Source organism: Vibrio sp. 1-Bac 57, assembly GCF_037546855.1.
In the GTDB taxonomy this organism is placed as follows: domain Bacteria; phylum Pseudomonadota; class Gammaproteobacteria; order Enterobacterales; family Psychromonadaceae; genus Psychromonas.
The window spans coordinates 1-57,671 of record NZ_JALAAC010000010.1 but is presented as its reverse complement, the minus strand read 5'-3'; the positions used below and the strand labels follow the sequence as shown (position 1 = coordinate 57,671).

Annotated in this window: 43 protein-coding genes and 1 pseudogene (1 of these 44 running past the window's edge); 23 read left to right on the top strand and 21 right to left on the bottom strand. The window is 37.6% G+C overall.

Annotated elements, in window-relative coordinates:
* From purL to MT391_RS08685, 5 genes are all read left to right on the top strand, one after another.
* Positions 1-3,809, top strand: the 3' portion of a protein-coding gene (purL, locus tag MT391_RS08705) for a phosphoribosylformylglycinamidine synthase (protein ID WP_499497614.1). It extends 88 nt beyond the left edge of the window; only the last 3,809 of its 3,897 coding nucleotides appear in the window; its start codon lies off the left edge, out of view; the stop codon is at positions 3,807-3,809.
* Between the two features lie 132 nt (positions 3,810-3,941).
* Positions 3,942-6,686, top strand: coding sequence for a putative bifunctional diguanylate cyclase/phosphodiesterase (locus tag MT391_RS08700; RefSeq protein ID WP_499497613.1), 2,745 nt, complete (start codon positions 3,942-3,944; stop codon positions 6,684-6,686).
* Between the two features lie 425 nt (positions 6,687-7,111).
* Entirely contained in the window at positions 7,112-8,590 is a 1,479-nt protein-coding gene (cls, locus tag MT391_RS08695) for a cardiolipin synthase (RefSeq protein WP_499497611.1), read from the top strand.
* Positions 8,591-9,204: 614 nt separating this feature from the next.
* On the top strand, positions 9,205-9,645 hold the full coding sequence (locus tag MT391_RS08690) for a hypothetical protein (RefSeq protein ID WP_499497610.1): 441 nt from the start codon (positions 9,205-9,207) through the stop codon (positions 9,643-9,645).
* Between the two features lie 45 nt (positions 9,646-9,690).
* A complete protein-coding gene (locus tag MT391_RS08685; RefSeq protein ID WP_166372241.1) occupies positions 9,691-9,876 on the top strand; it encodes a DUF1289 domain-containing protein in 186 nt (61 codons plus the stop codon).
* A 262-nt stretch (positions 9,877-10,138) separates the two neighbouring features.
* Here MT391_RS08685 and MT391_RS08680 read toward each other — a convergent pair whose 3' ends face one another.
* The 3 genes from MT391_RS08680 to MT391_RS08670 all read right to left on the bottom strand — a co-directional run bounded on the left by MT391_RS08680 (position 10,139) and on the right by MT391_RS08670 (position 13,725).
* Positions 10,139-10,594 (bottom strand): MerR family transcriptional regulator, encoded by a 456-nt coding sequence (locus MT391_RS08680; RefSeq protein WP_499497608.1) that lies wholly within the window; start codon positions 10,592-10,594, stop codon positions 10,139-10,141.
* Between the two features lie 345 nt (positions 10,595-10,939).
* A complete protein-coding gene (locus MT391_RS08675; RefSeq protein WP_499497606.1) occupies positions 10,940-12,916 on the bottom strand; it encodes a ThiF family adenylyltransferase in 1,977 nt (658 codons plus the stop codon).
* 11 nt (positions 12,917-12,927) lie between these two features.
* Positions 12,928-13,725, bottom strand: a complete 798-nt coding sequence (locus MT391_RS08670) for a PEP-CTERM/exosortase system-associated acyltransferase (protein WP_166372244.1) — start codon at positions 13,723-13,725, stop codon at positions 12,928-12,930.
* 1,335 nt (positions 13,726-15,060) lie between these two features.
* Here MT391_RS08670 and MT391_RS08665 point away from each other — a divergent pair.
* Positions 15,061-15,762 carry a DUF2971 domain-containing protein gene (locus MT391_RS08665; protein ID WP_499497604.1) on the top strand — a complete coding sequence of 234 codons (702 nt, stop codon included), beginning with the start codon at positions 15,061-15,063 and terminating at the stop codon, positions 15,760-15,762.
* Positions 15,763-16,144: 382 nt separating this feature from the next.
* Here the strand turns inward: MT391_RS08665 and MT391_RS08660 are convergent, their stop codons facing one another.
* Positions 16,145-16,900, bottom strand: a complete 756-nt coding sequence (locus MT391_RS08660; protein ID WP_166372246.1) for a PEP-CTERM sorting domain-containing protein — start codon at positions 16,898-16,900, stop codon at positions 16,145-16,147.
* A 646-nt stretch (positions 16,901-17,546) separates the two neighbouring features.
* Between MT391_RS08660 and MT391_RS08655 the strand changes: the two genes are divergently transcribed.
* Complete coding sequence (locus MT391_RS08655; RefSeq protein WP_499440629.1) at positions 17,547-17,858, top strand: hypothetical protein; 312 nt, start codon at positions 17,547-17,549, stop codon at positions 17,856-17,858.
* 955 nt (positions 17,859-18,813) lie between these two features.
* On the opposite strand, the pseudogene adhE reads toward MT391_RS08655, so the two are convergent.
* Positions 18,814-21,397, bottom strand: a pseudogene (adhE, locus tag MT391_RS08650) (bifunctional acetaldehyde-CoA/alcohol dehydrogenase); the annotation flags it as partial.
* Between the two features lie 425 nt (positions 21,398-21,822).
* Between adhE and MT391_RS08645 the strand changes: the two are divergent.
* Both MT391_RS08645 and MT391_RS08640 read left to right on the top strand, forming a co-directional pair.
* On the top strand, positions 21,823-22,941 hold the full coding sequence (locus MT391_RS08645) for an AI-2E family transporter (RefSeq protein ID WP_499497603.1): 1,119 nt from the start codon (positions 21,823-21,825) through the stop codon (positions 22,939-22,941).
* A gap of 132 nt (positions 22,942-23,073) precedes the next feature.
* Positions 23,074-24,030 carry a class I SAM-dependent methyltransferase gene (locus MT391_RS08640; protein ID WP_499497601.1) on the top strand — a complete coding sequence of 319 codons (957 nt, stop codon included), beginning with the start codon at positions 23,074-23,076 and terminating at the stop codon, positions 24,028-24,030.
* A 100-nt stretch (positions 24,031-24,130) separates the two neighbouring features.
* Here MT391_RS08640 and pta read toward each other — a convergent pair whose 3' ends face one another.
* Positions 24,131-26,293 carry a phosphate acetyltransferase gene (gene pta / locus MT391_RS08635; protein WP_499440626.1) on the bottom strand — a complete coding sequence of 721 codons (2,163 nt, stop codon included), beginning with the start codon at positions 26,291-26,293 and terminating at the stop codon, positions 24,131-24,133.
* A gap of 63 nt (positions 26,294-26,356) precedes the next feature.
* Positions 26,357-27,556, bottom strand: coding sequence for an acetate kinase (locus MT391_RS08630; protein ID WP_499440624.1), 1,200 nt, complete (start codon positions 27,554-27,556; stop codon positions 26,357-26,359).
* A 278-nt stretch (positions 27,557-27,834) separates the two neighbouring features.
* Here MT391_RS08630 and yfbV point away from each other — a divergent pair, with 278 nt between their 5' ends.
* Entirely contained in the window at positions 27,835-28,284 is a 450-nt protein-coding gene (gene yfbV, locus MT391_RS08625; RefSeq protein WP_499497599.1) for a terminus macrodomain insulation protein YfbV, read from the top strand.
* A gap of 1 nt (position 28,285) precedes the next feature.
* Here yfbV and rlmA read toward each other — a convergent pair whose 3' ends face one another.
* The 4 genes from rlmA to MT391_RS08605 form a co-directional block, all read right to left on the bottom strand.
* On the bottom strand, positions 28,286-29,101 hold the full coding sequence (gene rlmA, locus MT391_RS08620) for a 23S rRNA (guanine(745)-N(1))-methyltransferase (RefSeq protein ID WP_499497597.1): 816 nt from the start codon (positions 29,099-29,101) through the stop codon (positions 28,286-28,288).
* 131 nt (positions 29,102-29,232) lie between these two features.
* Positions 29,233-29,973 (bottom strand): pyruvate formate lyase 1-activating protein, encoded by a 741-nt coding sequence (gene pflA / locus MT391_RS08615; RefSeq protein WP_499497596.1) that lies wholly within the window; start codon positions 29,971-29,973, stop codon positions 29,233-29,235.
* Positions 29,974-30,172: 199 nt separating this feature from the next.
* Positions 30,173-32,458, bottom strand: coding sequence for a formate C-acetyltransferase (pflB, locus tag MT391_RS08610; protein ID WP_166372254.1), 2,286 nt, complete (start codon positions 32,456-32,458; stop codon positions 30,173-30,175).
* 18 nt (positions 32,459-32,476) lie between these two features.
* On the bottom strand, positions 32,477-32,761 hold the full coding sequence (locus MT391_RS08605; RefSeq protein ID WP_499497594.1) for a hypothetical protein: 285 nt from the start codon (positions 32,759-32,761) through the stop codon (positions 32,477-32,479).
* Positions 32,762-33,302: 541 nt separating this feature from the next.
* On the opposite strand from MT391_RS08605, the gene MT391_RS08600 reads away from it, so the two are divergent.
* Complete coding sequence (locus tag MT391_RS08600; RefSeq protein WP_028869099.1) at positions 33,303-33,806, top strand: glycine cleavage system transcriptional repressor; 504 nt, start codon at positions 33,303-33,305, stop codon at positions 33,804-33,806.
* Positions 33,807-34,021: 215 nt separating this feature from the next.
* Here MT391_RS08600 and MT391_RS08595 read toward each other — a convergent pair whose 3' ends face one another.
* Both MT391_RS08595 and fldB read right to left on the bottom strand, forming a co-directional pair.
* A complete protein-coding gene (locus tag MT391_RS08595) occupies positions 34,022-35,542 on the bottom strand; it encodes a DUF3360 family protein (protein ID WP_166372256.1) in 1,521 nt (506 codons plus the stop codon).
* A 467-nt stretch (positions 35,543-36,009) separates the two neighbouring features.
* Positions 36,010-36,528 carry a flavodoxin FldB gene (gene fldB / locus MT391_RS08590; protein WP_166372257.1) on the bottom strand — a complete coding sequence of 173 codons (519 nt, stop codon included), beginning with the start codon at positions 36,526-36,528 and terminating at the stop codon, positions 36,010-36,012.
* A 56-nt stretch (positions 36,529-36,584) separates the two neighbouring features.
* Between fldB and xerD the strand changes: the two genes are divergently transcribed.
* From xerD to recJ, 3 genes are all read left to right on the top strand, one after another.
* Positions 36,585-37,481 (top strand): site-specific tyrosine recombinase XerD, encoded by an 897-nt coding sequence (gene xerD, locus MT391_RS08585; protein WP_166372258.1) that lies wholly within the window; start codon positions 36,585-36,587, stop codon positions 37,479-37,481.
* A gap of 105 nt (positions 37,482-37,586) precedes the next feature.
* Complete coding sequence (gene dsbC / locus MT391_RS08580; RefSeq protein WP_299667223.1) at positions 37,587-38,339, top strand: bifunctional protein-disulfide isomerase/oxidoreductase DsbC; 753 nt, start codon at positions 37,587-37,589, stop codon at positions 38,337-38,339.
* A 69-nt stretch (positions 38,340-38,408) separates the two neighbouring features.
* Entirely contained in the window at positions 38,409-40,139 is a 1,731-nt protein-coding gene (recJ, locus tag MT391_RS08575) for a single-stranded-DNA-specific exonuclease RecJ (RefSeq protein ID WP_499497592.1), read from the top strand.
* 162 nt (positions 40,140-40,301) lie between these two features.
* Here recJ and trmL read toward each other — a convergent pair whose 3' ends face one another.
* Entirely contained in the window at positions 40,302-40,766 is a 465-nt protein-coding gene (gene trmL / locus MT391_RS08570) for a tRNA (uridine(34)/cytosine(34)/5-carboxymethylaminomethyluridine(34)-2'-O)-methyltransferase TrmL (RefSeq protein WP_499497590.1), read from the bottom strand.
* A 414-nt stretch (positions 40,767-41,180) separates the two neighbouring features.
* Positions 41,181-41,888 carry a response regulator gene (locus MT391_RS08565; RefSeq protein WP_499497588.1) on the bottom strand — a complete coding sequence of 236 codons (708 nt, stop codon included), beginning with the start codon at positions 41,886-41,888 and terminating at the stop codon, positions 41,181-41,183.
* Between the two features lie 551 nt (positions 41,889-42,439).
* Between MT391_RS08565 and MT391_RS08560 the strand changes: the two genes are divergently transcribed.
* The gene (locus MT391_RS08560; protein WP_499497586.1) at positions 42,440-43,372 is read left to right on the top strand and encodes a cation diffusion facilitator family transporter; all 933 of its coding nucleotides are present in this window, start codon (positions 42,440-42,442) and stop codon (positions 43,370-43,372) included.
* Between the two features lie 60 nt (positions 43,373-43,432).
* Entirely contained in the window at positions 43,433-44,212 is a 780-nt protein-coding gene (gene cysE, locus MT391_RS08555; RefSeq protein WP_499497584.1) for a serine O-acetyltransferase, read from the top strand.
* A gap of 98 nt (positions 44,213-44,310) precedes the next feature.
* Here cysE and MT391_RS08550 read toward each other — a convergent pair whose 3' ends face one another.
* On the bottom strand, positions 44,311-44,532 hold the full coding sequence (locus tag MT391_RS08550) for a DUF1653 domain-containing protein (protein WP_499497582.1): 222 nt from the start codon (positions 44,530-44,532) through the stop codon (positions 44,311-44,313).
* Between the two features lie 171 nt (positions 44,533-44,703).
* Between MT391_RS08550 and MT391_RS08545 the strand changes: the two genes are divergently transcribed.
* Complete coding sequence (locus tag MT391_RS08545) at positions 44,704-44,937, top strand: cell division protein ZapB (RefSeq protein ID WP_166372266.1); 234 nt, start codon at positions 44,704-44,706, stop codon at positions 44,935-44,937.
* A gap of 248 nt (positions 44,938-45,185) precedes the next feature.
* On the opposite strand, the gene rraA is transcribed toward MT391_RS08545, so the two are convergent.
* The 3 genes from rraA to pyrB all read right to left on the bottom strand — a co-directional run bounded on the left by rraA (position 45,186) and on the right by pyrB (position 47,209).
* Entirely contained in the window at positions 45,186-45,701 is a 516-nt protein-coding gene (rraA, locus tag MT391_RS08540; RefSeq protein ID WP_166372267.1) for a ribonuclease E activity regulator RraA, read from the bottom strand.
* A 107-nt stretch (positions 45,702-45,808) separates the two neighbouring features.
* Entirely contained in the window at positions 45,809-46,264 is a 456-nt protein-coding gene (pyrI, locus tag MT391_RS08535) for an aspartate carbamoyltransferase regulatory subunit (protein ID WP_205963075.1), read from the bottom strand.
* Between the two features lie 9 nt (positions 46,265-46,273).
* Positions 46,274-47,209, bottom strand: a complete 936-nt coding sequence (gene pyrB, locus MT391_RS08530) for an aspartate carbamoyltransferase (protein WP_499497579.1) — start codon at positions 47,207-47,209, stop codon at positions 46,274-46,276.
* A 171-nt stretch (positions 47,210-47,380) separates the two neighbouring features.
* On the opposite strand from pyrB, the gene dacB reads away from it, so the two are divergent.
* Positions 47,381-48,835, top strand: coding sequence for a D-alanyl-D-alanine carboxypeptidase/D-alanyl-D-alanine endopeptidase (dacB, locus tag MT391_RS08525; RefSeq protein WP_499497578.1), 1,455 nt, complete (start codon positions 47,381-47,383; stop codon positions 48,833-48,835).
* 59 nt (positions 48,836-48,894) lie between these two features.
* Here dacB and MT391_RS08520 read toward each other — a convergent pair whose 3' ends face one another.
* Together MT391_RS08520 and srmB are read right to left on the bottom strand one after the other, a co-directional pair.
* Entirely contained in the window at positions 48,895-50,445 is a 1,551-nt protein-coding gene (locus MT391_RS08520) for a COG3650 family protein (RefSeq protein WP_499497576.1), read from the bottom strand.
* Positions 50,446-50,654: 209 nt separating this feature from the next.
* Positions 50,655-52,022 carry an ATP-dependent RNA helicase SrmB gene (gene srmB / locus MT391_RS08515; protein WP_499440607.1) on the bottom strand — a complete coding sequence of 456 codons (1,368 nt, stop codon included), beginning with the start codon at positions 52,020-52,022 and terminating at the stop codon, positions 50,655-50,657.
* Between the two features lie 417 nt (positions 52,023-52,439).
* Here srmB and cobT point away from each other — a divergent pair, with 417 nt between their 5' ends.
* The 5 genes from cobT to MT391_RS08490 form a co-directional block, all read left to right on the top strand.
* Positions 52,440-53,492, top strand: a complete 1,053-nt coding sequence (cobT, locus tag MT391_RS08510) for a nicotinate-nucleotide--dimethylbenzimidazole phosphoribosyltransferase (RefSeq protein ID WP_499497574.1) — start codon at positions 52,440-52,442, stop codon at positions 53,490-53,492.
* A gap of 119 nt (positions 53,493-53,611) precedes the next feature.
* Positions 53,612-54,385 carry an adenosylcobinamide-GDP ribazoletransferase gene (gene cobS, locus MT391_RS08505; RefSeq protein WP_499497572.1) on the top strand — a complete coding sequence of 258 codons (774 nt, stop codon included), beginning with the start codon at positions 53,612-53,614 and terminating at the stop codon, positions 54,383-54,385.
* A 145-nt stretch (positions 54,386-54,530) separates the two neighbouring features.
* Positions 54,531-55,406 carry a histidine phosphatase family protein gene (locus MT391_RS08500; RefSeq protein WP_499497571.1) on the top strand — a complete coding sequence of 292 codons (876 nt, stop codon included), beginning with the start codon at positions 54,531-54,533 and terminating at the stop codon, positions 55,404-55,406.
* A 232-nt stretch (positions 55,407-55,638) separates the two neighbouring features.
* Positions 55,639-57,084 carry a sodium:proton antiporter NhaD gene (gene nhaD / locus MT391_RS08495; protein WP_499497570.1) on the top strand — a complete coding sequence of 482 codons (1,446 nt, stop codon included), beginning with the start codon at positions 55,639-55,641 and terminating at the stop codon, positions 57,082-57,084.
* Between the two features lie 542 nt (positions 57,085-57,626).
* A partial coding sequence (locus tag MT391_RS08490; protein WP_499497672.1) for a prepilin-type N-terminal cleavage/methylation domain-containing protein occupies positions 57,627-57,671 on the top strand: 45 nt, incomplete at its 3' end.

The following is a 57,671-nucleotide window of genomic DNA, read 5'->3' as shown; positions in this document are numbered from 1 at the left end:
CAGGCCTATATGCTGAATTTATGCATGCCGCAGATTTATCTGATTCTTTAAATGACCAAGAGTTAGCTGTATTAAAAAAGCTATTAACTTACGGACCGAAAATAGCAGAGCATGATCCTGTAGGGATACTACTCTTTGTGACACCACGCCCTGGCACCATTTCGCCTTGGTCCTCAAAAGCAACGGACATTGCTAAAAACTGTGGTTTAACCAAAGTGAAGCGCCTAGAGCGAGGTATCGCTTATTATGTTGAAACCAGTGCTGAACTGAATCCAGAACAAATCAAAGCATTAACAGAATTGTTACATGATCGAATGATGGAAGTAGTTTTAACGTCATTGGATGATGCGGCGACATTATTTGTTCACGGTAAAGCGGGTGAAATGACAAGCGTTGATGTGATAGGCCAAGGCCGAAGCGCATTAGAAGCTGCCAATGTGAGTTTAGGTTTAGCACTAGCAGATGATGAAATAGATTACTTAGTTGAAAACTTTATTAAGTTAGGTCGTAACCCTAACGATATCGAATTAATGATGTTTGCACAGGCAAACTCAGAGCATTGTCGTCATAAGATATTCAATGCGGATTGGACAATTGATGGCCAAAAACAGCCTAAATCATTGTTTAAAATGATTCGAAATACACATGAACTACATCCTGAATATGTATTATCAGCATACAAAGATAACGCGGCAGTGATGGAAGGTTATCAAGCAGGGCGTTTCTTCCCAAGCGTTGATGGCAGAGAATTTGGTTACCACCATGAAGATATTGATATCTTGATGAAAGTAGAAACCCATAACCACCCAACGGCTATTTCGCCTTTCCCTGGTGCTGCAACGGGTTCTGGTGGTGAAATTCGTGATGAAGGCGCAACCGGTATTGGTTCTAAGCCTAAAGCTGGTTTAGTCGGTTTCTCTGTTTCTAATTTACGTATTCCAAGCTTTGAACAACCATGGGAAACGGACTTTGGTAAACCGAGCCGCATCGTTTCTGCGTTAGATATTATGCTAGAAGCTCCATTAGGTGGCGCAGCCTTTAATAATGAATTTGGTCGCCCTAATATTCTTGGTTACTTCCGTACTTATGAAGAGCAAGTAGAAAGCCATAACGGCAATGAAATCCGTGGTTACCACAAACCAATCATGTTGGCTGGTGGGTTAGGTAATATTCGCCGTGAACATGTTCAGAAAAAAGAAATTCCAGTAGGCGCTAAGTTAATCGTATTAGGCGGCCCTGCAATGAACATCGGTCTAGGCGGTGGTGCTGCATCATCAATGGACTCTGGTGCTTCATCTGAAGATCTAGACTTTGCTTCTGTACAGCGTGAAAACCCAGAAATGGAACGTCGTTGTCAAGAAGTGATCGACCGTTGTTGGCAGATGGGTGAAGATAACCCAATCCAATTTATTCACGATGTAGGGGCGGGTGGTTTATCAAATGCAATGCCTGAGCTTGTGAATGATGGCGGTCGTGGTGGTATTTTCGATTTGCGTGCTATTCCAAATGATGAGAAAAGCATGGCACCGCATGAAATCTGGTGTAATGAATCTCAAGAACGTTATGTAATGGCCGTTAAGCCTGAAAACTTAGCCACTTTTGAAGCTATCTGTAAGCGTGAACGTGCACTATATGCAGTGATCGGTGAAGCAACAGAAGAGATGCATTTAACACTTAACGATCCTGAATTTGATAACAAACCGATTGATATGCCGTTAGAAGTATTATTAGGTAAAGCACCTAAAATGCATCGCGATGTTAAAACGCAAACAGCAACAGGTAAGAAGTTAGATCTTTCTGGAGCAACCGTTAGAGGGGCAGCTGAGCGTTTATTACGTTTACCGTCTATTGCTGAAAAAACCTTCCTTATTACGATTGGTGACAGAACTGTAACCGGTCTTGTTGCGCGTGACCAAATGGTTGGCCCTTGGCAAGTGCCTGTTGCCGATTGTGCGGTAACAGCTGCAAGTTACGATACGTACTTCGGTGAGTCGATGGCATTGGGTGAACGTACGCCTGTTGCATTGCTTAACTTTGGTGCTTCTGCTCGTTTGGCTGTGGCTGAATCAATTACTAATATCGCATGTTCTGATATTGGTGATTTCAAACGTATTAAACTATCTGCTAACTGGATGTCAGCAACGGGTCACCCTGGCGAAGATGCTGGTTTGTATGAAGCCGTTAAAGCCGTAGGTGAGGAGTTATGTCCTGAATTAGAACTGACTATCCCTGTTGGTAAAGATTCAATGTCAATGAAAACACGTTGGCAGCAAGAAGATGGCAGTGATAAAGAAGTTATTTCTCCGCTATCTTTAATTATTACCGCATTTGGCGCGGTGCGTGATATCCGTAATACGGTGACACCGCAGTTGCGTACAGACCAAGGTGAAACTGATTTAATTCTGATTGACTTAGGTAATGGTAAAAACCGTTTAGGTGGTTCATCACTTGCGCAAGTTTATAAGCAATTAGGTGAAACTACACCTGATTTGGATAGCCCTGAACTATTAAGAGGCTTCTTTAATGCCGTGCAAACTTTAGTTGCTGATCAAAAATTACTGGCTTATCACGATAGAAGTGATGGCGGTTTATTTTCTACTATTACTGAAATGGCCTTTGCTGGACATTGCGGTGTGACTGTTAAACTTGACCAAGTGGGAAGTGATGACTTTGCTGCCCTTTACTCTGAAGAGTTAGGCGCGGTTATCCAAGTTAAACGTGAAGACAAAGAAGCAGTATTAAATACACTTGCTGGACACGGTTTATCGTCAAGTTCATTAGTGATTGGCTCATTAAATGAAACTGACCAAATCGAATTTATTCGTGATGGTGAAGAAGTATTAACTGCAAAACGTAGTGAGTTCCGTGGTATTTGGGCTGAAACAACGCTTAAAATGCAATCGTTACGTGATAATTCTGAATGTGCACAGCAAGAGTTTGATCTTAAATTAGATGATAAAGATCCAGGTCTATCAACTAAGTTAACTTTTGATCTTAATGAAGATGTTGCTGCGCCTTATATTGCTAAAGGTGTTCAACCGCGCATGGCTATTCTGCGTGAACAAGGTGTAAACTCTCAACAAGAGATGGCCGCAGCCTTTAATCGTGCTGGTTTCTCTGCAATTGATGTTCACATGAGTGATGTCTTATCAGGTGATGTTCAATTGAAAGACTTTGCTGGTTTAGTCGCTTGTGGTGGTTTCTCTTACGGTGACGTATTAGGCGCTGGTGAAGGTTGGGCTAAGTCAATCTTGTTTAATGAACAAGCGCGTAACCAATTCCAAACTTTCTTTGAGCGTGAGAATTCATTTGCATTAGGTGTGTGTAATGGCTGTCAAATGCTATCAAACCTGAATGAATTGATCCCTGGTTCTGATTTATGGCCACGTTTTGTTCGCAATAACTCTGAACGTTTTGAAGCGCGTTTTAGTTTAGTTGAAGTGCAAAAGTCTAATTCATTGTTCTTAAATGACATGGCTGGCTCACATATGCCTATTGCTGTTTCACATGGCGAAGGTCGTGTAGAGGTTGCTGATAGTGCTCACCTTGTAGCGATTGAAGCAAGCGGTTCTGTGGCGTTGCGTTTTATCGATAACTACGGCAACAATACTGAAGCTTACCCTGCTAATCCAAATGGTTCGCCAAACGGTATTACAGGTTTAACCTCAAAAGATGGTCGAGTAACTATCATGATGCCGCATCCTGAGCGTGTATTTAGAACAGTTGCTAATTCATGGCATCCTGATGAATGGAAAGAGGATAGCCCTTGGATGCGTATGTTTAGAAATGTGCGTAAGCAATTAGGTTAATAAACGTAGTAAAGTAAATAAATATAGTTAAATAAAAGGGGATCTGATATCCCCTTTTTTATATTTTCATTTACATTTAGTCTGCGGCTAATTTTAAATGAAAATATAAATATGAGAGTAAAGGAGTGAGTCTTGTCTATTACGGTAAATAAGGTGTTATATATAGGGGCTAATATAAAGTTAGCTAAAACCTTACTTTCATTAAATTCTTCTTTAGTGCAATTTGATCTTATTCATTTGTTGTCGGCTGATAACTTGGAACAGATCATTGCAGCGGATCACTACCAATATTTAATTTCTGAGCTACCTGTAAACGCTGCAGTGAAAGCCCGTATTGCTGAAAAATTTACTCACTTAGATTGTACTTACCTTGATAACAGTTACCTTGATAATAATTGTCCCGCTAACACTAGCCTTGAAAGTGAAGTGTCTAGTGAAGTAAATATGGAAGAAGATTCCAGTAAGGCTCTATTAGTCTCAGCAGAGGTGGAAGCCGCATTAGACTGTATTAGTATCCCAATTTATTATAAAAATATGCAGGGTAAGATTATTGCCTGCAATACCTACTTCTCTCAAGTGTTTGGTTTGTTGCCTGAAAACTTGATCAATCAAACCTTAGAAAGCGTTTTACCGAACGGCCTTGCGAAAAAGGTTCACCCATCTAAATTAAGTATGTTTAACGATCATCAAGTCGATCTACTTGAATGCGAAATCCGTGATGTAACTGGTATTAAACGTGAGTTTTTAATTCGCGAAGAAGTGGCTGATGGCAGTGAGCTGCAAATAGGTATGCTATTTGATGTGTCTGACATGAATGCGGCTAAATACGAAATTGAAAAAGAACGTGTGATGTTGCGGGCTACAGCCGATCTATCTTCAGATCTTATTTTCTTTAAAGATTTAGAGAGCCGCTTTATTGGTTGTAATAAGCAATTTGAAATATTTGTGGGTTGTTCTGAAGCTGATATTGTGGGCAAAAAAGATGACCAATTATTTGAATTAAATCAAGCAAGAATGTGCCAAGCTCAAGATGCACAAGTAATTGCTAATGATGAAACATACAATAATAACGAATATTTGACCTATAACAATGGTGAGCAACATTACATCTATATGCAGAAAGTACCGCTTAAAGATAAACATGGCAAGGTACAAGGTTTAGTTGCTATTGGTCGAGATATTACTGAAAAAAGTTTGATAAAAAAGCAACTTGAGCTCGCTATGTTAGTCTTTGAAAACAGTCGCGACTGTATATTAGTGACCGATGGGACTGGTGTTGTTGACAGTGTGAATGATGCCTGCGTAAAAATATCTGGCTATTCCAAACATGAGTTATTGGATAAAAAAATCAGTAGTTTTGCCTACGGTAGAGATTACCGTCGTTTGTTTGTTGATATTGAACGTGGATTGAAAAAAGAAGGTAAATGGCAAGGTAATGCTGTTTTTCATACCAAAAATGGTGACTTAAGTTATTTTTGGTTAGAAGTGTATCAAATTAAGCAACAAGGGATAAAAGCAGAAAATCGTGTTTATTCTTTTACTGACCTTACAAAAACTAAACATAACGAAGAAAAAATAAAGTATTTATCTCGACATGACTCTTTGACCGGATTACATAATCGAATTGCTTTGTTTAACCACTTAGAGGCAGCGATTGCTCGTTCTGCTCATAAATCAACTTCTATTGCCGTTTTGTTTGTTGAAATTAAAGACTTTAGACTGATTAATGAACGTTATGGTCATAACAAAGGTGATTGGGTGCTTAAAACCGTGGCTAAACGTTTACAGCAGTGTGTCTCTAACCGAGATATCATTGCTCGTATTAGTGATGATCAGTTTGTATTAGTTATTGAAGAGTTAGATAACGAGCAAGTTGCGGCATTAATTGCACAAAAAATTAATCAACAACTGTCAGAAAATCTTATTATCGATGATATGCCGGTTAATTTATCCTCGTCGATTGGGATCAGTATTTCTCCCGATGATGGTATGGATCTAAACTCGATCCTTTCTAACGCTGAAAGTGCCATGTTACGTTGTAAGAAAGACCAAAGCAGCACTTATCACTTTTATACTAATGAGTTAACTGTGCATTCTGCCCATCAGCTTGAATTAGAAAGTGAGTTGAAAAAAGGCTTTGAAGAAGATCAATTCGAAATTTGTTATTTACCTCAGTATGACCTTAATAAACGCCAAATAGTGGCTGTAGAATCTCTATTACGCTGGAATCACCCAAAGCAAGGGGTGTTATCTCCAAGCTGTTTTACAATGTTAGCAGAGCAATCTGGCCTATTGATTGAACTCGGCTTGAGAACTTTTACTAAATCAGCAAAACAAGCTGCAAAGTGGCATCAGTCAGGTATTAATTTTGGTCGCATTGCGATTAATATATCAAAACTAGAACTGTCACAGGTAACTTTAATTGGCTCAATTCAACAGGTGTTATTAGATACGGGCTGTGAGGCAAGATGGTTTGAATTTGAAATTGATGAAAGTTTATTTAGTAGTACCTTACCGACGCTTCAGGAGAATTTACTGAATTTAAGTCGTTTAGGCATTTCATTAACCGTGGATGGTTTTGGTGCAGAGCGTTCTGTTTTATATTCGATCGATAAATTAAATATTGAAAAATTTAAAATTTCTAAACACTTCATTCAAGGTGTGCCTGGTTATTTAGCAGGTGAAGCAATGTTAAAATCCTTGTTTGTTTTAGCTCACTCATTAGGTATTGACGTGGTCGGTGATTGTATAGATAGTCAGTCTCAAGATAATGCTGTTTGTGATAAAACACTTGGTAATGAGAAAAACCATCAGCCAAAGGAAGCGATGAGTGCGACTGAAGCCACTTTTTATTTGAGGTGCTATAAGCGCCATTAAAGGCATTCTAGATTGAACATTGAAGAGAATAACGACTAAGTACTAGTTTTGGTCACCATTATTGTCTTTACTCTGTTTCTTAATTTATCGACTCGATCGTTTACTTGTAGAAAATTTCTTATAAAAAAGTTATTCAAAATAAATAATCGAGTCGATAAATATTTGTTATTATGCACTTTCTTTGTCTCTTGTTCGCTTTATTGGCAGTATTGCTAATGTTCTGAGCGTATTCATACCCTTCATCATTCAAGATGTAAAATCAGTCGCTCGCAAGGTGAAATATTCAAGGCATAAAGATGACGCGCTAACGATTATATCGCTGAGCATCAATTGCTTATTCGAATAAAGCTATACTGTTTTGATCTTTCTATATTGTTAATCAGTAAATACTATAAATAAGCTGTAATCTTTTTAATGGGAAATTTATGGATCGTTTTATACCGCATATGACGTGGCTAGAGAGTGAAATATATATTGTACTTTCCGCAACACTTTACTTTAGTTTATTAACTATTGTTTCTTTACGAGTGGTATTAACGCGTAATCAAATTGGCGTGTCATTAGCGTGGTTATTGCTTATTTTTGCACTGCCTTTAGTGGGTATGGTGGGATATTTTATTTTTGGAGAGTTAACCCTAGGTGCAAAACGCAGTCGACAGCGTAAGTTACTAGCGGGAGAGTTTTTAAACTGGATACAGCAGCAAGCTACCACTCATAAACAAAGTAAAGATAAGATCAGTGCCAATGCGCATTCAATGCAAGCATTTGTCGAATCCTATACCAATATGCCGATGGTTAAAGGCAATAAACACACATTGCTCACCGATACGGATCAGATATTATTAGAACTGATCAAAGAAATAAAAACCTCACAAAAACATTGTTATTTGATGTTTTATATCTGTAACGAAGGTGGGCTTATTAATCAACTGTTAAATGAATTAAAAGCCGCCGCTGCTAGAGGAGTGAGATGCCAATTACTCTTAGATTCAGTAGGCAGTCATGATTTTTTTAACTCTGCAATACCTGCTCAATTACGTAAAGCCGGTGTAGAGGTGGTTGAAGGTCTGCCAGTGGGTGCGTTGCGCTTATTATTTCAAAGACAAGATCTAAGGTTACATCGAAAATTAGTGTGTATCGATGACCATATTGCCTATACCGGCAGTATGAATTTAGTTGACCCAGCTTTTTTTAATGTACATAAAGGCATTGGCGAGTGGGTCGATGTGATGGTGCGTTGTGAAGGCCCGATCGTACAACATATGCAGGGCTTATTTGTATGGGATTGGTGTTTAGAAACAGAGCATGTGCTTAACCTACCACCTGCGAATAATGATCTATTTTGCATTGAAGGAGATGAAAACTCTCAATTGATCCCCTCGGGACCTGAGTTTGGCAAAGTAGGCATTCATCAAGTATTACTGACGGCGATTTATGAAGCCAAATACAGTTTGGTGTTAACCACCCCTTATTTTGTGCCCGATGAAAGTTTATTAACCGCTTTGCAGGTAGCCGCAATGCGTGGTGTCGATGTGAAGATTATATTGCCGGCAAAAAATGATTCGCTGATGGTGAAATACGCCTCTCGTGCTTTTTTTGAAGACTTGCTAAGTGCAGGTGTGGAGATTCATCAGTTTTATGGTGGCTTATTGCATACTAAGAGTATTGTGATTGATGAAAAAATTGCTTTAATTGGTACTGTTAATTTAGATCGTCGCAGTTTTTGGTTGAATTTTGAAATGACGATGTTGATTGATAATGCGACGTTTGCAGGTGAGTTGTTAACCGCGCAGATGCATTATACGTTAGCATCTAGGCAAGTGAGTTTGGTGAAATGGCGACAACGATCTTTTTTCAAACGTTTATTAGAAAGCATTATCTATTTATTTAGCCCGTTGTTGTAGCTTGAATATAGACTTTAGTTTATTGCTTTAACACTCGTCTGCGCTCGTCCAGTCTGGTTAGTACTTATTTATAGTGCTTTCGCCCTGTCGGCGACACGTCTTTTTTACCGGAAAAGAAACCAGTGCCTAGAAAAGGCAAAGAAACTGACACCGGATCGTTTTCTGATCCAAATAATAAATGGCTTTTATAATGCACCGGCTCTTACGGCACATCCATGTGTCAAACGAGCCTAACCCAAACATCCTGTTTGGCTTTGCTAAAAGCAATTGATGATTTGGGAAAACTCAACGGTGGGGTTGTTCGTCCACATTAGGCAATGTTTTTATACTTTTTATTGAAGCTAGAGTTACTGCTTAGAGTGAGTTCGTCTGCACTTTTCCAGTCAATTTGATGATTTTAGAAAGCCCAACGGTGGGGTTTTATTATCGCATTTGAGTATCTTAACCTGTCAGTTTTGGTATTTAATATTGCTCATTAATTAAGAGTGTTCGATGATAATGACAATACACGACCTCTTTTTCAGCTTGCTTATTTACTTGCTAAATTTCTGGTACTCTTATTAGCAAAGTGGAACTTGTGCAAGTTTACGTAGCAATGGATGAGAATAAATTTAATGAAAGATGTAAAAAGTGTATTCCGTAATCTCGAAAAAATGCTCCAGAAAGCGAGTTGGTTTGATGATGGCTGGGAAATTTATAATCGTGGCAATTACATGCAACTCTCCAAACATAATTGGTTTAACCAAAATCAAGGTGGTATTCACTTTGAAACCTTTATAGAAGGGCCGCAGATTAAGCAAAAGTCCTTTCCTATCTGCATGCATGTGGAAGAAGATTGTCCTTCTCAGGTTGAATTCATTGCTCAATTTATGGCTCTAGAAGAGAAACGTATAAAAAGTTGGAATGGGTATAAAAAGCTCGAAAGTAGCTATGGTATTTGCCAACGCACATTGCCCCTTAATTTTAAAAACCTAGAACAACGTTTATTTGAAGAGTTTAATCGTCTTCGTCTATTAGAAGAAAGCATCAATCAAGTGTTGCTTAAAATTGAATAAAGTGTTTTTTTGAGTGTAAAAGCGCTATAAAGCGAGATATCAGAAATGAAGAAAAGAAAAAGCCCTTGTATTGAACAGTGTGATTTTTCAGGTAGTAAAGGGTGGTGTTCGGGATGTGGCAGAACGAAAAATGAGTGTCAAAAATGGAAATCAATGACGCCATATAACATCACTATTCTTCAAAAAGAGCTTAAAAAGAGAATGCTAAAAATAAAGGTTGAAATGAGCTGAACTGAACAGCGATGAAAGGCAAACAAATGAGACTCCTCAAGCTTTGAGCTTGTTTGTTAAAAAACTGCCTATCTCAGGCTCAGTAAAGAGCGAACTATAATAGATAGGCAGTTCTTATTCAGGTGCTAAAGGGTTTAGCAGCAATCTGAATTAGTGCAGCAGTCACCACAAGCACAACTTTCTGCACACTTACAGCTATCTGTATTACAACAACAGCTCGGATTTTTTTTGTCTTCACAACATTTACATACTTCACTCATGCTTACTCTCCAGTTAGGTTAGGATCGTTGTCAGTACTACAGCACTGCCAATGATTTTCAAAACAATCTAGTAAATGACAACCAGTCTCAGCGCTCTTGCTTGAACCACAAGAATTTGAAAATACTTCTAATGCTTTAACCGTTGCCTGTAATTCAGAAATCTGTGTTTTAATCTCTTCAATTTTTGTTAACGATTTATGCTTAACGACTGATCGTGATTTACTACAACAATGATCGAAAATGAGAAACTCCTTAATTTCATCTAAGGAGAAGCCAACACCTTGAAGCTTTTTAACCAAACGAATCGAGCGAATATCCTCATTAGAATAATGACGAAATCCATTGATTTTTGGTGGTTGCTCAATAATGGCTTTACGTTGATAAAAACGAATCGTTTCTACGCCAACATTTGCTGCTTTAGCCAGCACGCCAATAGTAATTGGTTTATTCTCATTCATCGATAGCTCCTATCCTACACTCTGTACCTAGGTACAGAGTCAAGCAGAGTTTTTAAATAAAAGCAAAAAAAAATCGATATTGAACGCCGACATTTTGTCATCGCGTTTGAGCATTGATGTTTTAGGAGCTTGGGGTTTAGTCTGATTTTTGTATTTTATTTATAGTTCGTTTGCGCTTATTCTGCCCGTTTGATATTTATTTACTTTGATAGTGCGGCAGATCTTACGACATATCCCTGTGCCAAATGAGCCTACTTCAAACATCCATGAATGCAGGCCCCCTGTGTCAGACTAGTTGTGCCAATAAAAGTATTGTCGTTCGGGGGTAATACCGAAAGAAAAGACCTATGGTTTTAGCATTAAATCTTTTAAAGGTTTTCTTATTGAACGAGACGTAGGTAATTGACCTCTTCCTAATCGACCTAAAAATAAGGTGTTCTCAGTATTAGGTACTAAAGCTTCAAACATAGCTCGACCTTTTTCGGCATTAAGCACGACCGCTTCATTTTCTGTAAATTTAATATCTTGCCTTAAATATTTAGAAAAAATTACAGGTGTTTGTTCGGGTTGAAAGCCAAGGCCTAGTTTTGCTGTTGTTAACCAAAAACGTTGTAGCGCTCGTCCTGCTGCAACATAGTCTTCAACGGATTTAGTTTCGTTGTCGGTTTGTATGGCAAAGTGAGCACAACTTTTTAAACTAGGAATAAAATCTAATTGGATGCGAGGTAAAACCGTTCCGGCAAAATATTTATTCATAAACTCAATGCGATCCCAGCTTTTAAATAACCATTGCATTAGCCTAGCTGTTGCCCAGTCGACACCAAGCGCTTTTTCTGGGATTTTAGTTTCACTAAACTGTTTATGCCAATCAATAATGTCTCTGTGGGTATAAAAGGCCTCTTTCATGGTTAAGCGCGTTTTGGCATTACAAAAATTAAGTTTTGCTAATTTCAAACGGTCATCAAATGATTCAAACCACGTTAGCCTATATCCTGCTGGCAAGGCACTTTCTAATTCTGTTTTTTCGCTACAGGTTAGCGCTCTTGTACCCATCGCCCTACGTTGAACAGCTCTAACTTTTATAAATGGAAATAAGTCACTGCTACTCACTTTGTCACTCAGGCTGTCATTCACACTGTCATCTGCAATCAGATTGACTGTCATTTTAATGTGTTTGTCATCACTAAAGTCGTTAGTCGTTTTAAGGGAAAAACCAAATTGGGCAGCTGCAATGGCAATAGTTTCAAGTAATATTCCATGTGCTAAATGGCTTGAGTGGCCGTCTAGGTCGTAAACACAATGTTCTCTGGTATCGGTGCCATGAATAACAAAGGATGTGTCGTCGATAATTTCAAACTGCCATGTTTGCATATTATCGCCACTTGGCGCCCAACGTGCATAATCGAGAATTTTTTCTATAGGCGTTAGTTCTACTGGTTCTTGCTGTGGAGTTGTTGGCAGCTTGCTAAGTAATTTCTTTGTGCCAATAGCAAATGCGATACGTTGAATAATGTTATTGTTTCCACCGGGACGCCACGTTTTTTTGAAACGATTGGTATAGGCGTCAAAATGTAATCCCCAAGGTACATTAAGTACTTTGCCGCGATTAAGTAATATTTTAACAACTTGAGTGCCGGTAACACCTGATGCTAATTGGCAACCCATCATGGTAGAAGGGCCTTTTTTGTTACCAAGATCTAATCGCGTAGGATCGACTAAATAAGCTTGTTGTAATGCTGCGGGTGTTAAACCGAGGAAAAAGCGTAAGTATTGTTCATTTTCCGTGTAACCTTCTAAACGAAAATACTCTTCAAAAGTCATTTTTCCGGGAAGAAAGTTTAAATAGGCGGTACCCATACCTATCGGGGCGGCAGTTGTAGCTGGAATACCTTTTTCAGCACATAGCTTAAAAACATGTTTTCTGGCTTCGATGGCAAAAAAGTCTAATGAGTCAACGTAGCAATCAACACCTGCTAAAAATGCATCAGTATTGTCGTGATTAATGCCTTCAGGAAATACGTTAATCTCAACGTTAGGGTTAATAGATTTGGCCATTTCGACCATAACATCTAATTTTTTTCTATCGTAAGTGTTAGTATTTGCACCGGCTTGTCGATTGGTGTTTTCACAAGCAAATTCATCAAAATCAGACAGGTTAAATTTTGAAATACCTACGCGAACTAAGGTGAGTAAATGTGAACCTCCCACTCCACCCATTCCAGCTATGGCTATTCTTTTGGTTTTTAGAATTGCTTGTTCATCTTCAGTAAACCAGCCAAGATTTCGAGAAAAGGCAAGGTCATAGCTAAAAGCATCGCTCATTATAAGGCTCTCTATCTATCAGTTACATCGGTACTTGGAATTTTAAAGGGTTCGTTATTATATTGTTTTAGTGCTATTTGCTCGGCCATTTCTTTATAAATAATGGCATATAAAGCTTCAAGTTGTTCAGTGAGATCTTTATGAAAATCATTTGCCGCTAAATAAAACATGGCGCGTTGGCCATGATAATCGGTTTCATCACCAATTTGTTGGAAAGGTAGTCCAAAACGCTTCAAGCGTCTATTCAGCCTTGGCTCCATCATCACCACCATGCCCTGGTGTTGACATAAACTTGCTAATGCAATGCCGCCTAAGTACAACCCCATCGCGATATTAGGAAAGTTGCGACGTTCTTCTTCTGAATAGATGGTTTCTGGATTAATGTTATTAAGTACATAAGGTACATTTTTTTCTTTTTCACGACGTCTAAACGAAGCAAGCACAGCTAAGCGTGATATTTCACCAAAACTACCACGAGGTAAGGTGCTGGTATCAAACACTTCTTTTCTTGCGCTGTGTAGACAATTCGTCTCAAAAGGTAATTGTTTGTTAGGAACATCGGTTGGAGGGATTATTAAGCGGATACACCCTGCAAAGACGCCTGTGCGTCTATGTTCTAATAAGCAATGATATGCGTAGTCGTCGCATTCATCAGATTCCATTTCTTGCTCATTTTCGGGTTCCCAGCCTAATTCAGAACTATAGACACCGTATCTGATTTTGAATGCTTCTTGTCTGAGTTCTTTTGTATCAGCAAATCGTATTTTGAAGAATTGATTAAAGTTTTCCGCAATTGAATATTGAGTCATTGTTCGTTAGCAATTTCAAAGGTTATATTATGTATCATCGAATATAGCAGTTATAAATTGTTTCACCTTGTTTTTATTGATACTTAATTGATACGTGTCAGTAAATATTAAGGAAATAGCCCTAAATTTAAAGCTCTACGATTTTAGTCACTATGTGATACGCATTTAATTGGCTTGGTATATAAAAATAAATGACTCGGTTTTGTTTTATTAACCCGTCTGCTCTTACGGCACATACATGTGCCAAACGAGCCTAATCCAAACATCCTGTTTGGCTTTGCTAAAAGTCATTGATAATTTGGGAAAACTCAACGGTGAGATTGTCCGTCCACATTGAGTAATGTTTTATGCTTTTTCTCGTTTACTCTCGTTTCCATTCCCAACGTAGTAATACAGGCTGATGAGTAGGCTTTGAAAAAGTTTGCTTTGGATAGGGGGGGAGCTAGGTTCGTCTTCGCTCATCCAGTCTGGTTGGTGCTTATTTACAGTGGTTTCGCCTTGTCGGCGACACGTCTTTCTTTTATCAGAAAAGAAAGGCGGCAAAGAAACTGACACCGGATCGTTTTCTGATCGAAATAATAAATGGCTTTTATAACGCATCGGCTCTTACGGCACATCCATGTGCCAAACGAGCCTAATCCAAACATCCTGTTTGGCTTTGCTAAAAGCCATTGATGATTTGGGAAAACTCAACGGTGAGATTGTCCCTCCACATTGAGCAATGTTTTTATGCATTTTATTGAAGCTAATGCTTTGGATGGGTTGGCTTTGAGTTAGGTTCGTCTGTGCTCATCGAGCAAGCTTGATATTTATTTTCAGGGGTTTCGCCCTGTCGGCGACACGTCTTTCTTTTATCAGAAAGAAACCAGCATCCAGAAAAGTCAAAAGAACTGACGCTGAATCGTTTTCAAACCCAAATAATAAATGGCTTTTATAACGCACCGGCTCTTACGGCACATCCATGTGCCAAACGAGCCTAACCCAAACATCCTGTTTGGCTTTACTAAAAGCGATTAATTATTTGGGAAAATTCAACGCTGGGGGTGATCGTTCATGATGGGCAATGTTAACTGCTTATTTTATTTAGCATGGCAAAACTATAATCTATTTTTTACATAATCTATTTGGTTCTGCATTTCTACCATAAATGTGGGATTATTCTGTCTATCTACATGACCAAGGTTTCAGTTTTATTTTTAACTTGTTGATTAGTTTATTCAGCTTGTTATTCTGACATCAAATTTAAATAAATAATCGCGTTCTGTCTATCCACCGGAAATGCGGAATAATTCTGCTCAATTACGCTGTTAGCTGTTAATCAGACTGGAGTTTGTCTTGCATAGCCGAAAAACCTTTTACAAATATAAATCTCTGGATAACTTTGAATTTCTTCTAGATTTGATTCTCAAAGAAAGGATATACGCTGCTTGTCAACATGAGCTTAATGACCCGATGGAAGGTGTCGTACGAATTGATGGCACAATCCCAAAGGAAAAAGAAAAAGAATGGGAAGAGATAATAAAGAAATTTAGGATCGTGTGCTTTAGCAGAGATAAAGACAATCAATTGATGTGGTCACACTATGCTGACGGTGCGAGGGGATGTTTGATTGAATTTGAACTACCAGAAGGTCAAGATGTTCAAAAAGTATCATATTTAAAAAAGCCTACAATAACTGACCGCCATATATCAATGGAGAAGGCAGCTGAAATTCTTATGTGCAAACAAAAACCATGGAAATATGAAGCTGAAAGTCGGTGCTTATTGGTAGGGGAAGAAAAGTTTTTACCTGTAAATATCAAGTCCATAAGGTTTGGCAGTCGAGCTGAAAAGTCTAGAGTTGATATGCTCATACATATTTTACAATTATGTAAACCTGAACTGAAAACTATTATTGATAGTGAGCAACGGCTAAGTAATAACATTAGATTTACTTCTAGTGGTGTTAGAACCTATGTTGCAAACCGTACTAGAACGGAAGATTATTGCCCTCAATGTTCAGAAAGAGATATTATAAAAAATGACTTTTGTCGTTAAAATGTGGAAACAATCAAAAGTTGTGTATAAACCAGCTAACAAGGCATTTAAAACTGAACTAAAACAGTGGGTTAGGTTTCGCTTCGCGGCACATTATAACCCACTTTTTTAGTCCGCTTAATGCGGCGTTGAAGTTGTAGGGTTTCTCTAAAAATAATGTTTTACCTTCTTTTTTATACTCTCCGATTGCACTAAAAACCATGTTTTTTGTACAATCAACGATTTTTAGCATATTTAAAAATACCTCTACACACAATTCTTCGTGCCCTCTGTTAGGAGATGAACATTCGTAAACTTTTTTCAGGGGAGAAAGAAATGCAGTAGGCGGACACCACACAGTTAAAAATATCTTTAATTATGTGATGTTTTATTCAAATAAATATTAAACTTTTGGTTTTTTACGATAAAAGCTCAAACCAACTAAACTTAATCCAAATAAAAGTATTGATGCTGGTTCAGGTACATTAACCACTGCTCCACCACCATCTGCGCCATTAGTGTTAATATTGTTTTGAGACACAAAGGTACCTGTCCCAGTGGTTGTATCCAGAGAAAGCGTTGCACCGGAGTAAGTAAAACCATACAAAGTATTATTAAAGTAATTCAAACCATAAACTGAAGAGTAACCAGTTGAACCAATCAATGTCCCACTACCATCTGCCGTATTCAGTGACCAAAGACTGTCGCCGTTTCCACCAGTTGTAGATGATAGGTAAAGGTTGCCTAAATCATCAAAAGAAATATCACCAGATGAATTATATGATCCTGTGCCTATTAAAGAGGCATTACCGGTAGTTGTATCGATTGAATATAAACCATTACCACCACTGCCATACAATATTCCATTACTGGCGAATGTTAAACCATTTACACTTGCACCAGTATTTCCGATTAAAGTCCTAGCGGCTGTAGTTTGGTCGATAGAATAAAGTTGGCTACCACTTGTTACACCATATAATATGTTTGAAGTACTTAGTGCGATATCAAACATAATCCCTGTATTACCAATTAAAGTAGAGCTGTTAGTGGAAATATTATAATCATATAGATTGCCATTAGCTGCACCAATAAATGTGGCATGAGCTGAGCTTGCCGATAAAATCATTGCTCCGCTTATTGCATAAATTATAGATTTCATTTTATATCCTTATGTTGATTTCTATTAATAAAAAAGCTTAATTGCTATTTCGATTAAATAATAAGCATAAAATATTCCAACTAAATAAAGCATATTTATATCAATCAATTGTTAACAAAAAGAGATTTTGAAAGTGTTATAAAATCCCCAAAAATAGCTTAAATAAAAAACATGTAAAATATATCGACAAAATACTAGCCTTAATAAATAAAGTGATTTTTTAAATAGTTTTTCTCTTCTTTTGGTTCTACTTCTGATACATCTATTACGTCAACTTAAGCATTACTGTAATAAGAAGTAATTAATACTCGTTTAGCTCGGAAATGATGGTTCAGAACAACCACTAATTTTACCCTGAATTCACATTCAAACTACCTTTGTCCATACTGTTTTAAAGGCTCTGAGATAGCTTGTTATGACGCATTTCGACAATCCCAAGTGTTACTTGCGGATACACTCTATTACCTCTGTATATCTCGCTGTGCTTCTTGGGATCTATTTTTAATGTTAAAATCTTTAATATTAAAGTAATAATGCAATAGCGAGATTTTACGTGACCTTAATAAGTTTTTTTTAGCGGATCTCGCCGGCACTGCATCGGATCATCAGTTATCTAATGTGCATTCCTAACAGGTAAATAATATTAATGAATCTATTCAATAAAATGGCTGCGTTGTTATCGATAAACTGGCAAAAATTTACTCTGCTTTGTTCTCAGACACAGCAGTTTCAAGATCGAGTTTGGATAGTTAGTATTCAGCAAAAAACAGGACAAAAGAGTAATTTATTTAACGATACTTTTGTGGTCAGTGAGGACAGTTTTGATAAGCCAATGCAATGGATGGAAAAGCAGGGGTATCAGCCTGAAATAATTAATGATGTGAATAATATGCAACGCTCTCAAGCGATTAAAATAGAGTTGGAAAACAGTTTGCATAGCTTGATGAGAGTTAAATAGTTTTAGGAGGATGACGGGGAATCTTGATTTTTGCTTTGACCTTTTACTTTTTAGTCATTGAAAGCAAGGTACCGGAAAAATAACGTTTAATCATATTTAAAAAGTAACTTATTTAAAAAGTAACTTATTTAAAAGGTAACCTATTTAAAAAGTAACCTATTTAAAAAGTAACTTGCGTTTTACTAATAACCCTTCGTGCCCTCTGTGTAGCGCAGTGCTTCGTGGTTAATTCTTTTTTGGGTTGTCGTTTATTTATCATATCCAAATTGAAATTATGAATATTCATGAGGTTTAATTTTTTCAAGGTTATTTATCTTTTACGATTAACCCTTCGTGACCTCTGTGTAGCGCAGCGCTTCGTGGTTAATTCTCTTTTTATTAGGCTTGTCGTTTATTTATCATCTCCCATATTGAAGTTCTGAATACTCACGACGTTTAATTTTTTCAAGGTTATTTATCTTTTAAGCTTAACCTTTCGTGTTCTCTGTGTAGCGAAGCGCTTCGTGGTTAATGCTCTTTTTAGGTTTGTCGTTTATTTACCGCATCCTCATCGAAGTTATGAATACTCATAACGTTTAATTTTTCAAACCATTTATCTTTTATGTTCAACTCTTCGTGTCCTCTGTGTAGCGCAGCGCTTCGTGGTTAATTCTCTTTTTAGGCTTGCCGTTTATTTATCATATCCCATATTGAAGTTCTGAATACTCATGACGTTTAATCTTATTCACCCCCCCCTCATGTTTACGCTTACTTCTTGGTGCCCTCTGTGAAGCGCAGCGCTTCGTGGTTAATCCTTTTTTAGGTTTGTCGTTTATTTACCAAATTCCAAACACAAAAAAGCCTGCATAAAGCAGGCTAAAAGTGGGGTACTAAATTATAAACTATTTAGCTTTTTTCTCTTCTTTTGGTTCTGCTTTAACTTCCACTTCTGGTACATCCATTACGTCAGCGTAAGCAGTACCGTAGTAAGAAGCGATTAATACTTCTTTAAGCTCTGCAATTAATGGGTAACGTGGGTTTGCACCTGTACATTGGTCATCGAATGCATCTTCAGCAAGTTTATCAACTTTTGCCATGAATGCAGCTTCATCAACACCGGCAGCTTGGATTGATAGTGGAATATCCAATGCTACTTTTAACTCTTCTAACCAGTTTAATAGCGCGTTAAGTTTGTCTTCAGTGTTACCTGCTGTGAAACCTAAGTGTGCTGCTATTTCTGCATAACGAGCACGTGCTTTAGGGCGATCGTACTGTGAGAATGCAGTTTGTTTAGTTGGGTTATTCGTTGCGTTAAAACGAATAGTATTTGCAATTAATAGTGCATTTGCTAAACCATGTGGAACGTGGAATTCAGCACCTAGTTTGTGCGCCATTGAGTGACAAACACCTAAGAATGCATTAGCAAAAGACATACCAGCGATAGTTGCTGCGTTATGTACTTTTTCACGTGCGATAGGGTCTTTTTTACCGTTAGTGTATGAGCTTGGTAAGTACTCTTTAAGTATTTTAAGCGCTTGTAGTGCATGGCCGTCTGAGTATTCATTCGCTAATACTGAAACGTAAGCTTCCATTGCGTGAGTTACTGCATCGTAACCACCGAATGCACATAAAGATTTAGGCATATCCATAACAAGGTTTGCATCTACAATCGCCATGTTTGGTGTTAGCTCGTAATCTGCTAATGGGTATTTTTGACCTGTTTTTTCATCTGTAACAACAGCAAATGGTGTTACTTCAGAACCTGTACCAGAGGTTGTAGTAATACATACTAACTCTGCTTTAGACCCCATTTTAGGGAATTTGTATATACGTTTACGGATATCCATAAAGCGCATTGATAAGTCTTCAAAATCTGTTTCTGGGTGCTCGTACATTACCCACATGATTTTCGCTGCATCCATTGGTGAACCACCACCAACTGCTAGAATCACATCAGGTTGGTAGCTTAAACATGCTGCGGCACCTGCTTTTACGACTGCTAATGTTGGATCTGCTTCTACTTCATGGAACACTTCAACTTCCATGCCTTTTTCTTTTAGGATAGAGCGTAGGTCATCGATGTAACCATTGTTGAATAAGAAACGGTCAGTCACGATAAGTGCACGTTTTTTACCTTCAAGGTCAGTCATTGCAACTGGTAAACAGCCGCGGCGGAAGTAGATTGATTTTGGTAGTTTATGCCACAACATATTTTCAGCTCGCTTCGCAACAATTTTCTTATTGATAAGGTGTTTTGGACCTACGTTTTCAGAGATAGCGTTACCACCCCATGAACCACAACCTAATGTTAAAGAAGGTGCTAACTCAAAGTTGTAAAGGTCACCGATACCGCCGTGAGATGCTGGTGTATTGATAAGAATACGCGCTGTTTTCATTTTGTCGCCAAAGTAAGCGATACGTTCAGCGTTTGCATCTTGGTCTGTGTAAAGTACTGATGTATGGCCAACACCACCTATATCTAACACGATACCTGCTTGGCGTACTGCATCTTCAAAGTTTTTCGCTTTGAATAGACCTAAAGTAGGTGATAGTTTTTCATGTGCAAATTCATCATCCCATGAAGCTTCTAGGCCTTCACCGATAAGGATTTTAGTTGAAGTTGGTACTTTAACGCCTGCTAGTGCTGCAATTTTGTATGCAGGTTGACCAACGATTTTAGCGTTCAATGCACCGTCAATAATTAATACTTTACGTACTTTGTCTGCATCTGATTGGCTTAACACTGCTGCGCCATATTTAGCGAAACGTGCTTTTACTTCTTCGTAAATTGATTCAACAACAATCGCTGCTTGTTCAGAAGCGCAAATTACACCGTTATCGAATGTTTTAGACATTAAGATTGAAGAAACTGCACGTTTGATATCAGCACTTTCGTCGATAACTACAGGTGTGTTACCCGCACCAACACCGATTGCTGGTTTACCTGAAGAGTAAGCCGCTTTAACCATGCCTGGGCCACCAGTTGCAAGGATAAGGTTGATATCGTCATGTTTCATTAATGTATTTGAAAGTTCAACTGATGGTACGTCAATCCAACCAATAATATCTTTTGGTGCACCTGCTTTGATTGCTGCATCTAGTACAACTTTTGCTGCATAGTTTGTTGCGTTTTTAGCACGTGGATGTGGAGAGAAGATACAGCCATTACGTGTTTTAAGGCAGATTAGTGCTTTAAAAATTGCAGTTGAAGTTGGGTTTGTTGTTGGGACGATGGCACAAACAATACCTACAGGCTCAGCAATAGTGATAGTGCCGCCTTCATCATTGCGGTCAATAACACCACAAGTTAGTTCGTCTTTGTATTTGTTGTAAATGAATTCAGATGCAAAGTGGTTCTTGATTACTTTGTCTTCCATGATGCCCATGCCAGACTCGTTGGCTGCCATTTTTGCAAGTTCGATACGTGCTGTAGATGCTGCTAATGATGCGGCACGGAATATTTTATCAACTTGCTCCTGTGAGTAAGTTGCAAATTCTTTTTGCGCCGCTTTTACACGTGCAACCATTGCATTTAGTTCAGTGACATTACTTACCGTCATATATTTCTCCAAAAGTTTAATAAATTTAAAAGTTTTAAAAATGTTCTATTAAATCGTATCTCTTTATCAAAACTGGCTATTAAAAATGGACTTAGTAAAAAACTTTCACAGTCATTATAGAAATAACACTCTTTCTCGTATTGATCGAGATCACTATAAAGTGAATGTGCCACGATTATCTAGTGTGATTTAAATCACTTTTTTGTGATTTATCATTCTTTCTTAATAGTCGTTAAAATCAGTTGTGAAGACTTATTGAGTCAAAATAAATCGAAATCATTGTATGTCCATTAGATAAGAAGAGTCTACAGCTTGAGATCTAATTTTCATTAATCTATGGCAATCATTTATACTGTCATTTCTTGTTTTTATTTAACCTCTGTTGAGGTATACAAAGCGACTGTTTCACTTAAAGGAAAATAAACATGGTAAGTGTATCCACGGCGGGCCGTACAGCGTTGTACTTTTCTGCTTTAGTCATTTCGTTAGCAGGGATAAAAGAAGCTGCACCGATTGTTGTTCCTTTTTTATTGTCATTATTTGTAGCTATTATCTGTAACCCTGCGATTAATTATTTAGAGCGTAAACGATTACCTAGAGGGCTTGCGATTGCTTTTGTTATCGTGGTTATTTTCTCTTTATTTATTGTGTTGGGGGGGGTCGTTGGCGCTGCTGTTAATGATTTTAGTAAAGCAATACCCACCTATGAGGAGCAACTATCAGAACAGCTAACCTGGTTAATTGAGTGGTTAGGAAAGCATGATATTAGGTTGTCGATGGGGGAAGTGCGTGGTTATTTTGACCCGGCTAAGGTAATGAATTTAGTGACCACGACCTTATCTGGGTTCAGTAGTGTGCTGGGTAATATTTTCCTGTTGTTATTAACGGTTGTATTTATGTTAGCGGAAGGGCAAGTTTTCCCTAAGAAACTGCATATTGCATTTGATGATTCTGAGCAAACAGAGAAAAAATTAGATCATTTTTTAAGCATGGTGAATCGTTATATGGCGATTAAAACTATGGTCAGTTTAGGGACTGGTGTTGTTATTGGCTCGGTGCTGTGGGCAATGGGAGTACAATTTTACGTGTTATGGGCATTACTTGCTTTCCTATTAAATTATATCCCTAATATCGGCTCCATTATTTCAGCAGTACCGGCAGTGATTCTGACTTTTTTACAATTAGGTCCTGGGTATGCAGCGGTGGTTGTTGGGTTGTTTGTGAGTGTAAATATGATCATGGGTAATGTTGTTGAGCCGCGTTTCATGGGGCGTAGTTTAGGGCTATCAACGCTAGTCGTGTTTTTATCTTTAATTTTCTGGGGATGGTTATTAGGTGTCGTCGGTATGCTGTTATCGGTTCCGCTGACGATGATCTTAAAAATTGCTTTAGAAAATAGTGAAGATGGGCGTTGGTTTGCTATTTTATTAAGTTCTGATCAGGAAGTGTCTGCATTTGAACAAACTAATATAGAAAAATCAAAGGCGCATGAAGCTGATAAAGAAGCTTCATCGAAAAATACTCAGTCGAACGAGACTGAGTAACTGCGATGATCGATTAGTTAACCATTTAGTAATTAGCTTTATTAGTAAGCTAATTACTAGCAAGCAAAGATACAAATAACGAGACTGAAAATACGGTTTCAGTTTTATTGAATAGCAAAGAAGAAAAATAATATGTTTACAGCTTTATTAGAAAAAATGCATTTTCCTGACAATTCTACATTATCGACAGCAGAACAAAGTTCAACAGTTGCTAACGAGTCAAATAAAGAAATGGCACGCTTATTTCATGGCCGTGGATTCTTTTATCCAGAATACCAGCATATCAATATAGATTGGTTAGCACCGGTGGTGTTGATTATTTTGTACAAAGAGGAAGATGCACAATGGCTGGCTAATTTGAGTGATTTTCTACTCGCAGAAATGACTGAAAGAGGCTTTGTTGTTGATAGTATTCAAGTGCAGTTTCGTTGCCGAGATCTTGCGCCTACGGAATTGTTATATGGCGAACAGGTTAATGATTTTATCGCTTGTGAAAATGGGCTCGCTTATAAAATAAACCTAGGTAAAAATCAAAACTACGGTATTTTCTTAGATATGAAAAATGGCCGTGCTTGGTTAAGAGAAAATAGCCAACAAAAACGTGTATTAAATCTATTTTCATATACCTGTGCCTTTTCTAATGCTGCTATTGCTGGTGGAGCTCAACAAGTCGTTAATCTCGATATGAGTAAAGCGGCGTTAGCGGTAGGGCGTGATAATCATCGGCTTAATGGCCATGATTTAGATAAAGTTAAGTATCTGGGCCATGATCTTTTTAAATCATGGGGTAAAGTTAAACGTTTAGGACCCTATGATATTGTGATTGCCGATCCGCCATCATTACAAAAAGGCAGTGTTAATATCCAACGTGATTATCCTAAGATCATGCGTCGTTTGCCGGAGTTATTAAAACCAGGTGGGCAAGCGCTTTTATGTTTGAATAGCCCCGATCTTGATTTTCAATTTATCTACGATGCATTAGCTGAGCATTGTCCTACGGCAAAAGTAATCAATGTTATTGAGCCGCCTATTGAGTTTACTAATAGTGACCGCGATAAAGGCTTAAAATGTGTATTGGTCAGTATTTAAGCCAATAAAATCATAAATAGAAGATACAAAAAAAGCCCTAGATGACTAAAATTAAGTCAAGTAGGGCTTTTTTAATGCAGTAATTAGTTAGTTTAAAAGATTAACCTTTTAATGCTAATTGCTCTGCTGCTTGTGTTGCTTGAATTGCTGTTAACGCGATGGTGTAAACGATATCGTCTACTAGTGCGCCACGTGACAAGTCATTAACAGGTTTACGCATACCTTGCAGCATTGGACCAATACTGATCAAGTTTGCACTACGTTGTACCGCTTTGTAAGTGGTGTTACCTGTGTTTAAATCAGGGAAGATAAACACTGTTGCTTGACCTGCTACTTTCGAGTCTGGTGCTTTACTCTTCGCTACATTTTCCATTACCGCTGCATCGTACTGTAATGGACCGTCGATTAATAAGTCAGGACGACGTTGTTGTGCAATTTTAGTCGCTTCACGTACTTTCTCAACATCCGAACCCGCACCTGAATCACCGGTAGAGTAACTGATCATTGCTACTTTAGGGTCAATACCAAAAGCAATCGCAGAATCAGCAGATTGAATTGCGATATCTGCTAGTTGATCAGCCGTTGGGTCTGGGTTAATTGCACAGTCACCGTAAACTAATACTTGGTCTGGCAATAACATAAAGAAGATTGAAGAAACTAAACTTGCACCTGGTGCTGTTTTAATTAACTGTAATGCTGGGCGAATAGTATTAGCTGTAGTGTGAACCGCACCAGAAACTAGACCGGCTACTTCATTTTCAGCTAGCATCATTGTACCTAATACAACGGTATCTTGTAGGTGCTCACGTGCAACAACTTCTGTTAGGCCTTTACCTTTACGAAGAGCAACCATTGGCGCTACGTATTGCTCTATCACATCAACAGGATTAACAATTTCAACTTCATCAGTCAAAACAATACCTTGCTGCGTTGCAACACGGTGGATCTCTTCAGGATTACCTAATAATACTGGTTTAGCGATACCACGTTCTGCACAAATAACTGCAGCTTGAATAGTACGAGGCTCTTCACCTTCAGGTAATACGATACGTTGGTTTGCTTTACGTGCTAATTCCGTTAAGTGGTAACGGAATGCTGGTGGCGATAAACGACGCGATAATGAAGAATCTTGTGTTAACGTGTTTAACCAATGCTTGTCGATATGGCTGGCAATGTACTCTTGTACTTTTTCAATACGTTCTAAATCATCAACAGGGATTTCCATGTTGAAGTTTTGTAAACGTTGCGCTGTATGCCATGTGTTACTTTTGATCAGTAGCACTGGTAATCCTGCGTCCATTGCACTTTTACAAAGCTTCATCACTTCATCTTCAGGTGGGTAGTCGCCGGTTAATAATAAACAACCGATTTTCATACCGTTCATTACAGCTAAACAAGCGGCAATGATCACATCACTTCTATCACCCGATGTTACTAACATTGAACCAGCTTTAAAGTGCTCAACCATGTTAGGGATTGAACGAGCACAGAAAGTTACTGATTGTAAACGGCGGTTATCAAGGTCACCTTTGTTAAGGATCTTAGCTTCTAAATGGATCGCTAGATCTTTAACACGTGGTGCGATCAGGTCAGCACTCCATGGAATACAGCCTAAAATTGGTAATGGGCTTTTGCTGAACATTTGTAATACTTCAAGGTTGTTATTAATACTACCTTCAGGAATATCAAACATTTCAGTTAAGTCGTTACCTGTTTTATCATTCTCATCAACAGGTGCGCCCACTTTATTAATAATACAGCCTGCAATATGTTTATTTTCTTTGCCACCAAATGAAGAGATAGCAATTTCCATGCGCTCTTTTAATTGTTGTGACGTATCGTTACTTGGATGCGTAACAAATACCATATCAGCACTTAATGCTTTAGCGATACTGTAGTTGATGTTATTAGCAAATTGATGCTTATCGGTAGGGACTAAACCTTCGACAATGATCACATCACTGTCTTTAGTACCTTCACGGAAACGCTCTACGATATTTTCTAGTAACTCAGAAGTACGTCCTGATGAAATAAGCGTTTCGGCATATTTCATAGCAAAAGGTTCAGGAGGAAGGATGTTACTTGAATTGCGTAATGTTGTTGTTGAGCGTTCTGTACCTGCATCGCCTGGGCGTGGTTGTGCAATTGGTTTGAAAAAATTAACGGCAACACCTTGGCGTTCCATTGCACGAACCATTCCGAGACTAACCGAAGTGACACCAACACCAGCGCCAATAGGGATCAGCATTATTGTACGAGCCATGACTATTCCTTTTTAATAGATGACAAAAGGGAGTAAATACTCCCTCAAAAAAATTATTATAAGTTACGCACCAACAAGTGCAGCAGAATCTTGCGCGATAACCCATTCTTCATTGGTTGGTATAACCATTGCAATTGGGGAGTTATCGGTAGTGATCACGCCTGAATTACCTAGTCTTGCAGCTTTGTTTTTCTCTGCATCTACTTGGTATCCAAAGATAGTTAAGTTTTCTAATACTTTCGTACGAATACGTTCAGAGTTCTCGCCAATACCGCCCGTAAATACTATCGCATCAATACGACCAAGTGGTACGGCGTAGGATGCAATATACTTAGCTAAACGGTAGGCAAACATCTCAATTGCAAGGATAGCGCCTTGGTGACCTTTTTGGTAGTTTTCTTCGATATCTCGGAAATCACTTGAAATACCAGATATACCTAATAGGCCACTTTGTTTTTGTAGCATGTCCATTACACCTTTCAGGCTATAGCCTTCACGTTCCACAAGGTGATCAATAATACTTGGATCTATATCACCACAGCGAGTACCCATTACTAAGCCGGCAAGCGGAGTCATACCCATACTTGTATCAACTGATTGGCCGTTTTTAATTGCTGCAACCGATGCTCCATTACCTAAATGAGCAGAGATGATATTTGTTTCTTCTACTTTTTGGCCCAATGCTTTAGCTGCTTCATTGGTAACAAATAAGTGGCTGGTGCCGTGCATGCCGTAACGACGAATATGAGATTGTTTGTATAAATTATATGGCAACGCATATAGGAAAGCTTTTGCTGGCATAGTTTGGTGGAAAGCAGTATCAAACACGACAACTTGTGTTAATGATGGGAACGCTTTTTGTGCTGCTTTAATACCTAAAATATGTGCAGGATTATGTAATGGTGCAAGTGAAGCGCATTCTTCAATACCTTCAAGCACTTCTTCATCAATAATAACTGACTTAGTAAATTTTTCACCACCATGAACAATTCGATGGCCTATAGCAATAAATTGAGACTCAAGACCCTCAACTTTTTTAATAATATCTTCTACAATGAATGAAATGGCTGCAGAGTGAGCACTATTTTCAGGCAAGTTAGTTGACTCTTTCTTACCGTCAAACTTCCATTTAATACGAGCATCGGGAAGATTAAAACATTCAGCTAAACCACTGATTATTTCATCTCCATTGTTTGCATTGATTACAGCGAATTTAAGCGAAGAACTACCACAGTTAAGTACAAGGACTAATTTATTGCTCATGAAAAAATTCCAGTCAGTAAATAATAAGTATATAAATATCAATTCTAATTTTTGATATTAAGCTAGGGTATAATAGTGAGATATAACTGAATAAGAACGTAGCGTTTGGCAACATTGTCCATATTAAGCTATATTATCAATTTTACCTTTATGTAATAAAATTACAAATATCAAATTGATAAAAATTATTCGAAATCAATTTTAGTTGGAACATTTCCATAAATTAGGCATGATTTGTATTGTTGTGATTGAGTTATCAATTTTAAAGGAGAATTTATTTGTTTAATTTTTTTGAGCTATTAAAAAAAGGCGACCATTATTTAAAAATATGGCCAAAACAAAACTGTCTGTATTCTTTATTTATTGAAAGTAAAATGGTCTGTTATACACAATTATTAATTAAAGTATTCCCAATTTTTATTGTGCTTGTTGCTTCCTTGTACATGTTTTTTCCAACTTATTTTTCTTGGCCAAGTACCGCTACATTTATTTTATTTTTAATCGGATTACCTACTCATTGTTTATTATGGTTAGGAAAACGTTCGCAACAAACACTCTCACCTGCCCTATTTAATTGGTATCTTGAGGTAAGTGAGGCCTTACATGGGAAAAACAATGGGCAACGAGCCATGGTCGATCAGTTGCGCTTTATCGACCTTGCTAAGTTGTTGAATAAAGGTTTCAAAAAAGGAGGGGATAACTTTTTATATAACAATGAACTAATATAAGTTAGTTTTTTTGAAATACTTCAATATTAAAATCACATTCAATTTTCCAGTGTGGCTGGCTAAGTAATTTAGTTAGCTTTTCTGGTGTAAACTTCCAAGCAAAAGGGGTCATGTTAATGAGGTCTTTTAACTGCTGAGGTGAATCAATATCTAGTTCATAACTGAGAGTTACTTGCTCTACTTTACTGAAACCTTCGACTGCTTCATTCTCCTGCGCATGGTCATTTACTTGTTCGTAAATGCACTCTCTTAATTGAAATAAGTGACGTGGCGCAGGTGTTACTGTAATTAAATAACAGTTTTTCTTAATTAGACGTAACAACTCTTCCGCTTTTGATGGTGCATAGATACGTATCATTAGGTCAATACTTTGTGCATTTAATGGAACTTGATAGGCGCTGGCGACACAAAAATCAATTTTTTTATAGCGTTTAGCGGCATAACGAACGGCCACTTTAGAAATATCAATGCCGCAGATACGATGTTGTGGCAATTGTTGATTGATAATATCGGTGTAATAACCCTCTCCACAGCCTAAGTCTAGGATCTGTGCTTGTTCGGTATCAGCTAAATATTGTTTACTTATTTGTGCTACTTTTTCTGCGAGTGGTAAGTAGCCGCTGGTATTTAAAAATGCACGCCTAGCAGTCATCATCTCTTGATTATCGCCGGGGTTTTTAGAGCTTTTTGATTGCACCGGTAATAAATTTAAATATCCTTCCTTAGCAATATCAAAATGATGATTATTTTCACACACTTGGGTGTTATTGATTTGATTAAATGAAGCTTGGCAAAGCGGGCAAATAAAAGGAGTCATAGAAGCTGCTATTTAGTAAGAAGTAAAAATAAAGACAGTAAAAACTGTCTTTATTAAGAATTGAGGACATTAAACTAAGTAAAGTATACTTAGCTAAATGCTTATTGAGAAGGTTTCACTGATCAAAGGTATTAAAAAATAACATTGTCATGGTATTCAAGAAGTACCTTTTGCACAGCAAGCATAGTATCTCTTGATGGTGGGTGAACGCCATCAAGAGGATATATTTCTCCCATTGCTGTCCACTTATGCTTTCCAAGCTCGTGATAGGGTAGCATTTCAATCTTTTCAATATTTTTCATTGGTTGAATAAATTGACCTAATGAATGGGCATCTTTAAGGCTATCGGTGATACCTGGAACAACAACATAGCGTAGATAGATCGCTTGATCATGCTCTGCTAAATACTTTGCAAACTCTAGGGTATATTTATTACTAACATGGGTTAAGTCGATATGCTTTTTATTGTCCATCTGCTTAATATCTAATAAGACTAGGTCAGTATGTTTAAGAATATTTTTTGTTGTTTGGTCAATTTTTCGTACAAAACCATTGGTATCTAAACAAGTATGAATACCTTCTGCACGGCAGGCTTCAAACATCGCCAGCACAAATTCAGGTTGTAGCATTGCTTCGCCACCTGAAATAGTAATACCACCGCCGGACGCGTCCATATAATGGCGGTATTGCAGCATCTCTTTCATTAATTCATCAACGGTCATTTCTTTACCGCCTTCAGTATCCCAAGTATCGCGGTTATGGCAATACTGACAGCGCATTAAACAGCCTTGTAAGAAGATAATAAAGCGGATCCCTGGCCCATCAACGGTGCCACAGGTTTCTACTGAGTGTACTCGTCCAGTAACTGACATCTTATAACCTCATAAAAACTAATTATTTGTATCAACTATTAATTGAACATGACTGCGTTATAACAATGGATACAGTGCCATAACAACTGATAAAAATAATTACTTTTGTTGTGATAAAAATAAAGGTTTCATCCCGAAGAATGAAACCTTTTTTATTATAGCAGGCTAATATAAAAGTGAACCTGTTATCGTCTATTTTTTATAGTGTTGCTGTAAAAGTACGTGTAATAACATCACTTTGTTGTTCTTTAGTTAATGAGTTAAAACGTACTGCATAACCAGAGACTCGGATTGTTAACTGAGGGTATTTCTCAGGGTGGTCCATTGCATCTAATAATGTCTCACGGTTCATTACATTAACGTTTAAGTGTTGACCACCTTCAATATCTGGCGTGTGCTTGAAGTAACCATCCATTAGACCAGCCAAGTTAGATTTTTGAGAATCATCTGTTTTGCCTAGTGCATTTGGTACGATTGAGAATGTGTAAGAAATACCATCCTGTGCGTAAGCAAACGGTAGTTTAGATACTGATGTTAATGATGCTACTGCACCTTTTTCATCACGTCCATGCATTGGGTTTGCACCTGGTGCAAATGGCATACCTGCACGACGACCGTCTGGTGTGTTACCTGTTTTCTTACCGTATACAACGTTAGATGTAATAGTAAGAATTGACTGTGTAGCACGTGCATTACGGTACATAGGGCGTGATTTTATTTTTTTCATGAACGTTTCAACTAGTTCACAAGCAATATCATCAACACGTGGATCATTATTACCAAATTTAGGGTAATCACCTTCAATTTCAAAGTCAGTCGCAATACCATCTTCATCACGAATAGGACGAACTTTTGCGTATTTAATTGCTGCTAATGAATCCGCTGCAATTGAAAGACCAGCAATACCACAGGCCATTGTACGTTCAACATCACGGTCATGAAGTGCCATTAATGAAGCTTCATAGCTGTATTTGTCATGCATGTAATGAATACAATTAAGTGCTGTGACGTATTGTTCTGCTAACCAATCCATGAAGTGATCAAGGTTTGCGTAAACTTCTTCGTAATCTAATACTTCACTAGTAATTGCTGGTAAAGTTTTAGGGCCTACTTGCATTTTTGATTTTTCATCAACACCACCATTGATGGAGTACAATAATGTTTTTGCTAAGTTGGCGCGTGCACCAAAGAATTGCATCTGTTTACCGACAATCATTGGCGATACACAACAAGCGATAGCATAATCATCGTTATCGAAGTCAGTACGCATTAAGTCATCATTTTCGTACTGGATAGATGAAGTATCGATAGATACTTTTGCACAGTATTTTTTGAAGTTAATTGGTAAAGCTTCAGACCATAAAACAGTAATGTTTGGCTCTGGAGAAGGGCCCATAGTGTATTGTGTGTGTAAGAAACGGAAGCTGTTTTTGGTTACTAGCGTACGTCCATCAACACCCATACCACCGATAGACTCTGTAGCCCAGATAGGGTCACCAGAGAATAGGTCATCATATTCAGGTGTACGTAGGAAACGAACCATACGTAGTTTCATTACTAAGTGGTCGATTAGTTCCTGTGCTTCAGTTTCAGTGATTAGACCTGCTTTTAGATCTTTTTCAATGTAGATATCTAAGAAAGAAGCGGTACGGCCAAATGACATTGCAGCGCCATTTTGTGATTTAATTGCAGCTAAGTAACCAAAGTAAGTCCATTGGATTGCTTCTTTAGCGTTTGATGCTGGTCCTGAAATATCATAACCGTATTTCGCTGCCATCACTTTCATTTGGTCAAGCGCACGATATTGCTCAAAAATCTCTTCACGCAATTTCATTGTATCTTCTAATGAAGTACCTGCGATTAATTCAGCTTCTAAACTTTTATGCTGAGCTGCTTTTTCAGTCATTAGGTAATCGATACCGTATAAAGCAACACGGCGGTAATCACCAATAATACGACCACGACCGTAAGCATCTGGTAAACCTGTTAATACACCTGATTTACGACATTTAAGAATGTCGCCAGTGTAAACGTCGAATACACCTTGGTTATGTGTTTTACGGTATTCAGAGTAAGTTTTACGGATAGTTGGATCTAATTCTTTACCGTAAACTTTACAAGAACCATCGATCATACGAATACCACCGTTAGGGATAAGCGCACGTTTTAATGGTTTTTCTGTTTGTAGACCAACAATCGTTTCTAAGTCTTTGTTGATGTAACCTGCATCATGTGCAGTAATAGTCGAAACCACATCGGTATCAAAATCAACAGGTGCATGCGTTGCGTTTTCCTGCTTGATACCCACCATTACATTTTCCCATAGCTCGTCAGTCGCTTTAGTTGCGTCAGCTAGGAAACTTTCATCTCCATCAAAAGGGGTGTAGTTTTTTTGGATGAAGTCACGAACATTAACTTCTGTTTTCCAAGTGTCGCCAGCAAAACCTTCCCATGCTGATGCAAATGCTTCGTTTAATTTAGTCATAAAGATTTACCTTTACCGTTAGTGATTAAAAAATGTATATAAATTAGTTGTTTGTGAATATGTTTGGTACATCCTATGTACCGCACTTAATGCATGCGCACTTAGTTGTGTTAAAAATGCGATAAGCGCAGGTGGGGCAATAACAAAATAGAAAATAATACGGAGTGCAATAAGTATGCTTGTATTGTTTGAAAGAAGAGACACAGGCAAAATAGTTTTGCTTATTTTACTGTTAGCAATACGATTGCTTTGGCTTGGTATTTGGTAAGCTAAATACTCGTTAACGCTATTGTCTATTTGCATCTTAGAAGTTACCCCGTGATGGATTAGTGCTTAGTTTAACAAATGCTTTTGTACAAAAATTGATTCATATCAAGTTGCACAGCGATCTCGTAATAAAATTACACGTTTATTTTAAAAAGCCTTTTTTGCTTGAATAATGTACCGATTAAAGTGATATAAATATCACTATTATTCACTAAATTGTTTAAATTTAACCTTAAAAAGGTAATTTAATTTCAATTTCCTCTCGAACACTCTTGCCATAAGAAAATGTTATCTTAATAAAATTAATAGCTTACTAAACAAATATTACATAAATAAACTGCTGAATATTTATTGAAACTTAACTCAACTATTTATTTTTATTAACGTTCGATTATAACTTAGTCAAATGAATCTTAAATATATTTTTGTTATCTTTTTTAGATGCCTCTAATAAATACAAAAAATAGTATATAACCCATATTTTTGTATGGTTTTTAGCCAAAGGATAAGTCAGTTAAGGTATAATTATTTTTAATAGAATTTCACTAATTTATATCTCTTTAGAAGGAGTTAGTTTATGAACGTACAAATATTAATTACGATCACTGGTATTTACCAACCTGATTTAGTTAAATGCCTTGCAGAAAAAACACATGCATTAAACGGTAAATGGTTAACCAGCAAAATTAACCATATAGAAGGATATATGGCTGGATTAATTAAGATTGAATTAGAGCCAGAAAAAGTTGAAACACTTTTAAATGGTTTTAAAACCTTACCTCTTCATATCGATTGGGTTGAACTGAAGCGCTTACCGAAAGAAAAGCCTAATCATTTAAATTTATCAATTGATGCTAGAGATCGTGCTGGTTTAGTGAATGATATTTCACAAGTGTTAAGTGAGAATAGCGTTAAGGTTGAAAATATGGAGTGCAACCGAATTGGTGTACCTGATATTGGCGGAACAGTGTTTACGAGCCACTTTGAAATAGCGGTGTCCGATGCCTTTGACCAGAACCTGTTGATTGCCTCATTACAAGAGATATCTAACGATCTTATTATCGATATTAAAGGCTTATAAATAACCTTAAAGCTGAAGTTGTATTTTTATGTGAGTCTAGATTGGTTATATAAATCTAGGTTGGTCATGCAAATCTAGGTTGGTTATATAAATTTTAGACATAAAAAAGGGCGCTATCAATAGCGCCCTTTTTGTTTCATCTTTTAACAAAGCTAGTAGGTTTAATAAAGTTATTATGTTTAATAAATACTAATCCTATCAGCGTCTAATGTTACTTATAATAAAGACGGTAGACCGTATTGTTTCTCGAACATACCTACTGCTAACATAGCGATAAAACAAACCACTAATACTGAACCCGGTATAATAATCTTATCTAAAAATGACAGACGTTTAGCGCGTTCCTTATCTCCAATTAAACCGTTGTTATCTAATAACATGGTTAATGCCCAAGCAAGTACAGGATTAAACACTGCAGCAGTAAAAATACAAATACCAGCAGCTTGTGAATCCTTCGTATTTTTAATCATTTGCATACCTGCTTCTAGTAAAGGCAAGAATACACCAACTAATAAAGCAATACGCATTACTGGTGGCCATACTGCGATGTCCATTGGGAAGCCTAGAAATGCAATTAACATTACTAAGCTGCCTAATATAATTGAACCTGCTGGAATAGGGCGTTTAGCAATCGCCGCAGGGATCATATAAGTTCCCCATGAAGAGGTGATGTTACCACCACCCACTGCAGTACCAACCATTTGACGGACTGAACACATGGTCATCGTATCGTCCACATCCATTAATACATTTTCAGTCTTTTTTGGGTAGTTTAATTCTTGAAAAATACGGTGTCCTAAGAAGTCCGGTGACCACATCGCTACGGCTAAAATTGCAAAAGGTAATGAGGCAATGAAGTGTTCAAGGTTTGGTAAACCTAACATCCAACCTTCAGTAGTGCTTCCCCACCAGTAAACAGGGTTTAAATTAGGTAGTCCCATTTCTGTTTCGAAGGTTAGGTTAAAGCCTGCCCCGAGTGCTAGCGCGATCAATAACCCTGTAATTGCACAAGCTGGAATAGCTAACCAACGTTTGTTAATTTTTGCAAGGAAAGCATAAAGAATGATATTTGTTGCTAATACAACTAAGCCAACATATCCCATACTACCTGCTGCAACATCTGCAGATTGTAACCCTTTAGCCCAGTCTTGAACTTGACCTATTTGACTGAATGCACCAGTAAACCCAAGGAACACCAGTAACCCACCTGCTACGCCTTCTCCGGTTAAATTAACCAGTTTAGATCCACCTTTAAAGTAGCTGAGCAATAAACCAAATACACCGAGTAAGATAGCTAAAGCAAGTGGGTGAGCACCCGCTAATGCAATTGCACCGATTAACGGGATCATTGGACCATGGTTACCCGCTAGGTTGGCTTTAGGGTTAACAAAGCCCGAAGCAACAATACAAAATAAAAAGGCGGGGATAAGCATTTCAACTCGCGCCACTTCGATAGCAAAATCTTTACCTAAAGTGATGTGCGCCCATTGCTCTGTTAAACCATCAGCCCAAGACATCATTACCGCAGAGTACATTGCGATGATGCCGATGGTACCTGCTACAGCGGGTACTAAATCTTCCCATTCGAAGCGGAAATCTCGGCCGGGTAGATTTAACCCGTAACGGCGAGGTTTCATTATCTGTAATTCGTGATCCAAATAATCAGACCGTGTTGCAAACTCGCTTGCGGGTTTATGCAGCTCGCTATAGCTTTTAGTTTGTTTATCAGTTGGCATTGAGGAGGTACTCCCTTACTCTGGTTAAATTTAAAATTCGTTAATTTAGTGCTAAATAAGCGCTGATATCATTTTGTCAGCGGTTATGGAATGGGTTAATTATGCATCGATAATTTAATATAGCTTAGCTTAACCAAAGTGAGTAAAAAATCGCTTGATCTGGATCAGAAGAGTTCTCATGCTGAAATTAAATTACAAAAAAATGAGGTATTTCCATTAATACCCCGCTAATAACTTACTTATAGCCGTATTTTTGATAATTAATTGCGTATTTAACTTACATGATAGAGGAAAGGTGTAAGAAATATAGGTGTAAAACTCGAAATGCATAATAGAAGTTATAAAAAAATGTTGGCTTTAATAACTTCTATACTTGCTTATAGATTGATGTTCAGAGCCTATATTCCAATGCCTATATTTTAGGGCATAGCTTCGGAATTATATTTCAAGTTATATTTAGAAGTTGGCTATAGTAGATCTTGCATCTCTTCTAGTATTTGTAAGCACCAATCACTGATACGTTGGTCACTTAGTTCATATTGAGTATCTTCATCAATCGCTAATCCGACAAAATATTGTTTATCTTCGGTTAATGCTTTTGATGCCTCAAAGTCATATCCTTCAATGGGCCAATAACCGATGAATTTAGGATGTTGGGGTAATAATTTGTCGTGCAACATACCAACTGCATCAATAAACCACTCACTGTAACCATTTTGGTCACCCAATCCGAATAGCGCAACTATTTTGCCATTAACATTAAGGCCGTCGATTTGATCCCATAACTTACCCCAATCCTCTTGAAGTTCACCATAATCCCAAGTAGAAATGCCTAAAATAACAATGTCATAATCATTTATCTTGCTTAAACCGTCATCTTTTATGTTAAATATGTCTACTAATGATTCACCTAGCTCTGCTTGAATCTTTTCTGCAGCAATTTCTGTATAACAAGTACTAGAACCATAAAATAAACCGATTTTCATAAGTGACCTTTGAATAAAAATATAAGAGGCGCTAATTTACCGTTAAGGCCGTTGGAATGGAAGTATTAAGCATCGAACAATTTTTAGATTCACTTTGGTTAGAGCGTGGTCTATCAAAAAATACGCTAGACTCTTACCGCCATGATTTAAGTTTGGTGGAGGGATATTTACAAAAACAAGAAATCACCTTAAGTGAGGCCAGCGCTATTGATTTGAGTGATTATTTTGATGCACGTTTACAGGGTGAAATTGATTATAAGAATACCTCTACGGCACGATTAATGAGTGCGGTTAGGCGTTATTATCAATATTTATGCCGTGAAAAAATGCGCGAAGATGACCCAAGTGCAAAACTAGAAAGTCCTAAAATTGTCAAACCCCTGCCTAAATCATTATCTGAATCTGAAGTTGATGCATTACTTTCCGCCCCAGAGCTGAACGACCCTGTGCAATTTCGTGATAAAGCCATGTTAGAAGTTTTATATGCAACGGGGTTGCGTGTTACTGAATTAGTGGGCTTGACCATGGAAGAAATTAACTTACAACAGGGAGTGATAAGAGTCACTGGTAAAGGTAATAAAACACGCTTAGTGCCATTAGGAGAGGAGTCTGTTTATTGGCTAGAACGTTATATTGAAGAGATGCGACCGACTTTATTATCAGGCCAAAGTAGCGATGTCTTGTTTCCTAGCCGTCGTGGAACGCAAATGGTTAGACAAACCTTTTGGCATCGCATTAAATATTATGCACAGCTAGCGGGAATTGATAAAGAGGCGTTGTCGCCACATGTTTTACGCCATGCATTCGCAACACATTTATTGAACTATGGAGCTGACTTACGGGTCGTACAGATGCTATTGGGGCATAGTGATCTATCAACTACTCAAATTTATACTCATATAGCAAAAGATAGACTAAAAAGTTTACATAGTGAACATCACCCTCGCGCTTAGTCTCATAACTTAATATACATAATAAGAATGGCTGTAATTAACATTCACTTTATGTTTTAAGATAGGCATAATCGAGTACTATAATTTTATTTTCGGGAATTTATAATGTCCATATTAAAGGCTAAAAAAAGTGTAATCACATTCGTAGTGAGCATGTTGTTAAGTGCCAGTAGCTTTGCTGCCGTTTCAAATCAAGTCCATGATTTATTAACTAAAAAGCTAGAATCATTACAAGTCGATGCACAATCGATTACTGAGTCGCCTATTAAGGGGCTTTATGAGGTAGTGAGTGAAGGGGCGATCTATTATTTAAGTGAAGACGGACAGTTTTTAATCAGCGGTAGTATTTACGATACTAATAATGGAATGAAAAATATTACTGCTACCAAAGTATCTGACATTCGCCGCGAAAATTCAGCTGAGCAATTTGCAAAGATTAAAAGCTTCGAAAAAGACATGATTGTCTATAAAGCGGCTAACGAAAAATATGTTGTTACGGCATTTACCGATACAAGTTGTCCATATTGCCAAAAATTGCACGCAGAGATTGCCGATTATAATAAATTAGGTATCACTATCCGTTACTTAGCTTTTCCTCGTGGAGGAGAAAGATCTAATGCTTACCGTAAGATGGTTTCAATCTGGTGTGCTGATGACCCTAAGTCAGCAATGGACGATGAAAAAAGTAATCGCTCAATTAAATCATTATCTTGCGACAATACTGTAATTGATCAATACAATTTAGGTGTTTCACTAGGCATTACTGGTACACCTACTTTGTTTTTAGAAGATGGTACTGCGATGCCAGGTTACTTACCTGCAGACCGTTTACTTCAAGCAATACAAGAAAAAATTTAGACTAATACTTCTGCTATTGTCTATTTCATAATAAACTGCATTGATAATCCAATATCGTGCAGTTTTTTTATGTCTTCAGAAACACCAAAAACACAAGTTCAACAACGCCTTCAGCATGATACTAGCCTGCTATCATTATCTTGCTCTCCATTATTAACTAAGCTTTATGCTAACCGTGGCATTACTGCCGACAGCGAGTTAGATAACAGCACCAAAACACTCATTCATGCTAATCAATTGAAAGGTATGGCGACTGCTTGTGAGTTGTTATATCAAGCTTATTTAGATAGTAAAAAAATAATTATTGTGGGCGATTTTGATGCCGATGGTGCAACTAGCACCGCCTTGAGCGTTTTATCGCTTCGTGCTTTAGGGTTTCAACATGTTGATTATTTAATTCCTAACCGTTTCGATTATGGCTATGGTTTAAGCCCTGAAATTGTAGACTTAGCTGCGCAGCAAGGTGCTCAATTGTTGATGACAGTGGATAACGGCATTTCGAGTATTAGTGGTGTGGCTCATGCTAAAGATTTAGGTATTGAAGTATTAGTGACTGACCATCATCTTCCTGGAGAAGAAACACCGGTTGCCGATGCTATTGTTAATCCTAATCAAATCGGTTGTCAGTTCCCCAGTAAAAACTTAGCAGGTGTGGGAGTTGCTTTTTATGTCATGTTGGCGTTGCGTTCTTTGATGCAGGAAAAGGGCTGTTTCACCGATTTTGCTGCGCCTAATTTAGCTAACTTTCTAGATATTGTTGCGTTAGGCACCGTTGCTGATGTGGTTAAATTAGATGCAAATAATCGAACTTTAGTGCATCAAGGATTAGCACGTATTCGTGCTGGGTTCTGCCGACCGGGTATTAGTGCGCTTATTCAAGTGGCAAAACGCAATCAACAACAATTAGTTGCTACGGATTTAGGTTTTTCATTAGGGCCTAGACTTAACGCGGCGGGACGTTTGGATGAAATGAGCCATGGCGTTGAATTGCTGTTATGTGATGATTATTTACGTGCGAATACGTTGGCCTCTGAATTAGATGCACTAAATCTCTCACGCAGAGAGATAGAACAAAGCATGCAGCAGGAAGCGATGCTGAGCTTGCAAAAATTATCCATTGATCAAAATAACTTACCCTTGGCATTATGTTTGTTTGAGGCTGACTGGCATCAAGGTGTTATTGGTCTGGTGGCTTCTCGCATCAAAGAAAAATATTACCGTCCTACCTTTGCTTTTGCCCGTGCAAATGGCGGTGAGATCAAAGGTTCTGCTCGCTCTATTCCTGGCGTACATATTCGCGATATGCTGGACTTAGTTGATAAAACTCTGCCCGGCATTATTTTAAAGTTTGGTGGTCATGCTATGGCTGCCGGCTTGAGTTTGTTAGAAAAAGATTTTGATCTGTTTAATGATACGTTAAATGCCATTTTAAAAGCGCAAGTCGATGAGGATTTATTAAATAACGTCATTTTATCCGATGGACAATTATCCTCTGAGCAGTTTGATTTGAGTATTGCTCAAGAGTTGCGTGATGCAGGACCGTGGGGACAAGGGTTCCCCGCGCCTATTTTTGATGGTGTATTTGCATTAAAACAACAGCGAATTGTAGGGCAAAAACATTTAAAAATGGTGTTACAGCAGGGGGATAAATTAATTGACGCCATTGCCTTTAACATTGACCCTGAAGCTTGGCCTGATTTGTCAGTAAAAGAGGTTTTTTGTGTTTATAGCTTAGATGTTAATGAATTTAGAGGGCAGAGAACTGTGCAGTTATTAGTACAATTGTTACAACCAAAATGACCAGAATAATAGCAGCACTAATTTAAATGACATTTAACAGGGTTTAAGAGGCGATAATCAAAAGGTAAGTCATCACCTTTTGATTATTACACTATTATTACACTATTATTACATGACTATTACAACATTATTTAGACTCAAGTATTAAGTGCTAACTTACTATTATACTGCGCCCGGAAAATCCAGTTGGCGCCACGCTTCATAAACAAAAACAGACACCGCATTAGATAGGTTCATAGAACGGCTATCTGCTTTCATTGGAATACGTAATTTTTGCTGTAAGGGTAAAGCATCTAATATCGACGCTGGCAATCCTCGTGTTTCTGGGCCAAATAACAAAACATCACCATCTTGAAAATTTGCATTATGATGGTAGGTAGTTGTTTTGGTTGTACAAGCCAGTAAACGTTTACCTTCTATTACTTTTAAGAAACTATCAAAATCTTTATGCAAATGTACATTGGTCATCTCGTGATAATCTAACCCTGCACGTCTTACTTTTTTTTCATCTAAGTCAAAACCGAGCGGTTCAATTAAATGCAATACACAGCCTGTATTGGCACATAGGCGAATAATATTACCAGTATTAGGTGGGATCTCTGGTTCGTACAATGCAACTTCAATCATTTTTTTACTCTACTGTTATTGATATTAACGCCAATAAATAACTGATCAATTTATTTGAAAAAATAGTCTAGGATTTTGAGAAGCCTTCACAAAACGCCATAAAAGATAGGGAGTCATGTTTAAAGACCTTCTACTTGACGCTGACTACTTTTAACGTCTATTGGTGATCACTTTTTAACGTAATGGAATTTTATGAGCAATGATAAATGCAATAAGAGCGCTATTTATCTAAACTTGAATTCAAATAAAAGTGTACCACTTTACTGAGAATAATTAGATAGGATTAATAAAAGATTTTTGTTGATTCATAACTGCTATGTCGCAACAAGGGCAATTTTGCCCTCACTGGCTTAGCGCTGTTACAATATAATGTAATGGCGACTTTGTTACAGAGTATTGCATGGGGTGATTATGTTAATGTTCATTCACTGAAGGTGCGTCATTATCTAACCACATATAACCTCTGCCACGAAAGTTTTTTACCCTAATTTGACCATCTAAACGAGTAGGTAATTTACGACGTAAGTTACTTAAATGCATATCAATACTGCGGTCAAACTTTTGTAATTTTTTACCTAAAACCTGTTCACTTAATGCTGATTTTTCCAATAACTGACCGGGATTGGTTAAGAATTTTTCTAATAACAATAATTCAGTATTAGTAAGCTCAATGGTACGTTCTTGGCACAATGCTTGTTGTTGACTAGGAAATAATTCAATATCTAAATGTGATATTTTATTATCTGCATTGCCTTTTTTGTATTGAATTCGTCGTAACATCACTTTAATTCGACCGGATAAATCACGCTCACTAAAAGGTTTGGTTAAATAATCATCTGCTCCCATTCCTAAGCTGATCACATGTTCGGTTTGATCATTTTCTGCTGTCAGCATTAATACTGGGGTATCCGTTTTTTGTCTTATTAGTTTTAGCATCTCAAAGCCAGACATACGTGGCATTACCCCATCTAATATGATCAAATCGTAATCTTTTATTAAGAATTTGTTTAAGCCTTCCTCGCCATCGTAGGCTGTTTCAACAATGAAACCTTCGGAAGTTAAGTTTTTATCGAGTAAGGAAACTAACTCTTTATCATCATCGATTAATAATAAATTTTTCATTGTATAGCCTATGTAAATCGTGTGAATAGCAATATCAAGTAGCGAGTCTGCTTGAAGTGGCATTATTGTTATTTCAGGGAAAAGTAAGCTATGTTTAGCGTTTTATTTATTAAGATTTTTGTAAAAATGAATCTTAAACTTGGCTCTGCATATTTAAGTAAATCAATGAATTCAATAGATTGACTACACTATACCCTATAAAGAGGTATATTGTAGGTCTCTATTTTATATCTTGCACGTAAATGATTGAATAAATGATAATCTATTGAAGTAGGTCAACATAATTGCACTGATAAATAGGGGGAGTTTAATAAACTACAATATTTTCTATTTGTTAATGTGCCTGCTTAACCATGATTTTTTACCGGTTCGAATTAAGTGCAAGACTTGAAGTTAAAAGCGCAATATCTGAAGTTAAAAGCGCAAGCCCTCAAGTTAATCGTTTAAATTGAGTTATGTGTACTGCCTTTTCATTGTGTTGTCACTGCGTTTTGTTTATTAAATCTTAACGGGTATAATAGCCAACCAACACTTTTTAGAGCTGTAATCTTGTGAAAAAAACACAACAACCTGAAGAATATGCATACTTAGTAAAACGAGCGGGGCATGCAGCTATTGTTGCCGCCTCTTTATTGATTATTGTGAAGCTTGTTGCTTGGATGGTGACCGGATCATCAAGTATTCTTGCAGCGTTGACCGACTCATTAATGGATGTAACCACGTCTATTATTAACCTTTTTGCAATTAAGGTTGCCCTACAGCCTGCCGATAAAGAGCACCGTTTTGGTCATGGCAAAGCAGAAAGCTTAGCCGGATTAGTGCAAGCCGCGTTTATTTCTGGGTCTTCTGTTTTTCTGATGATTAATGGTATTTCAGCGATGATTAACAATCATCAAATTGTTGCTACTAATTTAGGGATCTCGGTGATGATCTTCTCCTTAGTTGTGACGCTTGCATTAGTTTTCTTTCAAAGTTATGTGGTGAAAAAAACCAACAGCATGGCGATAAAAGCCGATTCTTTACATTACCGAACTGATATTGTCCTGAATGGTGCGGTGTTATTAGCGATTGTTTTAGCCGGCTATGGTTGGGGTTGGGCCGATGGTGTGTTTGCCATTGCAGTGAGCCTTTATATTTTACACGGCGCATGGGAAATTGGCACACAATCAATTGATGCTTTGATGGATAAACAACTCCCTCAAGAAGATAATGAGCTGATCCTTAGATTGGCTTATAAAGTAGACGGCGTGCGTGGTGTGCATGATTTAAGAACACGCTCTTCCGGTTACATTAAATTTATACAATTACATCTAGAGTTAGATGATGGACAAAGCTTATATGATGCGCATAACAAAGCAGACAAGCTTGAGTTTGGCTTACAAGCCGCTTTTCCCGGTGCAGATATATTGATTCATCTTGACCCAATTTCTGTGGTACCGATAGAGAAACGAAATGAAGCAGTAAACATCGACGCACCGGTCTAGTACAGATATAAGATAGATATAGAACCGTATAACATTGATTTGATAGTTTAAGGGTGAAAAATGGAAGAAAAAATTAAAGATCTATGGAAAAAAATTAGGGAAGAAGCATGGGCGAGTTCGTCTAGTGAGCCTATTTTGGCTAGCTTTTTTCACTCTACCATTTTAAACCATAAAAACTTATCATCAGCATTAAGTTACCAATTAGCTAATCGCTTAGATAGCCGTACTATGCCGGGTATATTGGTACGAGAAGTGATTGATGAAGCCTTTGAGCATGATCCAAGTATTTTAGAAAGTGCGATGGCCGATATTCTTGCTGTACAAGATCGTGACCCTGCCGTGGAAGACTATTCTATTCCGTTATTATATCTAAAGGGCTTTCATGCGATTCAAATCCATCGTGTAGCACATTGGCTGTGGCAACAAAATCGCATTGCATTGGCATTGTATTTGCAAAATCGCAGTTCAGTTATCTTTGGTGTAGATGTACATCCTGCAGCGACTATTGGCAAAGGTATCATGTTTGACCATGCTACAGGCGTGGTGGTGGGTGAAACCGCGGTTATTGAAGATAACGTTTCAATCTTACAAGGTGTTACCTTAGGAGGCACAGGTAAGGAGAGCGGTGATCGTCATCCTAAAATTCGCCAGGGTGTTATGATTGGCGCGGGTGCAAAAGTATTGGGTAATATCGAAATCGGTATCGGAGCAAAAATAGGTGCAGGTAGTGTCGTTTTAGAAGCAGTGCCGGCTCATACTACCGTCGCAGGTGTACCGGCTAAAATTGTCGGTAGACCATCTTGTGATATGCCGTCGTTATCCATGGAACAGTGTTTGTGAATAGCTCGCTTACCCGTTATAAATAACGGGCTTGGAAAATTCAACCTTAAGTTGCTTAAACTCTAAATTGCTTAAACCCTAAATTGCTTAAATACTAATTATTTTGAGTCAACATACGCAAAGCGTGGTTGGCTTTTCCCCTCTATTTCGACATTTTCTACAAACATTGCCAAGGGTCTTACCCATAAATCGCCTTGTCCATATAAAGGTCGGTAAATGACCATTTCTTCTTCAGTTTCACTGTGAAAGGCTATTCCTTCAACTTGATAAAAGCTGCCTTTATAATGTTGGTATTTACCCATTTGTAATTGTTTTGACATTTTGTTACCTAAAAAATTAAAAAAATTGCAGATTAGACTAACATACTTCAACTTTAAAGAGGAATTGGCGGTTTTTTCCATAAAAATCAAAACAAAGGTTGAATAAGCGTCTTGGAATGCTTATTCTCGTTGCATTCCAGTTAACAACTACTTTGTATTAAGGGACTCCAAATGACATTTGAGCTATTAGAAAAATTAGAAAACAAAATCAACCAAGCTGTAGAGACAATTGCACTACTGCAAATGGAAATTGAAGAACTTAAAGAAGATAAAGTTAATCTAGCAAACAAAACTGAACAACTACAATCTGACAACGAACGTTTGAATGCTGAGCATCAACAATGGCAAGATCGTTTAAGCGCTTTAGTGGGTAAGATCGAACAAGCTGAAGAGAATGTTGAATAATCGATAATCGATTTTTTGGACTCTATTTAAAAACGAATAATTGTTTGATTAAATAACTGATCACAAGTTAAACGTTAAAAAGAAGCATTAAAAAAGCCCAATTAAATTGGGCTTTTTTGTGTCTATTACATTGCTAATTGCTACTTGCTACTTAATGCAAAGGGTAATAGATGCAAAGGTTAATTAATGTAAAGGCTATGCTCATTGTTTGGAGTGATTCTATGAGCCAATACCACTAACTAAAAACGCTAGAACACATCTTCTTCATCGGCATCTTCAGTTTCTAAAACTAAAGGCTCGGGAGAAATAACGATACCTGTACTATCGGCATATAAAAAGTCTTCAGGTAAAAAAGTCACCCCAGCAAAATTCACCGGAGAGTTAATTTCACCCACTTCGTTATCATCTGCACCGACTGGCATTGCAGTAATCGCTTGAATACCAATATCTAATTCTTCTAGTGTGTCTACTTCACGTACACAACCGTTAACTACAATACCTTCCCAACCATTTTCCACGGCTAAATCGGCAATATGTGCATTAATTAGGGCACGACGTAAAGAACCGCCACCATCAATCAGTAATACTTTACCTGCACCATTTTCTTCTAATGCTTTATATATTAAACCAACAGACTCAAAGCATTTAATGGTTACCACTTCCCCCGCAAAGGAGTTACGCCCACCAAAATTAGTTAATAGTGGTTCTGCGACGTCAATGGTATCAGCGTAGATATCACATAAAACAGAGGTATTGTATTGCATATGCATGCTCACTTTTAATGATGAAGTATAAGTTCAGTATAAACGTAACACACTCTATTTCAATCTTATTCTCTGATATTTGTCGAAAATTAGAGCAATCTTTTAAGTTAGTCTAATTCGTCAAAAGTACTACGTTCAAAGGACTTCTCACAGTAGTGACACTTTAGTTTTAAGGTGCTTTTTTGTTTAACATAAAAGCGTGTTTGAACCGGTTCATTATGGCTAATACAATTGCTATTAGGGCAGGCAAGTACACCAATAAATGAGCTTGGTAATTGCACCTGAAATTTATTAACCACTTTAAAATCTTTAATTTGATTAATGGTTGCATTAGGTGCAAATAAAGCTAATTGATTCGCTTGTTGATCATTAAAGAATGTATTTTCGATTTTAATTAAATCTTTACCCTGACCATTATGTGTTGCAAGGTTTAAACCGATGGTTATTTTTTCATTGGTCTGTGTAAATTTAAAAAACTTTAATATTTTTACACCTTGCTGTGCTGGAATATGGTCAATCACCGAACCGTGTTCAATTGCTTCTACTTGTAATTTCTTTTGCATCATAAAACCTTAAGCGTTTGCTTGAAAATGATTGCTTAATAATAAAGCAAGTAATGCTTGGCGTGCATACACCCCATTTTGTGCTTGCTGAAAATAATACGCATAGGGCGTCTCATCGACATCTATATTGATTTCATCAATGCGTGGCAAGGGGTGTAGGACTTTCAGGTTGTCTCTAACATTACCTAGCATGCTGGCATTTAATAAAAAAGCTGACTTCATATGCTGGTATTCTGTTTCATCAAAGCGTTCTTTTTGCACCCTGGTCATATATAAAACATCAAGATCATCGACCACTTCTTCAATGCTGCTGTGCAGAGAAAAATTGATATTACGTTCATTCAGCTCTTCGATAATATAATCAGGCATAGCTAACGCTTCGGGCGAAATAAAGTAGAAGTTACAATTAAATAAGGATAAAGCTTGCGCTAAAGAATGCACGGTTCGCCCATATTTAAGGTCGCCAACAAAGGCAATATTTAGATTATCTAAGGTTGCCTGTGTTTCATAAATGGTGAATAAATCTAAGAGAGTCTGCGTGGGATGTTGGTTAGATCCATCACCGCCATTAATTACTGGGATTTCAGTAAACTCAGAAGCTAAACGCGCAGCTCCTTCCTGTGGATGACGCATAAAAAAAGCATCCGCATAGGACGCAATAATTTTTACCGAATCGGCCAGTGTTTCACCTTTTTGTGCCAATGACGTATTACCACCACTATCAAATCCAATGACGCTGCCACCTAAACGTTGTACTGCTGTTTCAAAGGATAAACGGGTTCGCGTTGAGGCTTCAAAAAAGCAACTTGCGATCACTTTGTTTTTTAACAGTTCAGGTTGTGGAGTTTGTTTTAAGGAGTGGGCAGTTTGAAGGATTAGTTCTAGGTCTGAACGTGATAAATCAGCAATGGAGATAATATTTTTTTGATATAACGGATTATTCATTTTTTCACACTCATGTTGTCGGCCATGTTATTCGGATAAGTGAAGCAGATAATGGCAAAAATTATATCACTATCAATTGCTTTTGTTGTTATTAATCCTACTAAATTTTGATCGCATGGGTTGCTGATAAAGGTTATCCTCAAAATTGATTTTCTGGTTGAGTGGTTTGAGATGTTAAAAGTTTGTTTATTAATAATAAGTAATATTTTTTGTACAAGTGTTATCGCCCAAGAATGGCAGGATTTACAGGCATTATTACCAAAAGGTACTCAGGTTTCGTATTTAGTCATCGATGCAAAAACAAAAATTAAGGTCGCTTCTTTTCAAGAAGAGTCATTAAGAACACCGGCTAGTGTACAAAAACTTTTGACGGCGACTACCGCTAAGTTGTATCTGGGTGAAAACTATCGTTATCAAACGGTTATTAAAGGCGATAAAAAAGCGATTAAGAAAGGCCAATATCAAGGTGATATTAGCTTATATTTTAGTGGTGACCCAACTTTAACGCGGCAGCATATCCGTAAATTATTACGCGCTCTTAAAGCACAAGGGATCAATCGTATTAAGGGAAACTTCTTACTCAATAACAGTCAATTTAATGGTTATCAGTGGAGTGATGGTCAAGCATGGAACGACTTAGGTGTATGTTATACGGCACCAGCTAATGCCATCATTGTTAATAGAAACTGTGTGTTAGGTAATTTAAGTTTAGCCAGTGCAGATGCCACCAAAGCAACCCTGTTTATTCCAAGTTATGAGCCAGTGGAGATTAGTAGTGATGTGTCTGTTGTGTCTAAAGCACAACGTGCAGAGCAATTTTGCGCGCTAGAAGTAACTCGCAACAGCAATAATAATTATCATCTTTGGGGCTGTATGGTACCTAGAAAACGTGCTTTTCCTTTAGCCTTTGCGGTTACTGATCCTAATACTTATGCACAGCGGATCATTACAAGTGAACTGCAACAAGTAGGGATCTCGTTAACGGGAACAGTAAAAATTGATTCACAGGCGATAACTCCGGCGCTGAAACAAGATCCTGCATCGACGTTAGCGCTTTATCAATCACCTTTATTAGATGTGTTATTGCAACAAATGATGAAAGAGTCCGATAACTTAATTGCTGATAGCTTATTTAAAACTATTGGTGCTCATTATTTTCAGCAACCTGGTAACTTTCGTAATGGCTCTCAGGCGATGAAAGCGATCCTTAAAGAACATGGTATTGACCTTGAAAATGCTTATATAGCAGATGGCTCTGGTTTATCTCGACACAACTTAATGAGCGCCGAATTATTCATGTCTGTGATGAAATTTGTTTATGCACAGGATAAGCAATTAGGATTAATCAATAGTTTTGCTATTGCAGGTATTGACGGCACTTTAAAGTATCACCGTGGCGTTAATACAGCTGCACTTAAAGGTAAGGTGATTGCTAAAACAGGCTCCTTAAAGGGCGTTGCTAATTTAGTCGGACTTGTGAAAAGTGAAGCAGGGGATAGGTTATTTGTGTTAATGCTTAACGGATATAATCCAGAAAATAGCTCCGTGGACGCTAATATTCCTCGCCATCAAAAAGCGTCAGTGTATTTATTTGAAAAAGCCTTTTTTGAGCGCATTTTAGATTAATGTGTAAAGTTTTTTTACTGTGGGTTACTCAATCATCTGCATTGAGTAACCCATTCAAGCTATTTAATTGGGAACCACTTATTGGGTTTGCCTTGGCTGAATAAAACCACCCCAGTGGGTTCTGGTAACTGTTCTGAACTTGCTATTTTATGTGTTTTCAATGGATAGCTTAAACCGTCAAAATCTAACTGTGACCACTGTTGATCTTTTTTCGAGGCTAAGCTTTGCCATGAAAAATGCTGGCTTTTAGCAACCGTGATCGGTGCGTACACTCTGGATATACGGCTTGAAAAAACAAGGTTATCGTCCTTTGCTTCAAACACTATCATTTCACAGCCAGTGCTAGAGCACCAATCTAAAAAGGCGATAGCTTCATCTTGCCCATCTCCATTTAAATCGAACCTAACTGAACTAAATTTAGTCTGTTTAGGGTCGGTTCTATGAATTTTAAAATATTGACGTAATGCTGCTTGTACTTCCGTATCTATTTGCATTTTCGGCGCAATGTTTTGAGCGGTAAACTGACGCGTAATTTGTACAGTTTCATCTTCAGATAAACCAGCCTGTAAATTCATTTTTTTAAAGGTTAAAGGAGTTGCAAATGAAGTTTGTATATTACTTATATTAATCGCATTGCTTGAAATACTTAAACCACTTTGTTTGAATATGATTTCTTCTTGTATCGGTTGATCACCTTGCTGCGCGAGCATGACGACAACGTTGTCTGGTGTATTACTTTTCCAATAACCTGTTTTTATAATTTGGTAAGGTTTATTACCTTGTACGTATTCAGCACTATGATTTTCATTTAAGGTTAAATTAATTGCTGGGGATTGATTGGTTGCTGCTTTTAAGTAGTAACCTGCAAAGGTAGTAGAAGTTTCTAACCAACCTGGTTGGCCACAGCCGCTAAAGTGTCCATAAATAGTTTCTGCTTCAGTGATATACCCCCAATATTCTTTATCGTCAGACATATAACAATGCCCTGGTTGAATATTTAAAGCTAACTGTTGGCCTTCAGCATTGCTGCTTTTTAGGTGGTTAATTTGTGTTGCTTCGAAGTTAGCATTGCCTAATAGGTAAGATTGATTGCTGGCTTTTGTCGCAAAAAATAATTGGTTGTCGTGCATATTAATACGCCAGTAGGGATCTTCTCCTTTTGCTTTAAAACGAAAGGTATTAAGTGGTTTAGCGCATTGTAATGAAGATTGTGCTAAAGCCATATGGTGTATTCTATCAACACGCAATGCTACGGGATTTTTAGCACGTTTATTCGTCGTAAAGTTAATTTCACCTGCAAATTCAATATAAACAGGTTGTTGTGTATTGTTACTTATTTTTTTATAGATGGTCGCTAATTCAGTATCTGTAACAATAGTGTATTGCTGATCATCTTCGCAGGCTTGAAAATAAAATTTATTATTCTCTGTAGTCAGTTGTCCCCTAAAACTATTCTCTAATATGCTTGAAAATGCTTTATGAACGACTTCTTCTGTAAGTTGTGGTGTGCTTGTTTGGGTTTTATTTTGTGTTTGCGGCTGAGTAATAGTACATGCAGATAAAATGAGCGCAAAAGGAGCGGTAAAAAATAAAGACTGGAAAAAACGCATAATTGACCTCTGGCAGCATCTGCTGATAAAAATAAATAATGCATACTATAACAGGATGTTATCAGCACTCTTTAATTAACTTCGCATTTTATAGAAAAGTTAATTACCGAGTGCTAAAAAATCAATTGAGGTCGTTAGTGAAGATAAGAGTCACAGTTAAAATAGCCCTTAAGGCAAACTACTAATTCTTAACTGGCTAACTTAGCAATTTATTCATTAGAGGTAGAGGTGTCGTCTTCTTTTTTACCTTTTCCAGCCCAGCTTGGTTTACCCTTACCTTTGATAGTGCGATGACGTTGTTTACCCATTTCTAGTTTTTTCTTTTGGCGTCTTTCTTTTTGCTGGCGTTTCACTTCTTCTTCGCGAGCTTTGCCTTTTTTAGTGATTGGTTTTTTAGTCTTACGTACACTCGCTTTAGCTTCTTTATTTTGTGGGCGTAAACCTTTGATCACTCGGCGTTTTAAGATTTGGTCCGTATAACGCTCAACTTTTGCCAAAATATCAATATCATGTGCTTCGATAATTGACACCGCGGTACCTTTTTTACCACCTCGAGCTGTACGCCCAATACGGTGAACGTAAATGTCGGCACTACGTGGCATATCGTAGTTGATCACATGAGTAATATCAGGCACATCAATACCACGAGCCGCAACGTCCGTTGCAATCAGTATATTGGTTGTACCTTCTTTAAATTGACGCAATGAAAGGTTACGCTTTTCTTGATCCATTTCACCGCGTAAATAGTTACAAGGAATATTTAATTCAGCCAGTTGAGCGACTAATTGCGCAAGGCGGTCACGTGTTTTTACAAAAACAATCATCTTGTGAATTTGTTCGTGCTCTGGCTCTTGTTGTAATAGTGCCGCTAATATTTGTAGTTTGTGCTCAGGATTATCAGCAAGGTGGATATATTGTAAAATCTTGCCACTTTCTCTACGTGTCACTTCTGCATTTAATTGCACTGGGTTATTTAATACATCACGGGCGAATTCACGTAAACCTTTACCTTCAAGTGTTGCTGAAAATAAAGCGGTCATTTTACGCCAGCGTGCTTCACCAGCAATACGATCCATTTCTGCAATGAACCCCATGTCTAACATTCTGTCTGCTTCATCAAGGATCAAACATTCAACTTCACGACAATCAAATGCTTCAGCATCGATGTATTCCATTAAGCGTCCCGGCGTGGCAATGACAATATCCACTGAACCCATAATGATATCTTCTTGATCTTGATATGAAATACCACCGATAATATTGCCTGCAACCAGTTGTGTACCAGCGATTAATTGCTCTGCAACTTCACTGATCTGTACTGCTAACTCACGTGTTGGTGTTAAAACAAGAATACGTGCTGAGCCACCTTTACGACGTGGGTAGTCAATTAAGCGTTGTATCGCAGGTAATAAAAAGGCTAAGGTTTTACCCGTACCTGTAGGTGCACTCGCCATGATATCTCGTTCATCCATAGCTGGTGGAATAACCAACTTTTGGATACTAGTAGGGCGTGTGTGGCCCATCTTAGCAACGGCGTTTAATAAATGCTGATCAAGCTCGAGTGATGCAAATGACATGAATACTTCCAATACAATAAAACAAAAAGCGCATTATAAAGCAAAGATCATGTTTAGGGGGGAAATTGTCTATTAATTAACTTATTAGTTTAATTCAAGTGTTATGTAAGCAGGGAAGTGATACTAATTGAATAAAATGTCACTGTAATGGATCTTGAATTCAAGGTATGAGTCACTTTCTTAAGCTGATGTTGCCTTTTTCTGTTTCATTAACATAGTTGGTTGATCATGGTCGGTGCAATTTAAAGCTAATATTATAAATAGCAGTTTGTTATTCTGATCAAACTTAGCGAGACTGAGATAAAAACAGTGTAAACTTTAACTTTTTATAAGCGCTGTTATAGGTTTAGGCATAAGTCTAGCTATATGCGCCATTTGAATTGTTTGTTTTCTTTTATATTACGGTAAGGATTGTCAGTGTTTAATATTATTGCTCCGCTAGATAAAGTCACCTCTGAATTTGTTAATACACTGCAAGAAAAAATTGATTTTAAAACCAAACCTCAAGGCAGTTTAGGTTTATTAGAATCGATCGCATTTAAAGTCGCTTTATTACAACAAAGTTTAACACCCGTTTTTACCAAACCGAGTATCATTATTTTTGCCGCCGACCATGGTATTGCTGATCAAGGCGTGAGTTTATTTCCGCAGGTAGTGACGGAACAAATGGTATTAAACTTTTTACAGGGCGGCGCGGCAATCAACTGTTTTTCTGCACAACATGATATTGAATTGAAGATTGTGAATGCAGGAGTTAAAGCTGACTTTTCACATATAACATCTCCGCATTTTGTTGATGCGTCGATAGCGTTAGGTACCAAAGATTTCTCACAACAAGCGGCTATGACCAAAGAGCAATGTTTGCAAGCAATCAATCAAGGCGCCGAACTTGTTAAGCTACAACATAAGCAAGGTTGTAATGTTATTGGATTTGGTGAAATGGGGATTGCTAATACTACCTCAGCGGCCGCTATTATGGCCGCTATTCTTAATCTTACTGGGCAGCAATGTGCAGGAAAGGGCACTGGGATTGATCAACAAACCATCGCGATAAAAGCAAAGGTCATTGACCATGCTGTTGCTAAATATCAATTAAATGATGCCGATCCATTAACCGTATTACAAAGCGTTGGTGGTTTTGAAATCGCGATGATGGTGGGGGCGATGTTAAAAGCAGCAGAGCTTTCTATGTTAGTGCTTGTTGATGGGTTTATTGCCTCTAGTGCAGCCTTAGTTGCTAGTGAAATGCACGATGACTTTTTGCAATATACGCAATTTTGTCATCAATCAGAAGAACAAGCACATCAACTATTATTAACTGAAATGGGCGCGACGCCTTTATTACATTTAGGAATGCGTTTAGGCGAAGGTTCCGGTGTGGCGGTTGCTTACCCGTTATTAGTATCCGCGTTAACTTTTTTAAATGAGATGGCCTCTTTTGCCGATGCTGGTGTCAGTGATAGTGAGTAATCGCAGTTATTAAAAACAGGACAACCACAGTTAATAGAATAACAACAATTAACCTAATATACAGGGCATCAATTTACCTGGTATAAAGAGAAGCATCCGAATATGCAGATGAGAAAAGTATGAGGCAATTTTTTAAAAAACAATGGGTTTTATTTTGTTATGCGCTATCGTTTTTTTCTCGTTTACCTATCCCTAAAAAATTGGATTTTACTGCTTATCCTTTTCATCTAGGTAATGTGTACTTACCCATTATAGGGTTGATTTATGCACTTATTTGCTTGCTTGTGTATGCCCTGAGCCAATTAGTTTTTGACCCCAGTATCAGCATTATTTTAATGTTGTTAACGGGCGTGTTATTAACTGGCGGTTTCCATGAAGATGGTTTTGCCGATAGCTGCGATGGTTTTGGTGGCGGTTATAACAAACAACAACGCCTAGCAATTATGAAAGATAGCCAAATTGGTACCTACGGCGTTATAGGTTTAATCCTGTTATTGGCATTGAAGATCCATGTGTTAAGCCAGCTTATTAATCATGGCGCTAGTTTTTTTGCTTTGAGCTTTATAAGTGCCGCGGTATTAAGTCGATGCAGCGTACTGTGTTTAATGCAAAGTACAGACTATGCGCGCGAAGAATCGACTAGTAAATCAACGCAATCGTCACAACGTCTACCTCAACAATACTTACTTGCGGCCTTATTGATGGGAGCTGTTTCAATATTATGGATGCCGTTTTTTTGTTTATTATTAGTTTTTACCGTGGTGGTTATTAGCACCATCTTATGTCGCAGCTATTTTCAACAAAAGATACAAGGTTATACGGGAGATTGTCTAGGGTTTGTGCTGCAATTAAATGAACTACTTATTTTATTAATGCTGGTGGCTTATGTTTAAGTTGTTTGTTTCTAAGTAAGCTGTTTTTACATTACCTAAATAAGCTACGCCTGAATGTAAGATGATCAAAATAGGCCACAAAAATAACTGCTCATAAAGAATAAAGAATAAAGAATAAAGAATAAAAAATAGAGGTTAAGCGAGCATGGAAATAAAAAAAGACAGTAAGCAATCACTAACGCCTAAAGCCATGACCTCAAATCTATTGCCAACTTCTACTCCTATTTCAACATCGAGTTCTAATGCCGTGCCAGCTTCAATTGCTGCAACACTCAATCATCGTATCTTTCTTGTGCGTCATGGTGATGTTGATGTCCCGTCTGGTGTTTGTTACGGGCAGCTAGATTGCGCAGTCACGTCTTCATTTAATAAAGATGTACAAAAGCTAATTGATTATTTTCAAACCCATTGTTTGTTTTCGGAACATCAGCAACAACTCCAACACCAACATCATAAGGAACAAAAGCTAGACCTACCAATAATTATAACTAGTCCATTAAAACGTTGTGCTCAATTAGCTCAAGGGTTACAAACTTATTTTGATAACAATTATTCTGGACCAAAAGACCTAACTTCAAAAGGTTCAGCTTCAAAAGATTCTGCACCCAAAGACTCAGTATCTAAAAGTTCAGTACAAATAAATCAAGATTTTAAAGAGATCAACTTTGGACAATGGGAAGGGCAAAGCTGGCAATCCATTGGCCAAAAAAACATAGAAGAGTGGAATAATGATTTACTGAATTTTACTTTTCCAGGAGGTGAAAGTGCGCGTGGTTTTGACCTACGTGTCATAAAAGCATGGCATGCATTACAGCAAAAACTCGCAGAGCAAACTCAATCACAACAGGTGATCATTATTTGTCATGCTGGCGTTATTCGCTCTATTTTATCTGATTTTTTGCAAATTCCTTTACAGCATTCATTAACACTACAAATAGATAAAATGAGTGTCTCTAGTCTTAATCTTTTCCCCAACCAAACTGCATTATCACGTTGTACTGGTATTAACCGTCTGCTTTAAATACCTTGTTCGCTTCTTCGAAGTGTTATTGAGCAAACAAAAAATTAATGATTATGAGTGCTTATTGGTACTTATGAACACTTAAATGCAGAGACTTTTTATGTCATCTTGCTTCAGCCTTCAAACTTTTGTGTTAAAGCTTTGCTAACTATAGGTTGGCTGAGTGGGGCATATGTTAGAATCGCGCCAAAATTTATCGCTTCAATTTATTAATTACTTTAAGGAAAACGTAATGTTAAAGCAGCCTAAGGTCTTAAGTGTCATGCTGACGCTTTGTACTGTCCTATTTTCTTCCTCCCTATTAGCGAGTACTGGCGAGCATATTGATCTCACTTCACATGGTATTGGTTATGCAGCTGTTTTATTTTTTGCTATCGCTTACTGCTTAGTCATGTTGGAAGATGTGATCCACCTTCGGAAGTCTAAACCAGTGTTAGTTGCCGCGGGTATTATCTGGGGCATGATTGGGTTTTATTACTCTCAAAACGGCATGAGTCATGATGCTGAAGCAGCATTTCGTCATAATTTATTAGAATACGCAGAGTTGTTTTTCTTCCTATTAGTAGCGATGACTTATATTAACGCCATGGAAGAGCGTAAGTTATTTGATTCCCTACGTGCTTGGATGGTTAATAAAGGTTTCACGTTGCGTTTGATTTTTTGGTTAACGGGGATCCTCGCTTTTTTCATCTCACCTATTGCAGACAACTTAACCACCGCATTATTAATGTGTGCGATTGTCATGAAAGTGGGTGGTAAAAATACAAAATTTATCGCATTAGCTTGTATTAACATTGTTGTAGCCGCTAATGCTGGTGGCGCATTTAGCCCGTTTGGTGATATTACAACGCTAATGGTTTGGCAAAAAGGCATGGTTGAATTCACCACTTTCTTTGCGTTATTTGTTCCTTCCGCAGTTAATTTCTTGATCCCCGCCGTGATCATGAGTTTCTTCATCTCCAAAGAAGTGGCACAGGGTGATGGCGAAATTGTGCATATGAAGCGCGGTGCTAGACGTATCGTTGGTTTGTTTTTAGTGACTATTTTCTTTGCGGTAGCCGGGCATTCATTCCTAGGCATGCCACCGGTATTAGGCATGATGACTGGGTTAGGGGTTCTACAGTTTTTTGCTTTCTTTTTACGTAAAACACAAAAGAACCATTATGAATTTGCGCTTGAACACACCGTGGATAAAAAAGAGCATGAACGTTTACGTGGTCTAGGAGACGGTGCTCCCTTTGATATATTTCATAAAGTGGCTAAAGCAGAATGGGACACGCTATTATTCTTCTACGGGGTTGTATTATGTGTGGGAGGTTTGGGCTTTATTGGTTATTTGGGCATGATCTCCGAAGCTATGTACAGCAACTGGGATGCCACTTATGCCAATATTACCGTGGGTGTGTTGTCAGCGATTGTAGATAATATTCCTGTGATGTTTGCGGTATTAAGTATGGAGCCTGATATGAATACCGGGCAATGGTTATTGGTGACATTAACAGCAGGTGTTGGCGGCAGCATGTTATCCATTGGAAGTGCTGCAGGGGTTGCATTAATGGGACAAGCACGAGGAATTTATACCTTTGGTGTGCATCTAAAGTGGGCACCCGTGATTGCATTAGGTTACATCGCCAGTATTTACACGCATCTTTGGTTTAATGCCGTTTATTTTAATTAAGCCATATTTAATCTAGGTCAAGGAGAGCTTAAATTAATACCTATAAATGTATATTTTTATGAGTTGTTTAACTTACAATAGCTTTCAATAGTGTGACCTAATGCGAAATCCCAGTTACTTTTACTAAAAAGTAACTGTTAATCGTTAAGTGCAAAATTAATTTGGGTCTACTATTAACTGCAAAGTTAAGTTAAAAGTTAGTTTTTGAAAAATGAAAGAATAATGAAATTAAAGGTCAATATAAAATCTATTTTTATTTGTGTTTTTATAATTTCCTTGCCATTTCATGCGCTTTGAAAGGTTTTTTAAAAAAAGTTGAGTTTATTTCTTTTCTTTTATTATAAAAGAACTACTCTAAACGAGGTAATAAAATAAGACGGCTGATAACAGCCTGTCTCACTCAACTTATATTGCTATCATTCTTGTCAACGCAGATGCTGGTGCTAATGTAAAACTGAATGGTTAGAAAATGTATGTTCATAAAATGATTGTTTACCCCTACTAAAAACAAACAATGATTTAACAAATTTAAGGATATAAAAATGAAAAAAGTACAACAAGGTTTTACATTAATCGAACTATTAATC

Coding starts and splice junctions, on each gene's coding strand:
- cls (WP_499497611.1), top strand. CDS start 7,112: ATGGATCGTTTTATACCGCATATGACGTGGCTAGAGAGTGAAATATAT.
- MT391_RS08690 (WP_499497610.1), top strand. CDS start 9,205: ATGAAAGATGTAAAAAGTGTATTCCGTAATCTCGAAAAAATGCTCCAG.
- MT391_RS08685 (WP_166372241.1), top strand. CDS start 9,691: ATGAAGAAAAGAAAAAGCCCTTGTATTGAACAGTGTGATTTTTCAGGT.
- MT391_RS08680 (WP_499497608.1), bottom strand. CDS start 10,594: ATGAATGAGAATAAACCAATTACTATTGGCGTGCTGGCTAAAGCAGCA.
- MT391_RS08675 (WP_499497606.1), bottom strand. CDS start 12,916: ATGAGCGATGCTTTTAGCTATGACCTTGCCTTTTCTCGAAATCTTGGC.
- MT391_RS08670 (WP_166372244.1), bottom strand. CDS start 13,725: ATGACTCAATATTCAATTGCGGAAAACTTTAATCAATTCTTCAAAATA.
- MT391_RS08660 (WP_166372246.1), bottom strand. CDS start 16,900: ATGAAATCTATAATTTATGCAATAAGCGGAGCAATGATTTTATCGGCA.
- MT391_RS08655 (WP_499440629.1), top strand. CDS start 17,547: ATGAATCTATTCAATAAAATGGCTGCGTTGTTATCGATAAACTGGCAA.
- MT391_RS08645 (WP_499497603.1), top strand. CDS start 21,823: ATGGTAAGTGTATCCACGGCGGGCCGTACAGCGTTGTACTTTTCTGCT.
- MT391_RS08640 (WP_499497601.1), top strand. CDS start 23,074: ATGTTTACAGCTTTATTAGAAAAAATGCATTTTCCTGACAATTCTACA.
- pta (WP_499440626.1), bottom strand. CDS start 26,293: ATGGCTCGTACAATAATGCTGATCCCTATTGGCGCTGGTGTTGGTGTC.
- MT391_RS08630 (WP_499440624.1), bottom strand. CDS start 27,556: ATGAGCAATAAATTAGTCCTTGTACTTAACTGTGGTAGTTCTTCGCTT.
- rlmA (WP_499497597.1), bottom strand. CDS start 29,101: ATGACTCCTTTTATTTGCCCGCTTTGCCAAGCTTCATTTAATCAAATC.
- pflA (WP_499497596.1), bottom strand. CDS start 29,973: ATGTCAGTTACTGGACGAGTACACTCAGTAGAAACCTGTGGCACCGTT.
- pflB (WP_166372254.1), bottom strand. CDS start 32,458: ATGACTAAATTAAACGAAGCATTTGCATCAGCATGGGAAGGTTTTGCT.
- MT391_RS08605 (WP_499497594.1), bottom strand. CDS start 32,761: ATGCAAATAGACAATAGCGTTAACGAGTATTTAGCTTACCAAATACCA.
- MT391_RS08600 (WP_028869099.1), top strand. CDS start 33,303: ATGAACGTACAAATATTAATTACGATCACTGGTATTTACCAACCTGAT.
- MT391_RS08595 (WP_166372256.1), bottom strand. CDS start 35,542: ATGCCAACTGATAAACAAACTAAAAGCTATAGCGAGCTGCATAAACCC.
- fldB (WP_166372257.1), bottom strand. CDS start 36,528: ATGAAAATCGGTTTATTTTATGGTTCTAGTACTTGTTATACAGAAATT.
- xerD (WP_166372258.1), top strand. CDS start 36,585: ATGGAAGTATTAAGCATCGAACAATTTTTAGATTCACTTTGGTTAGAG.
- dsbC (WP_299667223.1), top strand. CDS start 37,587: ATGTCCATATTAAAGGCTAAAAAAAGTGTAATCACATTCGTAGTGAGC.
- recJ (WP_499497592.1), top strand. CDS start 38,409: ATGTCTTCAGAAACACCAAAAACACAAGTTCAACAACGCCTTCAGCAT.
- trmL (WP_499497590.1), bottom strand. CDS start 40,766: ATGATTGAAGTTGCATTGTACGAACCAGAGATCCCACCTAATACTGGT.
- MT391_RS08565 (WP_499497588.1), bottom strand. CDS start 41,888: ATGAAAAATTTATTATTAATCGATGATGATAAAGAGTTAGTTTCCTTA.
- cysE (WP_499497584.1), top strand. CDS start 43,433: ATGGAAGAAAAAATTAAAGATCTATGGAAAAAAATTAGGGAAGAAGCA.
- MT391_RS08550 (WP_499497582.1), bottom strand. CDS start 44,532: ATGTCAAAACAATTACAAATGGGTAAATACCAACATTATAAAGGCAGC.
- MT391_RS08545 (WP_166372266.1), top strand. CDS start 44,704: ATGACATTTGAGCTATTAGAAAAATTAGAAAACAAAATCAACCAAGCT.
- rraA (WP_166372267.1), bottom strand. CDS start 45,701: ATGCAATACAATACCTCTGTTTTATGTGATATCTACGCTGATACCATT.
- pyrI (WP_205963075.1), bottom strand. CDS start 46,264: ATGCAAAAGAAATTACAAGTAGAAGCAATTGAACACGGTTCGGTGATT.
- pyrB (WP_499497579.1), bottom strand. CDS start 47,209: ATGAATAATCCGTTATATCAAAAAAATATTATCTCCATTGCTGATTTA.
- dacB (WP_499497578.1), top strand. CDS start 47,381: ATGTTAAAAGTTTGTTTATTAATAATAAGTAATATTTTTTGTACAAGT.
- MT391_RS08520 (WP_499497576.1), bottom strand. CDS start 50,445: ATGCGTTTTTTCCAGTCTTTATTTTTTACCGCTCCTTTTGCGCTCATT.
- srmB (WP_499440607.1), bottom strand. CDS start 52,022: ATGTCATTTGCATCACTCGAGCTTGATCAGCATTTATTAAACGCCGTT.
- cobS (WP_499497572.1), top strand. CDS start 53,612: ATGAGGCAATTTTTTAAAAAACAATGGGTTTTATTTTGTTATGCGCTA.
- MT391_RS08500 (WP_499497571.1), top strand. CDS start 54,531: ATGGAAATAAAAAAAGACAGTAAGCAATCACTAACGCCTAAAGCCATG.
- nhaD (WP_499497570.1), top strand. CDS start 55,639: ATGTTAAAGCAGCCTAAGGTCTTAAGTGTCATGCTGACGCTTTGTACT.